This is a genomic window from Oceanobacter sp. 1_MG-2023 (assembly GCF_030689025.1).
Classification (GTDB): domain Bacteria; phylum Pseudomonadota; class Gammaproteobacteria; order Pseudomonadales; family Oceanobacteraceae; genus Oceanobacter.
Genome location: NZ_JAUYWA010000006.1, coordinates 57,672 through 115,342 on the forward strand (window position 1 = coordinate 57,672; position 57,671 = coordinate 115,342).

A 57,671-nucleotide genomic window follows, 5' to 3' on the forward strand; every position below is an offset into this window, starting at 1 on the left:
AGCTGCCCGATTTTCAAGCAGGCCCTTCTCTTCAGCGCTGACCGTCAGATCGGCCAGATCATCTACCTGTATATCATCGACCCGCACAACGGCAGCACCGCCCTGTACGTCCACTACTGCTACGACACCTTGCTGCAAGGCAAATGCTCTGGACTGGGCTTCGCGAGGAAGATCGGTCGTCTGGTCATAAGTGACTTCGACAGAAGTCCAGGCATCGGATTCTTGCTCTCCTGCGGCGATTTGAGCGGCAATGGTGTCGGCCAGTTCTGAGGCTCTATCACGCTTGAGCAGGTTTTCAACTTGCTGGCGGACAATTTCCAGAGGCAATGTTCGGGGTTCTTCATGTTCAGATACAGCAAACACATAGACTCCCTGCTCTGTTTCAACCAGCTCACTCAACTCCCGATCCAGCAACAGGTTTTCTGCAAACGCCTGTTGGCGCACAGCATCATTAGCGGCCAGTCCTTCACCAAAATCACGAGTAAACAAGCCCGATTCCTGAACTGTCAGACCCAGTACCGCGGCAATCTCATCCACAGAGTCTGATGAAAACGCCAGATTGCTTAATTCTTGCGTTTGCTCAGCGATACGCAGCCCGGCTTTTTCGTTACGAATGTACTCGGCCAGTTCATCGTGCTGCTGTTCAAAAGTGTCCGATTCCGACGCCTTGACATCAAGCAACTGGATAATGTGGTAACCAAACTCAGTTTTTACCGGCTCGGAAATATCCCCTTGCTGCATCGCAAACAGAGCCGTTTCAAACTCCGGCACAAAGGTACCGTGACTGATATAACCCAGATCACCCCCACTGCTGCCACTGGCAATATCATCGGAACTGGTTTGTGCCAGTTCGGCAAAATCAGCACCAGCATCCAGTTCTGCTTTCAGTTCATTTGCCTTGGCCAAGGCTTCTTCACTGGAACGCTCATCACTGACTTCAACCAGAATATGACGGGAACTGCGTTGTTCCTTGGCGGATAGCTCATTCAGGTAATCATCGTAAGCGGCCTTGATTTCATCCTCAGAGACCTCTTCTGCGGCGGCCAGTGCTGCGCGGTCAAAACCGACATAACGAATACGGGCCTGCTCTGGCGATTGGAAGCGGGAACTGTTGTCATCGTAGTAGGTTTGCACGTCTTCATCAGAGAGTTCGATGTCATCCATCAAATCCTGGGCACGAATTTCAACATAGGAAACCGTGCGCAGCTCTCCGTTCAGCATGGCGCTAAGGCGAGTTTGATATGGCGTCGGAATGGACGTCATGGTCAATGCTTGCTGTGCCTGGTTTACTTTCAGATCTTCGCCCAAGCTGGCTCGAAATGTCAGCGGCGTCCAGCCGTTCATACGCAATACGCTGAGAAACTGTTCCTTGTTGAAACGGCCGTCCAGTTGAAAAGCCGGAATATTGACAATAGCCTGATCAACCACGCTGGTGGAGGCATACAGACCAAAGCGATCAGCCTGTACGGCGTCAACTCGCTGCTGGATCAGCTGATCAAGCGCTGATTCACGTAACAACTGGTCATTAAACAGGTTTTCATCAAATTGCTCGCCAAACTGGCGGCGCAAGTTGGCCTTTTGCTGCTCAATCAGTCGCTGGATATCAGGCTCCAGTATCTCGACACCACCGACTTCGGCGACTGGCGTTTCGCCAGAACCAATATTGACAATGCCTTCAACACCCCACAGGGCGAAGACAAGAATAATAAAAAATACGATGACCTTGGCAATAATGCCTTGGGCACTATTACGCATTGTTTGTAGCATGCTTCCTCCGGGTATTCGCTACAGCAACATAAAAAAAGCGCATCCAGGATGCGCTCTTTTATCTGGGTAGGTAGTACAACAAGGTAAAAACCTGCTGTAACTACCCTGTCCGGCATGCCAGACCGCCTTGCCAGTCAGTGTGTCAAATCATTCTGACAGCTTAGTTAACGGCATCCTTAAGCGCTTTCCCTGGCTTGAATCCAGGCACTTTGGCAGCCTTGATCTGAATTGGTTCACCGGTTTGAGGGTTGCGGCCTGTACGTTCTGCGCGCTCTTTCACCGAAAATGTACCGAATCCAACCAGGGCAACCTGATCACCGTCTTTTAGCGCAGTACCAACACTTTCTATCATGGCATCCAGTGCGCGACCAGCAGCTGCCTTTGGAATATCAGCTGATGCGGCAATGGCGTCGATTAATTCGGACTTATTCACACTTTTCCCCTCACTCTGTGTGCAATATTAGATTCTTGTTATGCGACTGGGCGATCGCTACAGGAAATTAAAGAGCGTCGATTTATACCAACTGGGTTATGCACCGTCAAGCAGACTCAGTGCGTCTTTGGGCGAGAACCCTCGTCCTTGCTGACGCTTGCATCATCTGTCGGAACAATTGGTGCCGAAACACCATCAGGGCTTGACTCAAGCGCCAAATCCAGAACCTCGTCGATCCAGTCTACAGCAACAACCGTCAGGTCTTGCTTGATATTTTCCGGTATATCCCTGAGGTCTTTTTCATTCTCTCGAGGAATAATAACCGTTTTGATGCCTCCACGATGCGCGGCCAGCAGCTTCTCTTTCAAGCCACCAATCGCCAGCACCTTGCCGCGCAGGGTGATCTCCCCTGTCATGGCAACTTCAGCCTTAACCGGAATGCCGGTCAATACGGATGCCAGTGCGGTTGCCATGCCGATCCCGGCACTGGGGCCGTCTTTCGGAGTAGCGCCTTCCGGTACGTGAACATGGATATCGTTCTTTTCAAAAAACTCGACATCCGCTTTCATGCCAGGGGCGCGACTTCTGACGACCGTAAGGGCCGCCTGAATGGATTCCTGCATCACGTCACCCAGCGAGCCGGTCTTGATGATCCGTCCCTTGCCAGGAGTGGCCGCCGCTTCCAGTGTCAATAATTCGCCACCGACCGATGTCCAGGCCAGTCCGGTTACTTGTCCAACTTCGTTACTGGCTCCAGCCAGGCCGTAGCTGTATTTGGTAACACCGAGGAATTCTTCCAGCAACTCTTCGGTAATCACGCAGGTAGCGGTTGTCTGGCTCAGCATATTGGTCTTGACTACACGGCGACAAAGCTTGGCCAGTTCACGTTCAAGCCCTCGCACACCCGCCTCACGGGTGTAGTGCCGGATAATGCTGCGCAACTGTGATTCTGGCAGCTCAATCTCATCGGCTTTAAGGCCGTTTTGCTTGATCTGCTTTGGCAACAGGTAGCGCTGGGCAATATTCACCTTCTCAGCCTCGGTGTACCCTGGAATACGAATGACTTCCATACGATCCAGCAAAGGCCCGGGAATATTCATGCTGTTGGATGTGCAGACAAACATGACATCCGACAGATCATAATCCACCTCAAGGTAGTGATCTGCAAATGTGTTGTTTTGTTCTGGGTCCAGCACTTCCAGCAAGGCAGAAGCCGGGTCACCGCGGTTGTCCATCCCCATTTTGTCGATTTCATCCAGCAGGAACAAGGGGTTGCGCACACCAACCTTGGTCATGCGCTGGACCAGCTTGCCTGGCATGGAGCCGATATAGGTACGGCGATGGCCACGAATTTCAGCTTCATCCCGAACACCACCCAAAGACATGCGGGTAAACTGCCGGTTGGTCGCCCGGGCAATGGATTTGCCCAACGAGGTTTTACCAACACCCGGCGGGCCCACCAGACACAGGACTGCACCTTTGACCTTTTTGACGCGATTCTGGACCGCCAGGTATTCAAGGATGCGTTCTTTGACTTCTTCCAGACCGTAATGGTCGGCATCGAGGATATCCCGGGCGCGAACCAGGTCATGATTCAGTCGTGAACGTTTTTTCCACGGCAGATTCAGCAACCAGTCCAGGTAGCCCCGGACAACGGAAGCTTCAGCCGACATCGGTGACATCATGCGCAGTTTGCGTAATTCTGCTTCGGCCTTTTCCTTGGCTTCTGTGGTCAAGCCAACCTTTTCAATTTTTTCGGTCAGCTCATCAAACTCATTGCTGCCGTCTTCCAGATCACCGAGTTCTTTCTGGATGGCTTTCATTTGCTCATTCAGATAGTACTCGCGCTGGCTTTTTTCCATCTGTTTTTTTACGCGACCACGAATCCGCTTCTCGACCTTGAGCAGGTCGATTTCAGATTCCATCAATTCCATCAGGTGCTCAACCCGCTCTTTGGGGTCGAACATTTCCAGCACAGCCTGTTTCTCTTCCAGTTTGAGAGAGATATGGGCGGCAATGGTGTCACTCAGACGGCTGACATCCTCAACACCGGAGATGGTGGAAAGCACTTCACTGGGTACTTTTTTGGACAGCTGTACATACTGCTCAAAGTGCCCGGTCAAGGAGCGGGTCAGTACTTCGTTCTCGCGTTCATCCGGGATGCGTGTTCCGGCTGGTACAACCTGGCCACGGAACAAGTCACTCTCATCGATCAGACGTTCCAGTGAGGCACGCTCTTCACCTTCAACCAGCACTTTGACAGTGCCGTCAGGGAGGCGAAGTAGCTGCAGGATGGTGGCTACTGTTCCAACGCTATGGAGCCCTTCAATGCCAGGGGCATCATCAGAGGCGTCCTTCTGGGCAATAAGCATGATGCGTTTGTCGCCCGCCATCGCTTCTTCCAGAGCATTGATTGATTTTTCCCGCCCCACAAACAAGGGAATAACCATGGCGGGAAAGACCACTACGTCACGCAGTGGCAAGAGAGGTAATACTTCTTGATTCATCAGATTAGGTCTCTGCTACAAAGCAATATTCTGAGAGTGGGGGTTGTGCCCGTTAAAAACAAGCAACAAACAAATAAAAAGGAGCCAATGGCTCCTTTTTATTGTTTTTCAGGAAAGTGTTAATCGCTTTCTGAAGAGGCCATGGCGACATCGCCACTCTCATAAATCATGATGGGTTCAGCGATACCATTAATAACGCTATCTTCGATAACAATCTTGCTGATATCCGGTTCAGAAGGCACTCGGTACATGGTCTGCAACAAGGCTCCTTCCAGAATCGATCGCAATCCTCGCGCGCCGGTCTTTCTTTCCATTGCGCAATTGGCAATGGCATCGAGAGCCGAGTCGCGAATATCAAGCTCTACTGATTCCATCTCAAACAACTTCTGGAATTGACGAACCAGTGAATTTTTTGGTTCGGTCAGAATCCGGATCAAGGCATCCTTGTCGAGTTCATCCAGCGTTGCCACAACCGGCAAACGGCCAATAAACTCAGGAATCAAACCAAATTTAACCAGATCAACGGGTTCTACTTCGCGTAATGCTGCACCAATTGATTTCTGGTCTTCCTTGCCTTTAACGGTAGCCACAAAGCCAATGGAACTACGCTCAGACCGATCCCGAATAATTTGATCCAGTCCGGCAAAGGCTCCTCCGCAAATAAACAGGATATTGGAGGTGTCCACCTGTAGAAATTCTTGCTGCGGGTGTTTTCGACCACCTTGTGGCGGCACGGATGCAACAGTCCCCTCGACGAGCTTCAGTAATGCTTGCTGAACCCCCTCGCCTGATACATCACGTGTGATTGACGGGTTGTCGGATTTACGTGAAATCTTGTCAATCTCATCGATATACACAATGCCTCGCTGGGCGCGCTCAACATCGTAGTCACACTTCTGCAGTAATTTCTGAATGATGTTTTCTACATCTTCGCCCACATAACCCGCTTCTGTCAGTGTAGTGGCATCAGCAATGGTAAATGGTACATTCAGCAAGCGAGCCAGTGTTTCTGCCAGCAATGTCTTGCCGCTGCCCGTTGGGCCAATCAGCAGGATATTACTCTTGGATAGCTCAACATCGCCCTTCCCTTTGCCTTTACCTTCACCAAAGCGCAGACGCTTGTAGTGATTGTAAACCGCCACAGCCAAAACCACCTTGGCTTTATCTTGACCAATAACGTATTCATCCAGAGTCAGACGAATTTCCTGTGGCGTAGGCAGGGTGTCAGAACCGCCCTTGTTATCGGTCTCCTGGACTTCTTCACGAATAATGTCATTACACAAATCAACACATTCATCGCAAATAAACACCGAAGGCCCGGCAATCAGCTTGCGCACTTCATGCTGACTCTTACCGCAAAACGAACAGTAGAGCAGCTTGCCGCCGTCTTCGCCTTTGCCTTTAGTATCGTCGGTCATTCGACTGCCTCATTCTGGTACATAGCATTCATATATAGGTGCACAATGGTCGAGTTTCAAGCCTGTCGGCCATCGTTTGGTCAATTTTATTGACCTCGATGGGTCAAAACCTTGTCAATAAGGCCATATTCAAGTGCCATATCGGCAGTCATAAAGTTGTCGCGCTCGGTATCCGCCGCAACTGTCTCGTATTTCTGGCCAGTATGATGCGCCAGAATGCTGTTGAGACGTTCCTTGGTATGCTGGATATTGCGAGCATGAATTTGAATATCCGTTGCCTGACCCTGGGCACCACCGCTTGGCTGGTGAATCATTACCCGTGAGTTCGGCACACTGTAGCGCTTGCCTGCTGCCCCGGCAGCCAGCAGAAAGGCTCCCATGCTACAGGCCTGGCCAATAACCATGGTGCTGACGTCCGGCTTGATAAACTGCATGGTGTCATAAATCGACATGCCAGCAGAAACCGAACCACCCGGTGAGTTGATATACAGGTGAATATCTTTGTCCGGATTTTCAGACTCAAGAAACAGCAGTTGAGCCACGACCAGATTGGCCATGTGATCTTCCACAGGCCCTACCAGAAAAATCACCCGCTCCTTCAGCAAACGGGAGTAGATATCGTAAGAGCGCTCACCGCGAGCAGACTGCTCTACTACCATAGGAACCAGGGCATTCTGGATCACTTCCGATCCCTGAGTGAATTGGTCATTCATAAAATTACTCCCATACAAAACCAGTATCGAACCATCATTACAAAAACAGCCGCTATGTAGCGGCTGTTTTTGAGTGTAGCCATTGGAGACGAATCTGTCAGTCCCCAAGATACCAACTATTACATTGCTTGGTTGGCATTGGCAGCGCGAATAACGTCTTCGTACGAGGTTTCAACCACGGAAACGGTAGCAGCCGCTAACACTTTTTCGATCAATTGATCTTCCAGAGCCAATGATTGGATCTGTGATTTTTGTTCAGCATTGCTGGAGTAATACTCACGAACCTGTTCAGGGTCCTGGTAAGTAGAAGCAATTTCTTCAATCAGCTCAGCGACTTTTTCATCGGATGGCTTCATGTCGGCGGCTTCAATAGCAGCATTCATCAACAGACCAACCTTGACGCGTTGTTCAGCCTGGCCTTTGAAAATCTCGGCAGGCAGTTGTGAGGCATCCATTTGACCGCCAAACTGCTTGACTGCCTGCTGGCGCAGACGATCAATTTCCTGGTCAATCAGAGGGGTTGGTGCATCAACTTCGTTGCTGGCAACCAATGCATCGATCACTTGTTGCTTGGTCAGAGTACGCAGAGCACGTTTCAATTCGCGATCCATATTGGTGCGAATTTCAGCGCGGAACTCGGCTTCATCAGCGGTTTCTACGCCGAAGGTATTGAAGAAGGCTTCGTTCATTTCAGGCAGTTCGCCCTTCTCGACTTTTTGCACAGTGATCTTGAATTGTGCTGGCTTACCCTTGAGCTCTTCCTTGTGGTAATCGTCAGGGAAGTTCACATCAATGGTTTTTTCATCGCCAGCGACAAAGCCGACAATTGCAGCCTCAAAACCTGGAATCATGGAGCCAGATCCCAAAGTCAGGGTGTGGCCTTCAGCTTTGCCACCCTCGAATGCTTCACCATCGACAAAGCCTTCAAAATCGATAACAACACGATCGCCATCTTCAGCAGCGGCATCGGTTTCTGTCCAGGTGGTGTTTTGTTGACGCAGGGTCTCCACCATTTTTTCCATATCGTCATCGGATACGGTGGCTGTCTTTTGCTCAATGGACAGCTCAGCAAAATCACCCAGAGCAACTTCTGGATACACTTCGAAGGTTGCCTTGAACTCAAGATCCTTGCCGTCTTCGTTTACCACAGGTTCAAAACTGGGCATTCCTGCCAGCTTGAGCGCTTGCTCCTGCACAGCCTGAAAGAAAGACTGCTGCATTTGCTGGTAGACAGCTTCATAACGCGCTTGCTGACCAAACATACGTTTGATCACTGCAAGAGGAACCTTGCCCGGACGAAAACCATCAATGCGACGACCTTTGGCCAGCTTTTTCAGCTCTGCTGTTACTTTTGGTTCTACTTCCGCAGCAGGAACGCCAATGGTCATACAACGCTGAAGACCACTGGTTGTCTCGATGGACACTTGCATAGATGCCTCTCAGATAAAGTGTTTTTTACGATCACTACCGGAAAATACCGGTCGCCGATTCAGAAAGCCGCGGAGTATAACGCAAGCCAGAGGACGAATAAACGAGAGAAAACAAACCACTGCAAATTGCAGAAACAAAAAAAGCAATCAGCAAGAGTACTGGGACAATAAAAATACAGAGAAAGAGCCTGAAGGCAGAAAGCAGCGAAGAGCAACTGACCCAAAGGTGTCGATACGAAGAAGCTGACAGGAAGAAGAAAAGACAAACAAGACTTGAAAATGGGGTGGCCGACGGGGATCGAACCCGCGACAACAGGAATCACAATCCTGGACTCTACCAACTGAGCTACGGCCACCATATCATGCTCGGGATGCTATTGGCGCACCCGGCAGGGCTTGAACCTGCAACCCCCGGCTTAGAAGGCCGGTGCTCTATCCAATTGAGCTACGGGCGCATGTCCATCTAACCTTCGAGATTAAATGGTCGGGGTAGAGAGATTCGAACTCCCGACATCCTGGTCCCAAACCAGGCGCGCTACCAGACTGCGCTATACCCCGTCACACTACTTGCAACAGTCAGTGTTTTGCCGACCCTCCCAAGTGGCTGCGCATATTATAGATGACCTGCCAGCAGGTCAACCAGAATTTGAAAATATTTCGATAAAACAAATACTTCACTGCTTTTGGCGAGAAACTGCCTGATAACTGATCAGTCATTTAGCTGTCGCTTTGTTTTCCCTCGTGGGCGTGAGAAAATTGCAACAGATACATCTCTACAACAGGTTTTTCATTTCATGACCGCACAACTGATTGACGGTAACGCCAGAGCGGAAGCTATCCGCACGCACATCCAGCAACAGGTTACCGAGCGCCAACAGCAAGGCAAACGCCTGCCAGGGCTGGCTGTTATCCTGGTAGGAGAAGATCCCGCTTCTCAAGTGTATGTCGCCCACAAACGCCGGGACTGCGAGCAGGTTGGTATTGCCAGCAAGGCCTATGACCTGCCAGCAAGCACCACGCAACAGGAACTGCTGACACTGATTGAGCAGCTGAATGACGATGCCACCATCGATGGCATTCTGGTGCAACTCCCCCTCCCCGATGGTTTGCGAGCCGACGAGATTCTTGAACGCATCGACCCAACCAAGGATGTCGACGGCTTTCATCCGTTTAATATGGGTCGCCTTGCCCAGCGCATCCCCCTGCTCCGCCCTTGTACTCCAGCGGGTATTATTGATTTGCTCGACAGCACTGGCAAAAAACTGGCGGGCATGCACGCGGTTGTCGTGGGGGCATCCAATATCGTTGGGCGACCAATGGGGCTTGAATTATTATTGCGTGGCTGCACCGTTACTACTTGCCATCGCTTTACCCAAAACCTAGAGCAACACGTACGCCAGGCCGACTTGTTGGTGGTTGCCGTTGGCAAGCCCGGTATTGTCGATAGCGAATGGATCAAGGAAGGGGCAATCGTGATTGATGTGGGCATCAATCGCACACCAGAAGGCCGCTTGATTGGTGATATTGAATTTGCCGAGGCCGCCAGCCGTGCGTCATACATCACCCCGGTTCCGGGCGGTGTGGGGCCAATGACACGCGCCAAACTACTGGAAAACACCTTGTTTGCCTGCGAAAACCTGCATACCTGAGGCCGTTACAGACGCTCCCTGCCAGACAGCCCATACAGTAAACAAGAAACACAACAGCCCGGACATGCCGGGCTGTTGTGTTCATCAGGATCGCTATCAGACGTGAAGGATCAACAGATCAGGCTGTGGTCGACTACTGCTTGATCCAGGTCGTTCCTTCCGGCCCATCTTTCAATACGATTCCCTTGGCAGCCAGCGTATCCCGCACCGCATCAGCCGCGGCAAAGTCCTTGGCTTTCTTGGCATCCAGTCGCTGCTGGATCATGGTTTCAATCCAGTCGGCTTCATCTCCAGCACCAGCCTGGAAAAAATCTTTCGGCTCCGACTGCAAGCACCCCAAAACCGACCCCAGATAACGTAATTGCCCGGCCAGTGCTGCCTGCTCTGCCCCCTCGGCCTTATTAATGGCCCGCGCCAACTCAAACAGCACGGCAATTGCTTCCGGGGTGTTGAAGTCATCATCCATTGCTGCATGAAAACGTGCAGAAAAATCATTTTCCACATCTTCGATAGCACCAACCTCAACTCCATCCAGGGCATTATAGAATCGCTCCAGACGAGTGTGTGATTCCTTCAGGCTCTCTTCGCTGTAGTTGATCGCACTGCGATACTGGCTCGACAGCAGCAAAAAACGCACAACTTCAGCAGGGTACTTGTCGAGAATTTCGCGGATTGTAAAAAAGTTACCCAATGACTTGGACATCTTTTCACCATCAACCCGCACCGCCCCGGCATGCATCCAGGTATTGACGTAATGCGCTCCATTGGCGGCCTCGGACTGGGCAATTTCGTTTTCATGGTGTGGGAATTTCAGATCTGGCCCTCCACCATGAATATCGAAGGTATTCCCCAGGCAGCATTTGGACATGGCAGAACACTCGACATGCCAGCCAGGGCGGCCGATCCCCCAGGGTGACTCCCAGTGTGGCTCGTCCGGTTTGGCTGACTTCCACAACACAAAGTCGAGAGGATCCTGCTTGTGTTCGTCAACACCGATCCGCGCACCCGCTTCCAGTTCATCCAGTACCTTGCCCGACAACTTGCCATAGCCGTCGAACTTGCGTACCGAGTAATACACATCGCCATTGGCTGCAGGATAGGCAAAGCCTTTGTCAATCAGGGTCTCAATCAGGGCAACAATATCGTCGATATGGGCTGTTGCACGTGGCTCCGCATCGGGCATTTCGATCCCGAGTGATGCGGAGTCCTTATGCATCTCATCAATAAACCGCTCAGTCAGCACATTGAATGCTTCGCCATTTTCATTGGCCCGAGTGATGATCTTGTCATCGATGTCGGTGATGTTGCGAACATAGTTGACTTCAAAGCCACGATGGCGCAAATACCGCGCAATCACATCAAAGGCAATCATCACCCGGGCATGGCCCAGGTGACAGTAGTCGTAAACTGTCATGCCACAGACGTACATGCCAACCTTTCCGGGCACCAGGGGTGTAAACACCTCTTTTTGACGGGTCAGGGTGTTGTAAACGGACAATGTCATAACAGGGTTTAATCCTTTTTCAGTTCTTTGTCTTCACGCAGGCCAATCGTCAAGTTAAACACAGGCGCTGCAGCGGTATGATCTTTCTGGTCAGAAACGTAATACCCTTCACGTTCAAACTGGAAGTGCGTTTCAGGGGCAATGGATGCCAATGCCGGCTCAATCCAGCCATGCACAACCGTCAGTGATTCCGGATTGATCAGCTCCATCAGATCGCCTTCAGCCTTGTCTGGCGTTACATGGGTAAACAGCCGCTGGTACAGGCGCAATTCAGCTTGTACGCCGTGACTCGCCGAGACCCAATGCACAACCCCTTTGGGCTTGTTGCCGTCTTCAGGGTCCACACCCAGAGTGTTTTCAATCAGCTGGGCGCGTACCAATACAACCTGTCCGGCGTCGTTTTTCTCGTAATCCGTGGCTTCAATTACATAGCCATGACGCAGGCGAATGCGCTTGCCGGGGGTGAATTTCTTCTTGAACTTCTTGCTGTACTCTTCCTTGAAGTCGTCTTGATCAATAAACAACTCACGAGTAAAGGGCATTGCGCGACTGCCCAGATCCAGCTCCTGGTGGTAGTCCGCACTCAGCATTTCCAGATGATCTTCGGCAAGATTCTCAATTACCACCTTGAGTGGATTGATCACACACATGGCTCGCGGCGCATGACGATTCAGGTCATCACGCACGGCATGTTCCAGCATGGCGACGTCGACCAGACCATCGGAGCGGGTAACACCGATCATATCGCAGAAATTACGGATGGAACGCGGGGTAAAGCCCCGGCGACGCATACCTGAAATGGTTGGCATGCGTGGGTCATCCCAGCCACTAACGATCTGGTTATCAACAAGTGCTTTCAGTTTACGCTTCGAGGTAACGGTATAATCAAGATTCAGGCGACCAAATTCATACTGTTTTGGCTCTACCGGTACCGGCAGATGGGCAATAAACCACTCGTACAATGGCCGGTGATCTTCAAACTCCAGCGTACAGACGGAATGCGTCACGCCTTCAATGGCGTCCGACTGACCATGGGTAAAGTCGTAGGTCGGATAAATACACCACTTGTCCCCGGTCTGATGATGGGACACCTTGCGAATACGGTAGATGATCGGGTCGCGCAAGTTCATATTGCCCGAGGCCATATCTATTTTGGCACGTAACACACAGGCGCCTTCGTCAAATTCACCCAGCCGCATTTTTTCGAACAGCGCCAGGTTTTCATCCACACTGCGCTCCCGGTACGGGCTGTTTTTACCCGCCTCTGTCAGGGTGCCGCGGTACTGGCGTGCCTCTTCTGCGCTCAAGTCACACACATAGGCATTGCCGGTGCGAATCAGATGCAGCGCCCACTCGTGCAGCTGATCAAAATAATCTGAAGCGTAGTGGATGTCGCCCTGCCATTGAAAGCCAAGCCATTGCACATCAGCCTTGATGGCATCGATAAACTCCTGGCTTTCCTTTTCCGGGTTGGTGTCATCAAAACGCAAATTGCAACCACCGCCAAACTGCTCCGCTACGCCGAAATTCAGGCAGATGGATTTTGCATGACCAACATGCAAATAGCCGTTGGGCTCGGGTGGAAAACGGGTAACCACCCGTTGTACTTTGCCACCGGCGAGATCTTCTTCAATGATTTTGGCAACGAAGTTGTTACCACGAGCAGGAGCGTCTGTCATAACCACCTTAAAGCAAAAAATAATTGGCTCGCAGGGCGCTGCAGCCACCAGAATGGCATTTCCTCATGCCAGACAAGCATTTGCAACGCTGTAAGCCCGTAAAAAAGGCGCTATTATACGCACCCGAACACGCATGTGTTACACGAATTCATACGTATCACGCTCCAGTGATTCAACAACCGGAAGACAGTTATATGATTCTGCTTAAAACCAACTTCGGCGATATCAAGATTGAGCTGAACCACGAAAAAGCCCCGATAACAGCAGCCAACTTTGAAAGCTATGTCAAAGACGGTTTTTATGACGGCCTGATTTTCCACCGTGTCATCGATAACTTTATGGTTCAGGGCGGTGGATTTACGCCCGGCATGACCGAAAAACCGGAAGGCAAGGAACCAATCAAGAACGAAGCAGACAACGGCCTGAAAAATACCACCGGCACACTGGCCATGGCTCGTACCATGGATCCTCACTCCGCCAGCAGCCAGTTCTTTATCAACGTCAAGGACAATGACTTCCTGAACCATACTGGCAAAAACATGCAGGGCTGGGGTTATTGCGTATTCGGCGAAGTCGTCGAAGGCATGGAAGTGGTCAACCGTATCAAGGCGGTTGAGACCACCAACAAGCTGGGCCATGGTGATGTACCAGTCGAAGACGTTTTGATCGAGAAAATGGAAATTATCGACTAATGGCTGTCTATTTCATCTCCGACCTGCACCTGACATCAGAAAAACCCGCCATTACTGCCGGTTTTTTGTCGTTCATCAACCAGTTGGTCGATGCCGAGGCCTTGTATATTCTGGGAGATTTTTTTGAGGTCTGGATCGGGGATGATATTGCTACCGGGCTGACTCGCCAGGTAGAGCAGGCGCTGGCGGCATTAAGCCAGCGCCATTGCGCCGTTTATATCATGCATGGTAATCGCGACTTCCTCATTGGTGCTGACTTCTGCCAGCGCACCGGTAGTCAGCTGCTGGATGAGTACGCCACCATCACACTGGGCAATGCACCCATCCTGTTACTTCATGGTGACAGTCTCTGTACCCGTGATCTGGAATACCAACAGGTGCGGCACATGTTCCGCAACCCGCAATGGCAACAGCAATTCCTCAGCCAGAGCATCGACGAGCGTATCGCCTTCGCCCGCCAGGCGCGCGAGCAGAGTCAGAAAAGCGGCCAAATGAAAGACAATGACATTATGGATGTCACCCTCTCCGAAGTAGACAAGGCGCTGGACGATGCCGGGGTCGATATCATGATTCATGGCCATACCCACCGCCCCGCCACCCATGAGTGGCAACACCAGGGCAAATGGCGACAACGCTGGGTACTGGGAGACTGGAGTGAACAAGATGGCTGGATGATCCGCTGGAGCGAGGACGATGGCCTGGTGCTAAAACAGTTTCCGCTACGGCTTGCTATCCAGTAACGGAACATACCCAACAGCGGTACACCTTGCCCAGTCCAGACCTCACGCGCCGAAGATCTGTGGCTCGGGTTCCAACCTGACCCCAAAACGCCGCCATACCGAATCAACCACGGCCTGTTGCAATGCCTGCACCTGTACCAGGGTGGCGGTTTCCGGGGCAGTCAATACCAGTGCTTGCTGCTGATGCATACGGACCGGCCCCAATGATTTCCCTCTCCAGCCACACTGATCAACCAGCCACCCCGCCGCCAGTTTTCGTTGTTGTGGCAAGCGAGCGGAATAAACCGGCAAGTCTGGGTAACGGGATTTCAGACCATCAGCGACAGCGGTCGATACCAGTGGGTTTTTGAAAAAAGATCCGGCATTGGGTAGCTGCGCCGGATCGGGCAAGCGGGATTGTCGAATAGCACATACTGCAGCAATCAGGTTCTCTGGCGTCATTCGACCAGCAACACAAGCCTGCTCTGCTGCCCACTGGGCCAACGGCGTATAAGAAAGGTTGGGCGAAAACTGTCGCTTGAGTGCAAACACCACCCGTACAACAATAAAATCATTGGCCAGTTCATGGCGAAAAATGGAATCCCGATAATCAAACCGGCAGGCCTGACGGGAGAGAATACGCCACTGCCGCGTACTGATCTGAAAGCCTTCAACCTGCTCGATCAATTCAGCGACTTCCACGCCATAAGCACCAATATTCTGTACCGGCGCGGCACCAACAGTACCGGGAATCAGTGCCAGATTTTCCAGCCCATGGCCAAACGTCGTACTGTTTAATACCCAGTCATGCCAATTCATGCCAGCATCAACGGCGACGGTCAGTGTCTCTTGAGTACACGTACGAACCGTGACAGCGGTCATCGCCGATTGTAATACCAGTCCATTAACTTGAGCCGGCATCAGTACATTACTGCCGCCGCCAATCATGCGAATGGGGAGCTGGTGGCTAGCCGCCCATTCCATGTGCTCCAACAGATCGGAAAGATCGCCAAAACGAGCAAAAAATTCGCTGCGCCCCGGTAAAGCCAAGGTGTTCATGGCCGACATATCCACGTTGGCGCAAATCAAGAGACAAGCCCTGACTGCCGTCGAATCTCTGCCAGCAAGCCTCGACAGCCATCTTCAACCATGTCCAGCACCTGGTCGAAGCCATCATCTCCGCCATAATACGGATCCGGCACATCCAGCAACGGAGTATTGTGCGCAAACTGTAAAAACCGGGATGGCGTTGTCACTATAGCGCCATCAGTCTGTAAGCCTTGTTGTTCCCTGGCGAGCTGTTGCAATTCGACCAGGTTGGCACTGTCCATCGCCAACACATAGTCAAACACCTGCAGGTCTTCAGCGATCACTTGCCGTGCTTTCAGTACCGACAGGTTATACCCGCGGCCAGCCGCGGCACTGATTGCCCGCGAATCCGGACACTTGCCGATATGCCAGGCAGCCGTACCAGCTGAGTCTATGCGCACTCGATCGGATAATCCGGCGTTATCCACCATTTTCTGGAAAACGCCGTGAGCGGTCGGTGAACGACAAATATTACCCAGGCAAACAAATAGCACCGACAGTTGTGGTGTAGCCGTCACGGTCATTATGGCTGGGCAGTCGTGGCTGATTGGGATTTGTCGAGCTTTTCGTCAACCGACAGACGGCGAGCTTCACCTTCAAGCATAACCGGCACACCATCAACAATAGGGAAAGCCAGGCCATCGAAGGTGCATAACAATTCTTGTGCTTCAGCATCGTATTTCAGCTTGCCCTTGCACAGTGGGCATACCAGCATCGCCAGTAGTTGTTTATCCATGGTATTTCTCTCCCCAGGTTGTCAGCAAGGTATCCAGAGCCTGCCGGGTAGAACGGTCAGGCACTGCATCCACCGGTACGTACCAGCAATTTTCAGTTACAAAGGACTGGCATTTTACCCAGTCCTTTTCGGTCATCACCACCGGCTTGTTATCGTCAAAAGCCAGATCATTCGCAGTAAAAGGATGATGATCCGCAAACGGGTGTTCAAGGGGTGTCAGGCCCAGCTGTCGCAAAGTATTGAAAAACCGTTCCGGGTGGCCAATCCCCGCGACGGCGTGAACCTCTTCATTCGCCAAGGTTAGCAGATCCATACGCTCAGCCGTGATCGCATTAATCATCGCCAACGGTTGCAGCACGAAATCCTTGCCGTTCACAATCACCCGATCGACACTGTCGAGCCGGGTTTCAGGTTCACGTAATGGCCCGATAGGTAATAACCAGCCGTTACCAAAACCCCGTTCGCCATCAACAACAACCAGCTCGGCGACTCGTGCCATGGCGTAATGCTGCAGGCCATCATCACTCAATACCAGGTCGACCTTGCCAGCCAGATAGTCAACCGCCCGTTTGCGCTGGGGATCAACCACCACGGGGCATCCCAGGCGCTCAAACAGTAATTTTGGCTCATCGCCGCATTCACTGGCCGGGGTATCTTGCCGCACTTCCAAAGGGTAGTTGTCCGTCTCACCGCCATAACCACGACTGACAATGCCAACACGCATATTCATTTCCTGGGCGCGATTAGCCAACCAGATGATCAGAGGGGTTTTGCCAGTACCACCCACACTGATATTGCCCACCACGATCACAGGGACCGCCGATGACAGGGGTGGCAACAGCGCATAGAAAAAGCGCCGCAACGTAACGGCCAGCCAGAACAGCCCTTGCAGTGGCAACAGCCAGATATTGAATAACGGCGACCGGTACCAGTGGCGCTCGATCCAGTGCGCCAGGCCATTGGTCTGCTTTACGCCATCAGACATGCTTGCCTTCCGAGCCGAACTGCATCAGATACAGCTGCGAGTAGATGCCGCCCTGCTCCAACAGCTCCAGATGCGTGCCGTCTTCAACCACCCGCCCGCTGTCCATTACCAGAATCCGGTCGACATGTTCAATCGTACTGAGGCGATGGGCAATGACAAAGGTGGTGCGCCCTTTCATGACCTCTTCCATGGCGGCCTGAATATGGCGCTCGGAACCGGTATCCAGTGCCGAGGTGGCTTCATCCAGAATCAGCACGGGGGCATCCTTCAGAATCGCCCGGGCGATTGCAATACGTTGACGCTGGCCGCCGGACAGCAATACGCCATTTTCACCCAGGCGGGTATCGTACCCGTTGGGCAATTGCTCGATAAACTCATCCGCATGGGCAGCTCGCGCCGCCGCCAGCACCTGCTCATCGGTATACTGCCCGGCCCGGCCATAGGCAATATTGTCACGCACCGAGCCGTCAAACAAAGTGACCTGTTGGCCGACAATGGCGATTTGCCGCCGCAAGCTGTCCAGAGTCAGATCCCGCAGATCAATACCATCCAGACGAATAACGCCGTCACTGACATCATAGAAACGAGGCAGCATGTTCACCAAACTGGTTTTGCCACTGCCCGATTTACCAACAATCGCCACCGAGGTGCCCGCTGTGATATCGAGACTCACCGATTTAACCGCAGGTTCCGCCGCTCCGGCATATTGCAAGACCACGTTTTCCAGCGACATGATGCCATTGGCCCGATCGATTGTCTGGGTGCCGGTATCGCGCTCTTCATCCGCATCCAGCACCGTGAAGATGGACTCTGCGGCGGCCAGGCCGCGCTGCACCATGGCATTGATATCGGTCAACGCCCGCAATGGCTTGGCAATCAGGGAAGCAGCAGTAATAAACTGGAAAAAGTCTGCACTGGTCATGGAGCCGGCAGCCACGCGCTGGAACATGACAAAAATCATCACCCCCAACCCGATTGATACGATCTGCTGGGTCAACGGCACACTGATGGCGTTGGTCAGCTCAAACTTGAGCGCCTGCTTGCGATTGTATTCGCTGGCGGCAGTGAACCGGCTGCGTTCATAGTCAACGCCACCAAAGGTACGCACTTCGCGATAGCCCTTGATGCTGTCGTTAGTAACCTGGGTGACATCCCCTACCGACTGCTGCACCCGACGGCTGTAACGGCGGAAAAACCGGCTCGCCAGCCCGACCACCGCAACAATAAACGGTACCAGCACCAGAAACACCAGTGTCAGGGTGTAATCCAGATAAATCAGGTAGCCCATCAGGAAAATGACCGTCAGACCTTCCTGGATCAATGTCGTCAGGGCTCTGGTTGAAGCACCCGACACCTGATCCACATCAAAGGTGACCCTGGAGATCAGGCGGCCACTGGATTCACCATCATAAAAGGCGCTTGGCAGCCGCGTCATTTTACCAAACAGTTCGACCCGCAAGGAGTGAACAACGTTACGGCCGACAATGGCGATAAAATACTTGCCCAGAAACGTACCGACACCCCGATAAAAGAACGTCCCCATCAGCAAGCCGATCAACAGCAGGATTTTCTGCTCGGTCGGGTCACGTAAGGTTTCTTCAACCAGGCCCATCAAATGTGCCAGTACCGGTTGTGCCGAGGCGTATAATGCCAGCCCCAGCACACTGATCAGAAATGCGCCCTTGTGAGGCCAGACATAACGTAACAGGCGCTTGTAGAGTGTTTTGACGTCTTGCTGTTTCAGTGCCTTGTCCGCCGGATTACGCTCAGGATCAACTGCCATTGCTTGGCTGCCTGGTGGTAATACTGATATTAACCAATCCCAACTGCCCCGCTGCATCCATCGCCTTGACGACCGATGCATGTGTCGCGTTGGCATCGGCAGTAATAATCAGTGGTGCGGTCTTGCGGCCATCAAGCACCTTGAAAATCGCCCGTTTCAAGGTTTCCAGCTGCTGATTGATCAGCTGCTGTTCATTGACGGAATATTCGCCGGTGGCAGAGACCACGACCTCGATCGATGCCGCTGGTACAGCCTTGTCACTGGCAGCGGCTTCAGGCAAATCGATACTCAGGTGGCTTTCCTGGGTAAAGGTGGTCGACACCATAAAAAAGATCAGCAACAAAAAAACAATGTCGATCAGAGGCGTCAGGTTAACCGCCACCTCTTCTCGCTGCTGGCGTTTGAAATTCACTGACTGGCCTCTGAATTATCTACCACTTCCCGATCACCATGAAGAACATCGACCAGCTTGATGGATTCCTGCTCCATAAACACCACAATGTCATCGATTCGACGCTGCAACATGCGATGACACACCAGCGCGGGTATCGCAATCATCAGCCCGGCCGCGGTTGTCACCAGCGCCTCAGAGATACCACCGGCCAGTACACTGGCTTGCCCGGTGCCCTGGATCATGATTTCCGAAAACACCTTGATCATACCGATCACCGTACCCAGCAAACCCAGCAGCGGTGCAACCGCGGCCACGGTGCCCAGGGCATTCAGATAGCGCTCCAGAATATGAATTTCCTGGGAAGCCACTTCCTCGATGCTCTCTTTCATGATTTGACGACCATGGCGAGAATTTACCAGCCCGGCAGCCAATACCCGTCCCAGCGGGCAAGACTCCTGCAGTTCGCGAATACGCTCGGCATTCAACTGCTTGTTTTTCATCCATGACCAGATTTTGGCCAACAAATCAGGAGGCGCAACCTGTACTACACGCAGCGTCCAGAAACGCTCAACGCTGATGCCTAATGCCAGTACCGAACACAGAATGATTGGTACCATCATCCAACCACCGCTCTGGATGATCTCAAACATGCACAGTCTCTCCATAAGTCAATTTGCGCGCTACTCTAGCACAAGCCCAGAGCTTGCATAAGACCATCGCCACCACCATCACAACAGCCTGAAACCCCTGTCACATCTCCGACAGAGCATTGCCCACAGCCGAATCGAACAGTTTTTATCCAACCAGCGGATATCACCGGCAACACCAGCATCAGAGTTGACGCCAGGGCGGTGCCCAGCCATCCCGGACAGCCGTCACCGTACCGGTCTGATCCATACGGATTGCGCCACGATCAATGGTGGATAGCCAGGGGATACCCAGACGCTCCAGACGCTCAATCACGCTGATCGATGGATGCCGGTAACGGTTGTTGAATCCGGCAGAAATCCACACCTGCCCTGGCGCAACCTGCTGCAAAAACAACCGGGAGGAGGAACTGGCACTGCCATGGTGGGACGCAACCAGCACATCGGAGCGCAACTCGCTGCCATAACGTGCGACCAATGCCTGCTCCGCCAGCCGGGAAATATCCCCGGGCACCAGAACCCGCCGCCCGAACCACTCAAGCTGCAGCACACAAGAGGCATCATTGTCGTTATCGTGAAGATGTTCAGCCGTACGCAAGAAACGAAAACGCACAGCCATCGGCTCGACAAAACCTGTCGACGCGGTGGTGGGAACATTCACAGACCATAAACGCCAGCGATCATCCCCATGACAGGTTTGCACCGACGCCAGGGGCCACGTCAGCCCGGCATCCCGAATCAAGGGACGATAAGCGGCTGGCGGCTGACCCAGCCAGATACGCGCGTTATGGCCATTAAAACCACTGACGTTGTTGGCTCGCTGTTGTAACCAGATATTCAGACCGCCAGCATGATCCGAATCGCTGTGGCTCAGCACCAGGTCGGTTACTGCAGGATTCCCCAGACGCCGCAAAGATGGCAACAGCATAAATTCGGCAGCACTGAATTCAGGACCAAATGAAGCACCCAGGTCATACACCAATGCCTTGCCGCCGGCACTGACCACCAAGCTCTGCCCTTGCCCCACATCCAGCAAGCGTACCTGCGGTGGGGCCGGTGCATGCCAACCCGGGGGAGAAAACACCACCGCCAGCGCCACACTTATGACCAGAAAGGACAACCCGGGCCGTAACCCCAAATACACCAGCAGCATCAACAACAGCACTGCAGCCAATATCGTGTCGGGCAGAAACGTTACAACCGGCAAGGGCCACTCAAGCGCCTGCTCCAATCCGAGCCACCAGATAGCATCCAGCTGTTCCATTGCAGCGACAGCCCAGTCCACAGGCCAAACCAGCAACAAAAATGACAGTGGCAACATCACCAGCCCCAGTACAGGGATAGCAATTGCGTTACACAGTAAATGCACCCACCCCACCGCCTGCCCCCACCACAGCATCAAAGGCAACAAGCCCAGAAATACCAGCCATTGTGGTAGCCATAATCCCTGCCACAGATTAACCCGTCGGCCACCCAGAAATAACAATAAGGACGCCACTGCCATCATCGAAAAACCGAAACCTGCGGAGGTAAACATCAGAGGATTGACCAGCAGCACAATAACAAAGGCATAAGACAGCGCGGCCACCGGTGCCAGTCGACGGCGCAAGCCCATCACCAGCAACACAACCAGCAACATAATCCAGGCCCGCTGCAACGCGATGCCCGCCCCGGCCAACAGCGCATACACAAGACACACCGTAGCGATCCATATGCCGCTGCCCCACAAGCGTCGCCCGGCATTTATTTCATACACAGGTGCCAACAAGCGGACAACCAGACCCATCAGCAAACCACACACGCCAGCGACCAAACCCAAATGCAGGCCACTCACCACCAACAGATGCAAGGTGCCGGTATCCCGGGCCAATTGCCAGTGTCGCGGACTGAACGCATCCTGAATACCAAATACCAGGCCTGCTACCCAGCGGCGGCCAGACGCTGAGGGAATATGCTGCAGTCGCTCCAGACCGTACTGCCGCCATTGTGTCAGCAAGGACACCTCTGGTGCTGCGTTATCTATCGCTATACCAGAGGCCGCAATCGAGCGGATATAACCACGGCCATCAATGCCCTGGCGCAACATCCAGGCTTCATAATCAAAGGGCAAGCCATTGGCAAACCCCCGAATGGCTCGCAAACGGACCTGGGCGCGCAGTGTATCGCCCACCTGCAACACAGGTTCGGCCTGGTAATAACCCAGGACCAGACGTCGTAATGGCGGCAACTGCTGATCTCCAGCCAAGCCATCCAGCGGATGCTGCTGTATTACAGCAACGGTAACTTTCTGATAACCATCAGCCGGTTTGTCATGTCTGTTTTTATCGGCGGCTGGTGACGTGGAGGCATGGCTCGATACCGCTTGCAGACTATCGCCTTCCCGGGCGATCACCTCCAGCACCAGCTCGACATCGGTACGATCCAAAGACGCAGGCAAGCGGTGCTGGAGCTGCAAAGACAACCAGAGTTGGCCATAGATACTGGCGAATGACATCACGGCCAGCGCAACCAGCCAGCGAACCGTTATTCCAGTACGACACGAATGACTCGTCCGCTGCAGAAGCCATAGAAGAATCCAGATTATCGCGAAAAAAAGACCGCTCCAAGGAACCATAACCCCCAGAATGATGCCGGCACCCGCCGCGACACATAGATGTTGCATTGCCACTCCCTGGCAGAATCGGCATAATCGCCGCGCATTCAAGCAACGGCGGCTCTCATGCCAAAGAAACTTCTCAAACGCATTTTTCCGACACCGGAACAGGTCCAGGCCAACAAGTCACTGCAGTTCCTGTCCCCGCTATTCGCCAAACCGAATTTATGGCATCTGAATCGTCGTTCAGTGGCCAGAGCTTTTTTGGTCGGGCTGTTTGCTGCGTTTCTGCCGTTACCATTTCAAATGGGCATTGCCGCCCTGATTGCTTTTTATGCCAATGCCAATATGCCGATTTCTGTGGGGCTGGTGTGGATCAGTAATCCGCTGACCATTCCCCCTATTTTTTACACGACCTATCTCTTTGGCACCTGGATTCTCAACACACCCTCACGAGAATTTCATATTGAGCTATCACTGGACTGGGTGCTTACTGAGCTGACCCAGGTCTGGGAACCGCTGATCGTTGGGTCACTGACCACCGGGATCGTGCTGGGTGTCGCCAGTTATTTTATTGTTGACTGGAGTTGGCGCAAGCATGTTTGGGACAACTGGAAAAAACGCGCCGCCCGAGTACCAAAAGTGGTCAAAGAGGTGGTAACCGGCCACCACGAGCATCACAACCAGCCTCCGGAACAGGACAGCGACGATCGCCGCAACAGCAACGACCAGTCTTGATATCAGCCCATCACCGGGTCCACGGATACCAGCGTCTGCTCTTTCAGCCGCAAACACCGGTCCATACGCCGCGCCAATGATTCGTCGTGGGTTACCAGTACAAACGCGGTATCCACCTGTTTAATCAACTCCAACATCACAGCTTCAACCTGGGCCGCGGTTTGCTGATCAAGATTTCCTGTCGGCTCATCCATCAACACCAGCTTTGGCCGATTGACAATCGCCCGGGCAATAGCAGTTCGCTGACGCTCACCACCGGACAATTCCGATGGCTTGTGATCACAGCGCGACGCCATTCCCAGACGCTCCAGACACTCCCGCGCCCGTTGTTCCGCAGCCGCCGTCGCCACGCCAGCCAGCAGCTGCGGCAACATCACGTTTTCCAGCGCCGAAAACTCCGGCAACAGGTGGTGAAACTGATACACAAAACCAATGCTCTGGTTACGTAAACGGGTACGGGCTGCTTCACCCAGCGCATGAACATCTTCTCCCCCCAACAGTACCTGCCCTTCATCCAGAGAATCCAGCCCACCCAATACATTCAACAAGGTGGTTTTGCCAGAGCCGGACGACCCCACAATCGCCAGGGTTTCACCGGCGCCCAGCTCAATATCCACCTGTTTCCAGACGGTGACCGACTGCGGGCCACTGGTGTAAGTCTTGCGTAACCCCTTCGCCACCAGAATCGGATTATTCATAACGTAACGCCTCCGCAGGCTGAATCCGGGACGCGCGCCAGGATGGATAGAGAGTGGCCAGAAAACTCAACAGTAACGATGCCGATACCACCACCGCAACATCACTCAACAGCAACTGGGACGGCAAATATGAGATGAAATACACATCGGAGCTGAGAATCTGAAAACCAAATAATTTTTCTGCCCAAGCGACCAGATCCGAAATAGACAACGCCGCCACCACACCCAACACGGTGCCAAGCAACACCCCCACAATACCGATCGATAACCCCTGCACCATAAAGATCGCCATAACGGTACGCGGCTTGGCACCCATGGTACGTAAAATGGCAATGTCGGCTTGCTTGTCAGTCACTACCATCACCAGTGTCGAAATAATATTAAACGCGGCCACTGCCACAATAATCAGCAGCAGCAAACCAATCATGGTCTTTTCCATGCGGATGGCTGAAAACAGATTTCCCTGGGTGCGGGTCCAGTCACTGCCGGAATAACGGCCGTCAAGATTATTGACCAGTTGCCAAATCAAATCCGGGGCATCAAACAAGTTGGTAAACTTGATGCGTAACGACTTGGCCTCACCGTCCAAACGCCCCAGTTTGGCAGCATCCTGCAAATGCACCACCGCCAGATTGGAATCCAGTTCTGCACCCACAGAAAACAAACCAACGACCGTTAATCGCCGCACCCGTGGAATCACTCCCGCCGGGCTAAAGGTCGCTTCCGGCAGCATCAAGGTCAGCTTGTCACCGACCACCACACCGAGGCTGCGAGCCAGCAAATCACCCAGCAGCACCCCATACTCACCGGGCTGCAAATCGGTGATTGAGCCAGCGGTCATATGATCAGGCAAAATCGATACTCGTGACTCAGCCTCTGGAGCGACCCCCGTGACCATCACCCCCTTGACCCGACCATTCACTCCCATCATGCCCTGCAGTCGTGTCAGCGGTGCGCTCGCTTCAACGCCGGGGAATTGCTCGACCCGAGCCGCCAGCGCTTGCCAGTCCTGAATACCACCGGCCTCATACAACACGCCATGAGGCACCATCCCCAGAATGCGTTGCCGTAACTCCCGATCAAAACCGTTCATCACCGACAGCACCAGAATCAACACCGCCACCCCCAGGGTCATACCGACCATGGAAGACGCCGAAATAAACGAAATAAAGTGATTGCGGCGCTTGGCCGACAAATAACGCAACCCAATGCCCAGTGGCAAACTGCCCGGAGACAACGACATAATTAATCTGTTCCTGTAACCCGAAAGACATCTGAAGGCGCGGCTGCCACTCAGAGAGGCGCAAGTTTGCCCGAGACCGGCGACAAAGGCGAATCTCACCCTGTACCCGACCGCAAAAGTTGCGATAATCGCGCCACTGAGAACCCGGCCAACCGCCAGAGTTCAGCCCTGTTTGCTTGTTGCCCGCCGTGGCAGTCACCCAAGAGAATCCGTCATTGAAGAAACGCATGCCCGCCGAATGGGAACCACAATCTGCCGTACAACTGACCTGGCCCACCAAAAGCAGTGACTGGGCACCCTTTTTGCCCCGTATTGAACCGGTTTTCCACGCGCTGGTGGCCTGTATCAGCCAGCAGCAACAGGTCATCATCAGCTGTGGCTCGGATCAGGATGCCAGTCGCCTGCGCCATCTTTACCAGAACCACGCCCCGGTACAGGTATTTCGAGCCGACAACAACGACACCTGGGCAAGGGACCACGGCCCGGTCAGCGTCTACCATAACGACCAGCTGACGCTGGTGGATTTCCTGTTTAATGGCTGGGGTGGCAAATACGACCACCACCACGACAACCAGATCAGCGCCACACTGCAGCAGCTGGGTGCTTATGGCGAGACACCGTTGACCGCCAGCGACTGGATTTTGGAAGGTGGCAGCCTCGAAACCGATGGTCTGGGTACTCTGCTGACGACAGAAAACTGCCTGCTGAACCCGAACCGCAATCCGACCCTGACCAAAGGCATGATCGAGTCACGACTGGCTGAAGATCTCGGCATTGACCGGGTATTGTGGCTCAAGCATGGCCACCTGGAGGGTGATGACACCGATGCCCATATCGATACCCTGGCACGCTTCTGCACCCCTTCCAGCATCGCCTACTGTCAGGCTCGGCAGTCCGATGACCATTATCAATCCCTGCACGCCATGGAGCAGGAACTACAGGCTCTGCGCCAACGCAATGGCAAGCCTTACCAGCTGATTCCCTTGCCGCTCCCCAGTCCGATACGCAACACCGATGGCGAGCGCCTGCCCGCCACCTACGCCAACTTCCTGATTATCAACCACGCTGTTTTGCTGCCCGTGTACGGCGTCGCAGAAGACACCATCGCGGTTGAACGTATCATGCAGGCTTTTCCCAATCACTGGGTGCACCCGATCAACTGTCGTCCCATTGTTGAGCAGTACGGTTCGTTACACTGCCTGACCATGCAACTTCATCAGGAGACCAGCCATGTCTGATTCATCCCTGCTCGCGGTAGCTGCCATCCAGCAAGCCTGGCACGGCAGCAAAGCCGCCACCCTGGACCGCACCGAGCAACTGATCCGTGACGCCGCTGCCCAACAGGCACAACTGGTGTGTCTGCAAGAACTGCATGCCGGTCCGTATTTCTGCCAGCACCAGGCCGCCGACGTCTTTGACCTTGCAGAAACCATCGACGGCCCAACCGCCCAACGACTCGGCGCTCTGGCAGCCGAACTGCAACTGGTGATCGTTGGCTCCATTTTTGAGCGCCGTGGCAAGGGCGTTTACCACAACACCGCACTGGTTTTTGATGGCTCGGCCGAGCTGGCTGGTTTTTACCGCAAGATGCACATTCCCGATGACCCCGGCTTTTACGAAAAATATTATTTTATCCCCGGCGATGCCGATGAACCGGGTTTTCATCCTATTGCAACGTCTATCGGTAAACTGGGAGTACTGGTGTGTTGGGATCAATGGTATCCGGAAGCGGCCCGACTGATGGCTCTGGCCGATGCCGACATCCTGATCTACCCCACGGCCATTGGCTGGGACCCGACGGAACAGGCCGATGAAAACACCCGTCAGACCGACGCCTGGATCACGGTACAACGCGGCCATGCGGTGGCCAACAACCTGCCGGTGGTCGCAATTAACCGGGTTGGCCACGAAGCCGATCCGACAGCGGTAACCGATGGCATCCAGTTCTGGGGCAACAGCTTTATCTGTGGTGGCCAGGGGGAGTTTCTGGCCCAGGCAGACGCCAGTACCGAACAAGTATTGATGGCCAGCATCGACCTGGATCGTACCGAACAACTCAGACGCATTTGGCCCTACTTTCGCGATCGTCGAGTAGATGCCTATGGCGATCTGACCAAACGCTACCGCCGCTGATCAACGCAACGTTCTTGCGGGCAGCGTCGTTGGCTTATTCACTGACGCTGCACTGGCAAGGAATCAACCATGACCTTTCTGAACAGACTCTACTGTATCTCTCCGCGCCAACACCTCAACCTCAGCACACCACAAGTCGCCATACTGGCACTGGTGCTACTGTTCTGCTTGCCGCTCAAACTGCAGGCAGAACCGTCCTTGAGCCCCGACCAACTGTGGCAGCAATTACAGCAGCCCGGCTATCTGTTGATGATGCGCTCCGCTCGTGCCCCCGGATTTGGTGACCCAGCCAACTTTGACCTGACCGATTGCAGCACCCAAAGGAACCTCTCCAACGAGGGGAAAGATCATGCTCGCCGCATTGGTGACGCCTTGCGCCAGCACCATATCACCGACGTACAGCTTTATAGCAGCCACTGGTGCCGGACCCAGGAAACCGCCCGGCTGCTTGATCTGGGCACTCCCACGCCGCTGGCAGCACTCGACAAACGCCCTCACAGCCACGACGCCCAGTCATCACAACCAGATGCACTGGAGCAATGGATTCAGCAACAGCCGCTCACCACGCCGGTACTGCTGGTAACACATCAGGCTAATATCACCGCCATGACGGGCATACACACTCGCTCTGGCGATCTGGTTGTTATCAGAAAAAATTCGAATGGCAGCCTGGTAGTGGCGGGCAAACTGTATATCCATTGAACAACACCCCACAGGCAGTGGGATAACGGCCAACAATCGTTGCCAGCGTCATCGCTAATAGCCCACACATGAAAAAGTCGGGTGACGTCATCGCTGCATCCGCATAAAGTAGCAGGACTGTCCGAGCAACGAAAAGTCCGTTATGACCCCGAGCCATATTTGTCCGTTTATATCCGTTTCTTTTTATTCACAGCAACGCCTTGCCTCACTGCTGGCATTGCTGGCTCTGGTACTTTGGGGTGCCCTGGGTCAACAAGCAGCGGCGGCGGAAGAAGTGGAAGCAGCGGATCAATATGAACAAAAGCTGATCAACCAGCTGCTGTGGGACAGCCTGAAGCAGTCACCAGGATTTGTTTTGCTGATACCGACGGCCGAAGCACATGGCGATCAACGCCCAGGCAGCACAAATACAGCCGAGTGTTACCAGCGCTTTAATCTGACTGAACATGGTGAGGTACTTGCCCGACGTTTTTATAACACCCTGCGCCGTAACGGCATTCACAAGGCGCTGACCTACTCGAGTCAATGGTGCCCTGCATTGGAGACCGCCACACGCCTGGGACTGGGCTATGTACATGAACTGGCGTTGCTGAATGAATTTCCGGATGACGTCCAGGTTATCAGCACCCTGCAAACGATCCAGCTGAAAAACTGGATCACCAGGTTGGAGTACAACCGCAAAAACCTGCTGGTTCTGGTGACGCACCCCGATATCATGGCAGCAATCAGTGGCCAGATACCTGAGCCGCAGCATATGCAGGTGATGAATTTCAACACCCGCGACCAGTTGACCTACGTTGGCAGCTTGCCGCTCAACTGACCATTCGCTCGCTTATCAGTCCATTATCAGCCCACTATCGATCCAACAGACACAAGCGGCTCACATTCGCCGTAACGGCGGTAACGAATCCAGCAACAGCTTGCCATAACGAGTGGTCGTAAGGCGTCGGTCCAGAATACTGATACGGCCACTGTCGGTTTCCTTGCGAATCAGTCGGCCACAGGCCTGCACCAGCCGGATCGACGCCGCAGGCAAGGTCAGGTCCATAAACGGATTACGGCCGCGGCTTTCCAGCCATTCACTGGTGGCCGCCTGAATCGGATCATCCGGCACCGCAAAAGGAATTTTGACAATCACCACATGGGTCACGTAGTGACCGGGCAAATCGATGCCTTCGGCAAAGCTGGCCAAACCAAAAATAATACTGCCTTCGCCCTTGTCGAGCCGTTCCTTGTGACGGCGTACGATTTCGCCTTTGGGTAAAAAACCCTGACACAACAAGGTTTCATACCAGTCCCGAATAAAAGTATCCCGCGTGGCTTCGAGCTGGGCACGGGAGCTGAACAACACCAGCGTCCCTTGCCCCAAATCCAGCTGCGCTTTCATCCATTGCTCTATATCCGTCTGAAACTGATCACTTTTGGGATCAGACCCCAACTGCACCACTTCCAGCTGGCCCAGATTCGGATAATCAAACGGACTGGCGACCCGGTGATACCCGGCCCAGTCCGGCAAGCCGGTTTCCCAGCTCAACTTGCCGAAGCTGTTTAGCGCCGTCAGCGTCGCCGACGTAACAACAGCCCCATGGCAGCGAGACCAGAGGCTTTTACGCAACTGATCAGCCACCGCAATCGGTGAGGCACTGAGTTTGATATCCCAGTCTTCCCCAAACGGCGTTTTCGACAGCCAGCGCGCCACCGGGATCTCGCCTTCCTTCTCTTCTGCCGCCAACCAGGTGACGGCTTCCCATAAGGATTCCGCCCGCGCCAGCATCATACCCATGGGCGCTTGCCAGCTTTCAGCAATATCCAGACTGAACTCACCTTCACCTTTGGTATCCAGCGAGGCTTGCAACATATCGTTGAGCTTGTCGAGTCCTTGCAACAGCGGCTGCAAGGGTGCCTTGATGTTATTCAGCAGGTCCCGCAGGTTGTCCGGTATACGGCCGAACTCAAACCGCTGCCGGTCCCGTTCTCCCAACAGATCAAAAGCCAGCGGCCACAGCAGATTCAAATGGTTGTTCAACTCACGACACTGCTCCGGGGCAGCCTGCAAGGAATGCATGATCGAAGGTGGCAAACCGGTGGCCGCCACAAATTGCTCAATCCCCTGCTCCAGCTGCTTCAGCCATTGGCGCTGGGCGCGCACACCAAATTCCAGCCGGAAGTGATTCAAGGCCTTGTCGGCCAGGTGATGGCCTTCATCAAAAACATAAATGGTTTTTTCCGGGGCTGGCAGCACCGCACCACCACCCAGGCTGAGGTCGGACAACACCAGATCGTGGTTGGCAACAATAATATCGGCATCTTCCATCGCCCCCCGGGCTTTGAAAAAGGCGCAATTATCGAAGTGCGGACAACGACGGTTGGAGCATTCACGATGCGTTGCAGTGAGGTGACTCCATTGGTTATCAGCCACCTCGTCATCCCAACGATCCCGGTCGCCATCCCAGCCACCGCTGGCGTACTGGCTCAACATCAGCTCGTACAGCTCGCGATCCTGTTCTTCCGGGGTTTGTTCAAACAGATCAACCGTCGACAGAATGCCGGACAGCTGTTGCAGGGATTTATCAAGTTTCAGCAAACACAGATAACGACCACGCCCTTTGGCCAGGGCGTACTGAAACGGCATGGAAATGGTTTCTTTCAGATTGGGCAGATCCTTGTCGAGAATCTGCTCCTGCAACGCTACGGTGGCAGTCGATATCAGCAGTTTCTTTTCCTGCTCAATGGCTACCGGCAAGGTTGCCAGCAAATACGCCAGGGTTTTACCCGTGCCGGTGCCCGCTTCCACCACCACAATGCCAGACTCGTTGTTACGCTCGCCCTTGTCATCGATGGTGATTGCCCCCAACGATTTGGCAATTTCAGCAATCATCACCCGCTGACCATAACGGGGGGTCAGATCGAGCTTTTTGATACACTCGCGATACAGGGCCTGAATACGCTCTTTGCTTTCTTGGCTTAACACTGCGTATTACTCCCCAATGGACTGCCAGCCGCTGTTACGGTTAATCGGAAATGGATAACCATCAACATCGAGCACCAGGCCGGATGACGTTATGGATTGCAAAAACACCCCTGGCACAATCATGTCGCCTTCGTACCACTGCCGACCGTTCATCGATACCGTGCGAGTGCTGCCATCCTGACTGTAAATATGCCCGGTAATCACCAGATCAGGGACTTTGCGTAGCGATGACAGCGGCGGCAAATGGCGGCGTTCAAGCGCTGAGGAGTCTGCCACTGCCGGTGACTCCGGGGTATTGGGCGTATTGGCTTGCGTACTGACTTGCGTGGATTCTGGTGCCGCGCTCTGCAGCGAAGCCTTCTTTAGCGGTGTCGCCGCTTCTACCACGACCGGTGGTGGCTGTGGTGTGACACTAACAGTGGTTGTTTCAGCCATCGCCCTGACTTTTGCCGGAACAAAATCGGTGGCACGAATGACTTCCGGGCGTAATTGTTGCGCTGATTCCACTGGAGGAACTGCCAACGGCGTCTCATTATTGATAGCGGCTACGACGCTGGGTTCCGATACAGAGCCTGTTGCTTCCGCAGTCGCAGGCACGGCAACGCTTTCCTCAATGTTTTCCTTAACGTTAATCTCCGCCACCACAGGCTCCATTCCGGGAGCTGGCACAGGCTCCGCACCCATAAAATACAGGGCAAACGCGCCCACTACGGCCAACAGAACAATCAGCACCAGACTCAAGGGCAAACGGGCCTCAACAACCGGCGTCGCCTCGGGCGTTACCAACAACGGCGCCAGCATGGCATCGTCGATACTGTCGGCGCGCTGCTGCTGTGATTTTTTCAGCGCATCCAGAATGTACGACATTATTGCGCCTCCTGCTGAGCCTGATAGGCTCGCCGTTGCAGATACAGCAGGGTTTGTGGGCCAATAATCCGGTCGGCCGTCAGCCCTTGGGATGCCTGAAACCGGGCGACCGCGTGACCCAACAGAGGATCATAAAAAGTTTTGTCCGGCCCAGCGGCCTGGGTATCACTGCCTGACGGGCCAATTCTTTGCCAGTCACCGTGCCATTCCACCCCCAGCTGCGCTCTCACCCAGGCAACCACCTCGGCGCTAGTGCCCTGACGGACCAAGCCATGATAACCCGCCGGTGCCTGCCAGATCAGCAAGGCCTTCAGTACCCGGTCCGGGCGTATCCGGGCGCTTTCAAGGTCGGTCAACAACTGCCATTGATCGTCATAAGACACCGCCACCTGATACTGCAATGGCTGTAACTGGGAGTAAGGCCAGGCGACCCATAAACATTGCCAGCCGCGACCTTGTAACTGATCGCAGTTTCCGGCCTCCAGCCCCATCGCCTGACTCAGATGTTCGGCTGCGGCCTGGCGCGGATCAATCGGGGGATTATCGATCAACGGAAGCGGAGCGACCGTGCTCTCTGATGCATTTGGATCTGCAACCGACTTGGCCAGCACAGGCGCTGCTTCAAGTGTTTTATCGCTATTGTTGCCGTTACCGGCCGAATCCCGTGTTCCATCCGCTGTCCCGACCGGGGTTATCCAACGCGCCAGCGTGGCACGCCAGGACGGCTCAACAACCAGTAATCCGATAGCAATCAGGAGCACGATCATCACACCCAGAGCCCCTGCCAGCGCAGCACCGGGCAATCTGCGGGTACGGACTTTGGGTATCGCGGCTTGGCTTGTATCCCCCAACACCTCGACCAGCGCCTGACGTGCAACCGGAGCATGAACGTCGTTATCACCCCGGGCATAGGCTCCCAGCAAAGCGCGGTCAGCAACACTGTTGATCAGACGAGGAATACCGCCGCAACCCCGGCAGATAATGCTCGCCGCGGCTTCATCAAACACCTGACGCTCACACCCCGCCGTTGCCAGCCGATGGCGCAGATAAGCATAGGTTTCGGTCTGACTCAGATGCTTGAGGTGATAACGGGCGGTAATTCGCTGGTTCAGCTGTCGCAATTCATGTCGCTGCAAGACGTCGCGCAACTCCGGCTGCCCTACCAGAATCAGCGTCAGTAATTTGTTGTCGCTGGTTTCCAGATTGGTTAACAACCGAATCTGCTCCAACGATGGCACCGGCATGGCCTGTGCTTCATCAACAACACAGATAACCCGCTTGCCCTCGGCGTACCAGGCCAGCAACGAATGATTCAGCTGTTGGTACAGGGCCTGCTGACTGGCTTCGGCGGCATAAGTAATGTCCAGCTCGTCGCACAAGGCCTGCAACAACTCCCGTTGGGACAACTGCGGGTTAAACAGATAAGCCGTTTTGATATTGTCGGGAGTCTGTTCCAGAAATGCGCGACACAAGGTTGTTTTTCCGGTTCCTACATCCCCGGTCAGACAGATCAGTCCGCCGTGCCCGGTCAGCGCATAATGCAAATGCGCCAGCGCCTCCTGATGCCCGGCCGACGGGAACAGAAAAGCCGGGTCTGGGGCAATGGTGAACGGGAAACGATCTAGGCTGAAATGGTCAAGGTACATGCAACGCCCGAGGAACAATAAAAGCGCGCATGATACCGGAATCGCCCCAACAAGCGTACCAGCGTCAGCCATGACCCAATCTTGACGCGGTTTGATTAATCAGTCGGATTCGTGCATTATAGTTCCATAATCACGATCAATTAAAAGAAAAACAAAAAACATCCAAGCAAAAACAAGACAATCCGCTTATCTTCCCGATAGTCGTAAACTTTTTTCACGCCAGGCACTCAGTAACCCTGTCGCAACGGTTGATAACTCAATACTGACAATCAACCCACTGGCCAAATAACGAGGACACCATGACCCCCAAGTTCAAAATTGCCATCAACTCTTTCCTGTTTATTTCTGCCGCGTATCTGAACGTATCCACCCAGGCACAAGAATCAGAAGCCGTGAACCAATCCCAGGCAGAAGCCAGCTTCATGTCTGAAAAGTCTGAAAAAAACGCCCAGAAAAAATCCTCCTCAAACCTGACCTCTACCGACAACTAACAATAATAATCAGCTCTTGTTCATTCAGATAATCACGACGGCCCCAGTGCAGACACAACCTGTTTCTCTTTTGATGATGTAATGCGGTTACAGCAAAGATTGCCATAATTTATCAAAAGATAACGGTATAAAAGATACGGCCAACACCCATAAAAGATTGCTCGCCAATGCTGCGATTAATCATGGCACTTACCCTGCCCCGCAGGCACCATAAGACTTTTCTTTTCCCCAATATGGACGGTGTTATCAGAGCCGCACAAGGAGTCTTCCATGGGTACCAGCCTGATACTGGCGCTGATTGCACTGACGGCTCTGGCATGCCAATGGCTCGCCTGGCGCAGCAATCTGCCCGCCATTCTGTTTCTGTTGCTGGCGGGGTTGTTTGCAGGCCCGGTGAGTGGCGTGCTGGTACCGGACGCCATGTTTGGCGAATTGCTGTTTCCACTGGTTTCGGTCTGTGTCGCCATCATCCTGTTTGAAGGCAGCCTGACCCTCGATCTGGCTGAAATACGCTCCCAACGCACGGTCGTCCGCCGCCTGATTACTCTTGGCGCACTGGTCACCTGGATTTTGGTCGCCTGCGCCAGCCGCTGGCTGTTTGCCCTCGACTGGTCGCTTGCGGTGCTGTTTGGTGCCCTGACGGTAGTAACAGGCCCCACCGTTATTGCTCCCATGCTGCGCACTGTCAGACCCAAGGCTGAACTGGGCAAGATCTTGCGCTGGGAAGGCATCCTGATTGATCCGATCGGAGCCTTGCTCGTGGTGGTGGTGTATGAATTTATTACCGCCCAGAATCAGGCCACCAGCGTCGCACTGACCTTTATCAAGGTGCTGGTTTCCGGTACCAGCCTGGGCTTGTTGGCAGGCTGGCTGACCGGCATTGCCCTTGCCCGCCGCTGGCTCCCGGAGTATTTACAGAACCTGGCGGTATTGGCCGCGGTACTGCTGGCGTTCTCTGTTGCCAATTACCTGGCCCATGAATCCGGACTATTGGCCGTCACTCTGATGGGTATGTGGCTCGCCAACCAGAAACATTTGCGACTGGCAGAAATCCTGCACTTCAAGGAAGACCTTTCGCTGCTGTTGATCAGTGGATTATTTATTCTGCTGGCAGCACGACTGGATCTGGCAGAAGTCACCCAGTTGGGCTGGGCACCATTGATATTGCTGGCCCTGATGCAGTTTGTCGCCCGACCACTCACTATCTGGGTGTCCGCTTTTGGCAGTGACTTGAGCTGGAAAGACAAAGCCCTGCTGGCCTGGATCGCACCACGAGGGATTGTTGCCGCGGCGGTTTCTGCATTGTTTGCCATCAAGCTGCAACAACAAGGTGCGGAAGGGGCTGCCATGCTTGTTCCGCTGATGTTTTGTGTAATCTTCGGTACGGTGATTTTCCAGAGTGCGACGGCGCGCCCGGTTGCCCGCTGGCTCGGAGTGGTCGAACCGCCACCGGATGGCATCCTGATACTGGGAGCCAATCCGGTAGCCTGTGCCATTGCCAAAGAACTGGCCCGGCAGAATATCCAGGTTTTGCTGGCGGATTCCGTTTACGACAATGTTCGCCGTGCCCGTATGGCGGGGTTACCGATATTTTACGGCAGTCCAATGTCGGACTATGCCAGCACCCGCCTCCCACTCACCGGGCTTGGCAAACTGATGGCGCTGTCGACCGACAACCATCTGAACACCATTGCCTGCATGCACTTTCGCGATGAGTTTGGCCTTGACCGGGTCTTTGCCCTGCACAGCCGGATATTGGCGCACAAGGAAATCAGCTCCAGCAAGCGGCGCCATAAAACCAAACATTACAGCGGTGAAGACCAGCGCGGCCTGCCGCTGTTTGATGCCGACCTGAGTTACAGCCAGTTTATCAACCTGCTGGCCAAGGGAGCCCGATTAAAAACCACCCGGCTGAGCCAACGTTTTACCTATGCGGATTTCAAAGCGAATCATGCCGACCGGTCTCATGTTTTGCTGGCAATCACTCCGGAAGGCAAAGTACGTATGAAACTGGCCGGTAAAACCTTGCGTCCCAAACCCGGCTGGCGAATTGTCAGCCTCTGCCTGCCGCCTTCTGAACCAGCGACAATGGCTTGAGTCACCAGAGATTACCAGTGGAACTGCCAACCCAGGGAAACATCCATATCCCGGGCCAGGCTGGAGCGAATATCATCAGTCGCCACGGCCAGTCGCATCCAGCGGCTGTTTAGCGAAACGCCCACTTGCGCGGTGCTGTAAACCGCCGCCCCGAGTTCAATACCCGCCAGCGGCTGCCAGCGTTTCTCAAGCCCGAGCCGATCATAGTCGCCATGGTGATAGGCCAGTATCTGCCCCTGCCAGGGCAGATACTCTACCGCTACTTCGACAGTCGAACGTAACCGGGCAACATAATCTTCCTGCCCCGACTTGCCCGATGCTGTCGCCGTGCTGCTGCAAACCTGCTGCGATGGTGAATTAAAGTTAATGCAGGCATCGGTATAACCGGAGTCCGCCAATTGCCAGCGGTTCAGAATATCGTGCAGCTGTACCGCCACTCGCCAGTATTCGCCATCACTCCATTCACTGGCCAGATCCAGGCTGATACCCCAGCCATTGTTGGGATCGACGTCATAATCCAGAATCTTGTCTTCGCTGAAATGATAATCCAGAGAAGCCGAGGCGGTTTCACTCTCACCGCCTTCGGCAACCCCCGACAGTGAGCCAAATTGCCATTCCGATACCCGATACACGGTGAGTGCCGGAGTCACTGACCACTGCCCTGCCAGCCCCAGTGCTGCACTGTCCAGCTGCCATTGCGCACCACTGCGTATCCCGCGGGCCACCAGCATTCGGGCATCAAGCGCCAAGACTTCATCCGCCGCCAGATCACTCCCTTGCTCCAGCGAATAATAATAACGGGACATCCCCTTGGAGAAAGACAAGTCGTAATGCCAGCGCTGCTGCCATTCGACAAAATAACGCTGCACACCGAGGTCGGCTTCACTCTGGCCAGAGCTCCAGCTCACCCCGACCTGCGCCCGGGCATCGGCATAAGCGTATTCACCGGCGCTAAATGGCCCATCCCAGCCGTTCACCATATCCAACACGGGTACCGGCTCCGAACTGGAAACCAGATCAACAGAGGAATACACAGAATCGGCGACAGCAAAGCAAGGGCCCAGTAACAGCCCCGTTGTGGTCAAAACCGAGACAGCCACCGGGACAAACGAGGTAACGCGCATGAAAGAACCAAACCCTATTCGTGGAAGGAGAGGAAAAGCCGCTCATTGGAACAAACCGCGACTGATTTGAAAACGCCGTTTACACAGCGTGTGCTTTCATGATGTTTTACAACGTTCCGCCGTGACCAGTCGCAGTGACCAATTGCAAGGTCTGCCTCTGTGTCCGATCGCTACAAGGATGTACTCAACCGATAACCAACTCAGCCTGCCTGCCGTGCAGCGATTTTATAACTGTAGGTCTGCAAGACAGCATGAGCCAGAGTCAGATTCGGTGCCGCCACGCCCATGGCCTCGGCCCGATGTAGCATATCACCCACCACGTGCTCCCCTTCTATCGGCAAACCTTGTTGCATATCCCGGTACATCGACGCCGTAAACGATGACTTGGGATTGGTCAGCATCCGCTCAATGGCCGTAATACCTTCAGCCGCCAACGGATAACCACTGGCCGCTGCGGTATCAGTGCACTCCCGGATGGTCGCCAACGCAATCGCGCCACCGGCCTCACTTTGCATATAGTCACCTACCGACCCTTGCAGCAGGCAGTTCAAGGCTCCCAACGGAGCCATCAGGCAGAATTTATCCCACATGGACTGCAGGATATGATGACCATCTCCCAGCGTAATACCGGCATCCGCAAACAAGGCCCGAATTTCAGCAACCGCCTTGTCTTGCGCTGCCGTACGGGCACCAACCGTGACCTGACTGCCCGGACTACGCACCACAACGGTATGGGTGTCGGCCAATGTCGCCACGGTTTTGGCGATCCCGCCCAACACCTGCCCGGCACCAAAACTGGCATCCAGATCGTCCAGCTGCCGCAAGCCATTCAGCAACGGCAAAATCATCGTCTGCGCACTGACCAGCGGTCGGATATCTTTGATCACCTCCGCTAGCGAATAGGCCTTATTGGTCAGCACAATCAGATCGAACGTCGCCGCCGATGTGGCCAATTGAGCCGCCGTGCAGCCACGCGGCTGAAAATCGAAGGTCTGATCAGGCAGTCGTACCGTCAAACCACTGGCCAATTCCAGCTGACGCTGCTGGCGAACCAGATACGTTACATCCACACCCTGGCGCTGCAACAGCCCACCGAACAAGCCTCCAACGGCCCCGGCTCCTACGACCAGTATTTTCATCGTCATCCCAATAATCGGTTATTCCATCACATATCATCACACTATACCGGCCCTCTGCCACGACACCAGCAAAGGCCCAATCGATTAGCATTAGCTATCAAGTGAATTTATTTTAATTGAATGAAGTTATAAATGGCTCAACTATAGTAACGACATCAGCAAGCGCAACGAGCCGATATTTATTGTGCCCAGAACGTCCTTTGCGGCGAACCTTTCTGAGCAGCAACAGACCAATCGTCGTGAGCCTGATTTCTTTCATCCGGCGTGGTTGCCATACACCGTTGCAACCACCCACCAGCAGAACCGGAGCTTCATCATGGACAATACGCAATCATCCGCGGGCAAATGCCCGGTCATGCATGGCGCAATGACATCCAGCGGTCAGACCAACACCGACTGGTGGCCGAATGCCCTGAATCTCGACATCCTCCACCAGCACGACAGCAAGACCAATCCACTGGGTGACGACTTCGATTACGCCGAAGCGGTCAAGCAACTGGACGTTGATGCCCTGAAAAACGACTTGCGCACACTGATGACCGACAGCCAACCCTGGTGGCCCGCCGACTGGGGCAGCTACGTCGGCTTGTTTGCCCGTGTTGCCTGGCACTCTGCTGGTTCTTATCGCCTGTCCGATGGTCGTGGTGGCGGCGGCGCCGGCAACCAGCGTTTTGCGCCATTAAACTCTTGGCCAGACAACGTCAATACAGACAAGGGCCGCCGCTTGTTGTGGCCAATCAAAAAGAAATACGGCAACAAAATTTCCTGGGCCGACCTGATGCTGCTGGCCGGTACCATTGCCTACGAAGTCGCCGGGCTAAAAACCTATGGTTTTGCCTTTGGCCGCAAAGACATCTGGCACCCGGAAAAAGACACCTATTGGGGGGCTGAAAAAGAATGGCTGGCCCCCAGTGATGGCCGTTATGGCGATCTCGACCAGCCCGACACCATGGAAAACCCGCTGGCCGCGGTACAAATGGGCCTGATCTACGTTAACCCGGAAGGGGTTAATGGCCAGCCCGATCCACTCAAGACCGCCGCCCAGATCCGTGAAACCTTCGCACGTATGGCCATGGACGACGAAGAAACCGCCGCCCTTACCGCCGGTGGCCACACCCTTGGCAAGTGTCACGGTAACGGCCGCGCCGAAGACCTCAGCCCGGACCCGGAAGCTTCCGACATTGAAGCCCAGGGCATGGGCTGGACGAACACCAAAGGCCGGGGCATTGGCCGGGATACCGTTGTCAGTGGTATCGAAGGTGCCTGGACCGCCAACCCGACACAATGGGACATGGGCTGGTTCGAAATGCTGTTTGGCCATGAATGGGAACTGAAAAAAAGCCCGGCAGGTGCCTGGCAATGGGAACCTTCCGCCATCGATACCGCCGATATGCCGGTTGACGTGGAAGATGCCTCCATTCGTCTTAACCCGATCATGACCGATGCCGATATGGCCATGAAAGTCGACCCGACTTACCGCAAGATCTGTCAGAAGTTCATGCAAGACCCAGAGTACTTCGCTGATTGCTTTGCCCGCGCCTGGTTCAAGCTGACGCACCGCGACCTGGGTCCCAAAAGCCGCTATATCGGCCCGGATGTACCGGCAGAAGACCTGGTCTGGCAAGACCCGATTCCTGCCGCCGACTACATCTTGTCAGATGCCGACATCGCCGAACTGAAAACCACGATTCTGGCCAGTGGCCTGAGCGTATCGGAGCTGGTGGCAACCGCCTGGGACAGCGCCCGCACCTACCGTGGATCTGACTACCGCGGTGGAGCCAACGGTGCCCGTATCCGCCTCGCCCCCCAAAAAGACTGGGAAGGTAACGAACCGGATCGTTTACAGAAAGTCCTCGATGTTCTGACCGGCATTCAGGCGCAATTCAGCCACCCCGTCAGCCTGGCAGACCTGATTGTACTGAGCGGCACGGCAGCGGTTGAAAAAGCAGCACAGGACGCCGGAGTCGATATCACGGTACCCTTTGCTCCAGGTCGTGGTGATGCCACCGACGACATGACCGACGCGGCATCGTTCGACGTACTGGAGCCGATCCACGATGGTTTCCGTAACTGGGTGAAAAAAGACTACACCGTCAGTGTCGAAGAACTGATGCTCGACCGCAGCCAGTTAATGGGGCTTACAGCACCGGAGATGACAGTATTGATTGGCGGCATGAGAGTACTGGACACCAATTACGCGGGTACCAGCCACGGTGTATTCACCGACCGCAAAGGCGTCTTGAGCAACGACTTTTTTGTTAACCTGACCGATATGGCATACCAGTGGAAACCTGCCGGTAAAAACCTGTACCACATGGTGGATCGCGAAACCGGCGAAGTAAAATGGACAGCCACCCGCGTCGATCTGGTGTTTGGCTCCAACTCCATCCTGCGTGCCTACGCGGAAGTGTACGCCCAGGACGACAACCAGCAGAAGTTTGTCAAAGACTTCGCCAATGCCTGGGTCAAGGTCATGAACGCCGACCGCTATGATCTGAAGTAAACTCTGGTTAGAAACAGGCGACGCAGCCAGACAGGATTCTGATGCCAGAGAGCGCAGAATCCTGCGTCAATCCTACCCCAGGGTGGTTTGATCACCTTGGGTCGTTTGTATTCGCCAGAGAGCAGGATATGGGCCCATCCGAAGGGTGAGATATGCGCCAGAAGGTCGGATGAGCCTTACGCGTGCCCCCTCCTGCACAGCAGGACGGGGCACGCGGTCTATCCGCCAATCCTCAACTTGCGGTATACCCGCCGTCGATAACCAGCTTCTGGCCAGTAATAAAGGAAGCCTCGTCCGACATCAGGAACACCGCCGGCTTGGCGATTTCAGCCGGAACCCCCATGCGACCGCCGAATTTCCCGCGCGGGACGATATCTGCATCTTTCACCGGGTCGTTACACAGCGGGTGCAGTGCCGCCAGCTGGGTAAAATCAAAGGCATCGGTTTCCAAAGTCTTCTCGTGCGACAACTTCTCTTTGTCGGTCGTGACAGCAGCCTGGAACAACGGCGTCATGATATAGCCCGGATTCACGGTATTCACCCGAATCCCGTATTCCGCAAACTGCAGTGCGAGAGCTTTCGACAGGCCGACAACGCCGTGTTTTCCCATCGTGTACTGGATCAGGTTGAAGCGTTCGATCAGCACCTCGCCCGTCTCTGCGTTCACCACCTTCGGGCGGCCGGCGACACCGTGGATGCTCGATACCAGCACGATTGAGCCCTTGGTCCCGTGCTTCATCATCAGCCGTGAGCCGTAGAGCGCGGTATTGAACACCCCATCCTCGTTGATGCTCTGGATGAATTTTTTCGACTTCAGAACCGCCTCGGGGTCCTTGTCAAAATCCTCGGCCGTCGCCACACCGGCATTGGCCATGATGGCATCAACCCGGCCATAGGTATTCTCGGTAATCTCGAAAAGCTGCTCGACATCCTTTGGATTGGACACGTCGGTATGCACGTAGAGCGCATGCCCGGCGCCATATTCCTCGTTCAGGCTCTTGGCAAACACCTCGCCCAGCTCGTCGTTGATATCGGAAATGACGACTCCCTCGGCCCCTTCGGCCAAGGCTTCGCGGACTGTTGCCGAGCCGATGGAATCGAACCCGGGAATGACCGAAACGGCCCCCGTTACCACAACAACCTTGCCAGTCAACTTACCCATCTTGAATACTCCTTTGGTTGAGATATTGGCAAATACATGCGGCGGTGTGGCCACTTTGACCCTCATCAGGTTCCGGAAGCCTCATGCAGCGCAAGGGCCTGGAACTCCCCTTTCCGCACGTTTTACCTCGGTTCTCGGCGCCTTTGCACCGACGGTCCGGATCACCGGCCGCGGTGTTTTCTACTTGAAGGCACGTCATGACCCTGTTCTTCCAAACAAGGTCGGAACTGCAGCCAAACCACAGTAAAAACTGTCAGATCCAGTGATATTTTACGCCTGCATACTATCTGTATCCATATCCCATCCTGCGAGACTGCGGCTATCATCACGTAATCCGACGGACCGGAGGAAAGACGAAGAAAGACGAAATGAGCTTGCGCGCAGACGGACGCAAAAACCGGCAACGCATTATTGATACGTCTACACGTGCGGGCGTGCTCTACCCCTGTGCCATGCGGATATCATCGGTCACGAGAGGCCTTTTGGGTTTCGATCAATGGGTCTTGCTTTACCAGTCATTTGGACAGCCCAAAAAAAACAAAACCCCGATCAGCTACGCCAATCGGGGTTTGTTTGTGTCACCGTGTCACCCGGCATTCCGGGTCAACAGACCACAGGCTACAGACTACAGGGCAGCCTTGTACTTCAGACGGTAAGCGTGCAGCAAAGGCTCGGTATAACCGCTCGGTTGCTCTTTACCTTTGAAGATCAGGTCAGACGCAGCCTGGAAGGCAATGCCGTCCAGCGCCGGGGTCATGGCGGTGTATTCCGCATCGCCCGCGTTCTGGCCATCCACGATAGCGGCCATACGCTTGAGGCTATCTTCAACCTGCTCTTTGGTACAGACGCCGTGTTCCAGCCAGTTGGCAACGTGCTGGGAAGAGATACGCAAGGTTGCGCGGTCTTCCATCAGGCCAACGTTATTGATATCAGGCACTTTGGAACAACCAACTCCCTGGTTAACCCAACGCACAACATAACCCAGAATACCCTGACAGTTATTGTCGATTTCACGCTGGATCTGCTCTTCCGTCAGTGCAGCTTGCTGCTCTCCACTCATCAACGGGATGGTCAGGATATCGTCAACCGATGCAAAATCACGCTTCTTCAGCTCTTCCTGTACCGCAAAGACATCCACTTGGTGGTAATGCAACGCGTGCAGGGTAGCGGCTGTTGGTGAAGGCACCCAGGCGGTGTTGGCACCGGCTTTTGGATGGCCGATCTTCTGCTCCATCATCTGGCCCATTTCATCCGGAATGGCCCACATGCCTTTACCGATCTGGGCGCGCCCTTGCAGACCGTATTTCAGACCAGTATCAACGTTCCAGTTTTCATAGCTGTTGATCCACAACTGCTGCTTCATGGTGGTTTTGGGTACAAAAGCCCCTGCCAGCATGGACGTGTGGATTTCATCACCGGTGCGATCCAGGAAGCCAGTGTTGATAAAGACAACCCGGTCTTTGGCAGAACGAATACATTCGGCCAGGTTAACCGTGGTGCGACGCTCTTCGTCCATGATGCCCATTTTCACGGTAAACCGTGGCAGACCCAGAGTATCTTCTACCCGGCCAAACAGTTCGTTGGCAAATGCCACTTCTTCCGGGCCGTGCATTTTCGGTTTTACGATATTGACCGAACCCGTGGTGCTGTTCTGGAACGGGGCATTGCCGTTCAGGTCATGCATGGCGCACAAGGTCGTGACCATGGCGTCCATGATACCTTCCGGCACTTCGTTACCGTCTTTGTCGAGCATCGCCGGGTTGGTCATCAGATGGCCAACGTTACGAATAAACAACATCGAGCGGCCTTTCAGCTTCACGCTGTCGCCATTCAGACCGGTGTATTCACGATCCGGATTCATACGACGGGTAAAGGTCTTGCCGCCTTTGGTGACCTGTTCTTCCAGGTTACCTTGCATCAGACCAAGCCAGTTGCCATAGGTGATGACTTTATCTTCCGCGTCTACCGCCGCAACCGAGTCTTCACAATCCATAATGGTGGTCAGAGCCGATTCCATCAGGATATCTTTGACTCCGGCAGAATCAGTGGCGCCAACCATGCTGCTGGCGTCGATTTGCAGTTCAAAGTGCAAGCCGTTGTTAACAAACAGAATCGCCGTCGGTGCCGCCGCATCGCCCAGGAAGCCTTGCAATTGCGCTGCATCGGCCAAACCAGTGGTCGAACCGTCTGCCAGTGTAACCTGCAACTGACCGTCAACAATGGTATACGCGGTGCTGCCAACGTGTGAGCCGGTCGCCAGCGGAATCGCCTGGTTCAGGAAATCACGTGCATAAGCAATTACCTTGTTACCACGTACTTCGTTATAGCCTTTGCCTTTTTCGGCACCACCATCTTCAGCAATCACATTGGTGCCGTACAACCCATCGTACAGCGAACCCCAACGGGCGTTGGCGGCGTTCAGCGCAAAGCGGGCGTTCATCACAGGAACTACCAGCTGCGGGCCTGCCATCTGGCCGATTTCCGGCTCGACGTTTTGGGTTTCTGCTTCAAATTGATCCGCTTGTGGCAGCAGATAGCCTATCTCTTGCAGGAATGCTTTGTATTCTTCTGCGTTGTGAGGCTGACCTTTACGCTCGGTGTGGTACAGATCAATCTTGGCTTGCAGGTCGTCACGCTTGGCCAGCAACTGACGGTTTTTAGGGGCCAAATCGTTGACCACTGCATCAAATCCGGCCCAGAAAGCATCGACATCCACGCCGGTGCCAGGAATTGCTTTTTCATTTACGAAGTCATACAGGGCTTGGGCAATCTGAATGCCACCCTTCTGAACGTATCCAGTCATTTTTGGGCCTCTATGGTCATAATAGCTCCGGCAAAATACAGCTTGGGTACCGGAGTAACTCAGGAACTCGCGAGCTATATTGCCCGCTTATGTTAATCATTAATACAGCGGCCAGTATAGCCGCCCATCCCTCACCCTGATAACCGGTATGAAGGACATACTTGCCATTCATCAAACAAATAGAAGATAACGGTATAATTAAGATTGGGCGACCAAAACAGCGCAACCACCGTCTCACGATCAATCAGCATTCCTCTGGGCATCCCTTCTTTGATCGTTGCTTCAATGTTATATCCAGCAGGCTGTTGATTTTATCCCTGCTGCCTACTGGCTTCGGTAAAATGCTCTTTTTCAATGAATTCCCGGACTCCTCATGCGTGGCGCTGACAATCCATTCCTCCGGAGCGTTTATTGAGAGCCTTGCTGCTGCAAATCCTCTTCAGTATTCGCAGCGAACGGCAGCTGGTCGAGCAGATTCAGTACACCTGCTCTATCGCTGGTTTGTCGGCCTGAGCATTGATGAAGCCCCCACCTCTTTGGGATGTCTCCGCTTTTGCTAACGAATAAAGAACCGAATCCAGTAAACACAGGTTTTCTCGGTTCGCAGGCTGTAGCCGCGGGTGTGCATAAAGAGGCGAATGTCATTGAGAAAGGGGCTGGAAGTCATGGATCACTCCTTGATCTGATATGTATGCATATCCAGTATAATTGAAAGTTTGCCCAAATCCATGCGCGCTTTTTCAGAAACCTTGCCCGCTTTCCCGGACGTTGTTATCGTTAAGGCATTGATACACGGAAAGTTGTTGCGCGGGTTGACAGATTAATACGCAAGGCACACAGGAGTTAATGCGCATGCTCGCTTTCACAGAATGGACTGATTTGGGAATGGATTTTACTTCCTATCATTCAAGTAGTTACGGTAATTTCCCAGAAACCGGCTTGCCCAGAAACCGCGCATGCGCACTAATAATCTGTTAAACGTCAGTGATAGATTGAAGAGTAGTGCTTCCAAATAGCATGTAAAATAGAGTTCTAGAGAATAGTAATGGAAAAAAAATCAAAGATTAGAACTGAAATCGAAATATTCAGTGAACTAGAAAGCTTATGCTCATCTACCGGTTTCATTCATGTAATTGCATTCTTCTGTTTCAAAGACACCTTTATACACACAACAGGAGAAGGATTAACCACAGAAACACTATCTCAACAATTTGATAAATCCAGATTGTCCCGTACAGAGTTATCTTCAATTATAGGATTGATGTGTAAAAGCGAAGTTAGCCTAGATCTGATATCTAGAGAGAAATTAGAAGAACTAGCCTCAAAAACATGGCACTTATTAGAAGAACTACACCGAAGCTTCATTAGCCCTATAGATTTAGCAAGCATTATTGCTAGAAATGAGAATATACAGTCACCAAAGAGTCACCTTATGAGAGAAGCCATTTTCTATGCAGGTGAAGGTGTTTATAAGCATCAGTATAGAGATTTGGCTCAAATACGTTACAAGAAAGATGCAAAATGGATTTTAGAACACAAAGGCTTTCACTTTGATGATGTAGCCAAAGTTTTTGGCGCTATCGAGAGCTTTCAACTTAATAAAATTAACGAAACAGTAAATAAAGCTAAAAGTTTACAGCTGGATAGCTATCTTACCATGTTTCAGTTCAACACTGTAGAGCTCTCAAACTTTTGTGATGTTGCACAAGAACATATTTCATCGATTATCGAAGCTTTCTCATCAAGCTTTAATAAGGGGATGGATGAATTCAACAATATTGATGATTTTAATTATAAGAACGCATTCCCCATACTAAGACTAGGAGAAGATAGCTATGTCTCATTTCAGGGTTACAGTTTGTGGGAATCACAATATGAAAGCCCTTTCTTCTGGTTTACCGAAGACAATAGATATAGAAGTGTTGCTAGTAAAAACAGAGGTGCTTTTACGGAAGATTATACTGCAGAAAGATTATCAGGAGTTTTCACTAAAAAAAATGTATTCACTAATATAGATATATTTGAAGGTAAAAATAAAGCCGCAGAAATCGATGTTCTTGTCACTTTTGGCAATACTGCAATTGTTATTCAAGCCAAATCAAAGAAACTAACAATTGACGCCCGAAAAGGAAATAGCCTGCAGCTTAAAGAAGACTTTCAAAAGGCTGTGCAAGATGCCTACAATCAAGCATATTTGTGCTCAAGCCTTTTAGATAAAGAAGGTGTGGTGCTTAAAAATATTAATGGAAATGTAGTAAGTTTAAAAAATGAATTAGAAACTGTTCACCCAATATGTGTGGTTTCGGATTATTACCCAGCTCTTGCAGCCCAAGCTAGAGAGTTTCTCGAATATAAAACTTCAGAAAAAATTAAGACGCCATATGTTATGGACGTTTTTCTTGTAGATATTTTAGCGGAAATTCTTGATACACCTCTATTCTTTTTGGATTACATTAGAAAGAGAGCTAATTTTGGCGAATCAATATTATATAATCACGAACTTGTAATACTCAGCACCTATCTCAAGCAGAACTTCTATTTTGATGATAACCCTGACTTGGTAATGTTAGAGGATGATATTTCTTCGGACCTAGAACTGGCTATGCTTGCAAGAAGGGAAGGTGAGGATTGCCCTTCTATTCCTCCAGGCATGCTTACAATTCATCAAGGAACTCACATAGGGTCCATCATCGATGACATTAAATTATCTGAAGAATTTGGACTTCTCAACTTAGGCTATCATTTTCTTTCGCTAGGTAGTGAAAGCATAAATATGCTCAATGATGCAATTGAGCATATGATTAACTTATATAATCAAGATAAAAAGCATCACGATATAACAACACCATTACTAGAACAAAAAACAGGACTAACAATTCACTGCAATGAAGACCGCCCTGATTTAGCGTATAAAAAATTAGTCACACACTGCGAAAAGAGAAAATACTCAACTGAAGCAGAAACATGGTACGGAGTCTGTTTTAGCCCTTTGAAAAGACGTTTTAGTTTTGCTACTTATCACACTTCTGTGCATCAGCAATCAGATGATATGGATAAAATGGTAGCTGATTTGCGGTCTATTGATGATACTCATAAAGTAAAGAATGGAAAATTTAATTTTCCTTCGAAAAATGGAACAATAAATAGACGTGTGAAAATAGGTCGAAACGAAAAGTGCCCTTGTGGTAGTGATAAAAAATACAAAAAATGCTGTTTGGCAAATTAATTTAAAAAGAGCCAATGAATCAAGAAACATTTAACAAGCGCCTGCAATCGGACAATCAAACCTGTGACCCGGATTAACGAGATGAAGCCTAAACTCATATATAAGTTCGAAAACTTTAATATTCAGTCGATAAAAAACTTAAAGTCTCATGTTATTTACTTTGGTTCACCGAAATATTTTAACGACCCGTATGACTGTGCGATTCGCGCTGATATATTGACACCGAATAAAGACCAAATACAAATATTACGAAAACACTTTTTAAGTCAAAATGACATATCTGAGCAAGCACACATCGAATTAGAAAATATGAGTGATGAGAGTTTCAAAAATCTCATTGAGAGAAGTGCTAGGTCACTCTCAAATAGTCACGCTGAAGAATTTATCAATAAAAATGGTGTTTCATGTTTTTCCGAGATGAACGATGACTTGTTAATGTGGTCTCATTATGGCGGTAAGTACCAGGGCTATTGTTTAGAGTTCTCTACAGACAACGAACCCTTTAACAAGCTAAGAAAAGTAAAATACGTAGAGACTATGCCAAAAATTGACCCAGTATCGGCTATCGTCGAGGGTAACTACGATCAGTTTTTAGATCTCTATTGTACGAAGTCAAATAGCTGGAGTTACGAGAAAGAATGGAGAGCGTTGCACCACGTTGCTGGAACTGCTTTCACTTACCCTGCTGAATCATTACGTGGTATATATTTTGGGCCAGATATTGATTTTACATCACTGGAAATAGTATGCCTTATCATCCAGGGGCAAAACCCAAATATCCCATTATGGAGAGGGAAAAGAAATAGTGAGCATTTTAAAGTCGAATTTGAAAAATTTGAGTATACAAACCATATTGAAGCAAAAAGAAAAGGGCTTATAACCTAACAAATTTGTCCAGTTGACGTTTTGGTCTCCGCTTCGTTTTGGGGTGGCTACGCCACTTTACCCAAAAACGCCACTATAACCAAAACGCAACTGACAAAGGCGTTAAGTTTCAAGAAATAAATTATAAATTTTATGAAGCGTTGGTGAGAAAGGAAGTACATTATTAAGCCCAAAAGATAGTCCTTTTGTAATTAGTACTTATAAGCGTTATTAGACTTCTAACATTGCTCATCTTTTAGCTGACTTTTATTTTAATCATTGGAAATGGCTTTGGGGTGCTACAATTACCGTAATTGGTTTAGTGATGAAGTTTATGGGTGCTAACTGATGTTTAGAAAACTTAACAATCAGTTGGTGTACGCCCCTGCGGGGCTGGGACGATTACACTTTACTCGTTGCCTCGCTACGTTTCACCGCCCCACAATAAAAGCGTTAAATTTCCGAGCTACCTTAACGACTTTCAACGACTTTAACGGCTTTCGAGCCACTGTTGATTAACGCGGGCATATTGGCGCGACAAGGCCGAAGACATATCGTAACAGGCCGACAGCACCTCCGCGTCACACAACAAGCTGGCCTCTCCGGCCGCCATCACCCGACCGTCCCGTAACAACATCACCCGGTCAGCCCAGGATGCCGCCAGCGCCACATCGTGCATCACGGCCAAAGCCCCGATGGCCGGGCCAACCATAGAGCTGACCAGATCCATCACCTCATGCTGATGGGCCGGGTCCAGCGCCGAGGTGCATTCATCCAGCAGGATATAAGCCTGCTGGCCATTACTTTGGTACTGGTAATGCCAGAGTTGTAACAGCACCCGCGCCAATTGCACCCGTTGCTTTTCCCCGCCGGATAATTGCGGATAAAGACGATGCTGCAAATGATGCACTTCTGTGGCTTTCATAACCTCTTGTTGCCATTCCAGGGTCTGCTGTTCGTCTCCCCAGGGAGAACGCCCCATCGCCACCACTTGCCAGACCCGGAACGGAAACACCAATTCCACCTGCTGTGGCATCACGGCGATACGCTGTGCCCGTTGTTCTGGCAACAGCTCCTTCAGACTATCGGCACCCAGCCACACTTGCCCGTCGTAATCGGTATTCTCGCCACACAAACAGGATAGCAAGGTTGATTTTCCGGCACCGTTCGCACCCAGTACCGCCAGCCGCTCACCAGTGCATAACACCATGGAAGCCGAGTCCAGCAGCGTACTTCGCCCTTTGACGACCGATACCGCATCAGCCCGGATCATCGTGACTGCCCTCCATTCTGCTGCATCAACAACAGCAGGAAAACCGGCCCACCCAGGAGCGCCATGACCAGCCCGACCGGTAAATCGGCCGGGGCCATCCAGGTGCGGGCCAGCGAATCAGCCAACAGCAACAGCAATGCTCCGCCCATCGCCGCCGCCGGAATCAGGCCACGATGATCAGAGCCCATCACCATGCGTAACAGATGCGGCACCACCAGGCCAACAAAACCGATAATACCGGCTACCGCGACTCCGGCTCCTACCATCAAGGCTGCGAAAGCCAGCAACCAGCGTTTCGAACGCTGCACATCAAAACCCAGATGAATCGCCACTTGTTCGCCCATCAACAGCGCGTTCAGAACCCGTCGATAACGCAGGCTCAGCAGTAACGGCACACCAATCAATCCGGTCAGGGCAGCCACATCCTGCCAGCGACCACTGGCCAGACTGCCCATCGACCAGAACGTCATATCCCGCAGTTGCTGATCGTCAGCGGCATAGGTCAACACCCCGGTTGCGGCGCCAGCCAGTACATTGATGGCGACCCCCGCCAGCAGCAGCATTCCTACCTGGGTTTGGCCACCGCGAGTCCCCAGCCGATAAATCACCAGCGTCACGCCCAGCCCACCCATAAAGGCGGCCAGTGGCAATGCCAATGGCCCGGTCAGCGACACCCAGCCAGAGAGCAATGTTTCGTTCAGCACAATAACAGCCACAGCGGCCAACGCCGCGCCACTGGACACCCCAATGAGGCCAGGATCTGCCAGCGGGTTACGAAACACTCCTTGAGTAATAACGCCTGCCACGGCCAATCCTGCGCCGACAATCATCGCCAACAAGGCCCGCGGCAACCGCAGTTCACGCACTACCCAGTCGTTGGCTGACCCGATCGGGGCAAAGGTGATCGCTCGTTGCAAACTCGACCAGACGTCATTAACGGCCACCGACACCGGTCCAATCGTCAATCCCAGAAGGAATACCAGTACCAGCACCACAGCCATCAGCAATAACACCAATCGCTGACCGGTCGCGCCCTGCGCCACAATCGACTCACGCCAACCATAAACAACATCACTCAGACGCCGGGAGAACAACAGAGCACGCATCATTGTTACATCCCCGTCGCCCGCGACTTACTCACCGGCTCATTGGTCTGGGGGTACAGAATGGTCTGTAACTGCTGGATAGCATCAGGTAACCGCGGCCCAAACCCCAACATCAGGCTGACATCCACCGTATGGATACGACCTTGTTGACTGGCAGGCGTCATGGCCAGGGACTGCTGCAGTGATTCTGGCACCTCATCATCAAGCTGTGCCACCAGCACCACGTCCGGTGCAGCCTGCAAGGCACCTTCGGCGCTCACTGGCTTATAGCCGCTGTAACCCATGGCATTGCTGGCTCCGACCAGCGCCAGCATGGCATCGGCCTGCGTACCGGAGCCTGACGCCATCATGCCCCGGCTACCAGCGCCGAGCAGAAACATAACGGATGAGGCATCATCCGCCGGCATCTGCTGCAGCAGTGCCTGGCTGCGCTGATGAATACGTTCAACCAATGCCCGCCCTTCGCTCTCTTTACCCAGCGCTCCGGCAACGGCGGTGATTTTATCGAGCACCCCCTGTAACGAATAATGATTCGCTACCCGCACAACCCGTATGCCAGCCTGCTTCAGCTGGATAAAGACCATCTCTGGCCCAGCGGCCTCGGTCGTGATCACCAGATCGGGTTGCATCGACAAGATGCCTTCAGCGGACAGTTGCCGCATATACCCGACATCGGGTAATTCAGTCGCGGCTTGCGGAAAACGGCTGGTGGTATCCACCGCCACCAGGCGATCCTGGGCACCCAGCTGATAGATGATTTCAGTAATCGAACCGTCGATACTCACCACCCGCTGAGGTGCCCCTGCCGCCTTCCCATCCTGTGCCCACGCCGTAACGGGGAACAGCAGACCAGCAAAGACCGTCGCCGCCGACATAAAGGCAAACAGCGACAATATGGCGAACAACGACGTCAGCCGGTCAGGGCATTCAGCCGCGATTGACCGACTCTCGGCACCACGTGCTGCTGACGACCGGTGCAGGTTATCCATCAGGCAACTCCTTCTTGCTCCAGCGCATAGTGCTGTTGCAAGTCTTCCAGAATCAACCGCCAGCCTTCCAGTTCTGGCTGGCCGTTTTTACGTTCACCAAACATCAAGGCCAGCTGATTGCCATCGCCGTCGTACAGTTCCAATGAACTGACCACGCCATCCACGGTGGGTTTCCGCACCAGCCAGGCGCGATCAATCAGGGTGGTTTTGGCATGCAGGTTGAAGCCTTTATCCATGATATTAAACCAGTCGCCGGTACGTACCAGGTTGCTGATCGGGCCAGTATGAATCTGGATCACGCCCTCACTGCCAACAAACAGCATGATCGACAACCCCGAAGCCTGCGCCGCTTCCAGCGCGGCAACAAACACCTCCGGAGCCAGTTCGGTCGCGTATTCCTCACCAATCACTTCGTAGGCATTTATCCGGTTCAGGTGGTACTTTTTCAACAGCGCCTGAAAATGATGAACATCCTTCAATGCCGACCAGTCCTGACGCAGCGCCGCCACATCCAGATCGGCAGGTGTGGTTTCGGGTGCGGTTTCAGGCGTTGTCTCTGGCAAAGGCTCCAGTACCATTCCCGGGGTTTGGTCCTCGGATTGAAAACGTGCCAGCAGCTGGGTGTACTGCTCCTGATCCGAAGCCTCGGTCAGATAGATCTTGTGTACGGCCTCTCCACGGCCATTAAAGAATTGCAGGCTGCATCGCATGCCGTCGGCACCCGGCAGAGGCTCTTCCACCGCAAAGCCATAAACAAAACGGCTAAAGAAAATCCGCAGGTCTATAACGCCCAGCGCCAGGCCCATATTGCCGTTAACGGTCAGGCCTTTGTATTGACCGGTCTTTTCATGAACCATGGCGTTATTGCGCGTCAATGCCATAACCTCACCGAGCAATTCGATATCCCGCAGCAAGCGCTTGAAATCACCGCCAAGCCGCACGACGCGACCGCCCCCGGACTCACCATCAAGCAAGCGGGTCGCCAACAACTCCCCCTCACTGGCGCCCAGCCGTAACGCGGCGTCCCGAATCCGCATTTTGGGTTCTTGCTGCCGCAACGATTGCCATTGCTCCGCCAACACGTGAATATCAGTAACGTTCGTCATTATTACTCTCCTGTCGACATTGTTTGAAAGCGGATTTCCGGGCTGCCGGATGCTCCCAGGCTGTAATAGTCCGACACTTGCAGCGTGAAGTAGCTGGCACTGTCATCAGTGCTGTCGGTATCAATCAGATAGGTACGGAAGTTGGGCCACAGCAGATGTCCGCCATTGAGGTTATAGGCGTACCAGCTGTCATCCGAGAATGGATTGGAGCTGCTGTCTTCACTGTAGTGGCTGGAAATATCATAGCTATCAACCAGCGTGGCACTGGTGTAATCCGCCAGCTCGGTCGCATCAATGGAACCAAAAACGGCACCATCACCATCGCCATACACTCCGCCATTGGTCCAGATATTAATTGCCCGGTTGCTGGTATCGACTTCATAAAGCAGGTCCCAGTCGGCACTGTTTTCGTCACAATCCACTTCGCTGGCGCTATCCAGATCCAGACATAACATGGTTGCATCGTCCGCAAAAGTGGCGCTGACACTCTGTTCTGTCCCGGCAAACTGCGCAGTATCCGCTGCCTGCGTTGTAAAACGGGCGGTGATATCGGTGTAACTGGCCACATCCAGGAAGACCTTGCTGTAGGTCTCGCCATCGGCATGGCGCAACAACCATCCCACCGTCGTATTGGCCGCAATCTGATGGGTGCTGGTATCGTATTCATACCAGTCAGCCCAGGCCGCTTCGTTGGCATCGGTGCTGAACGTCAAGGCGCTGGTGTCGTAACTGACCTCCAGAGCAGCTGCTTCGGTATCGGCAACCGCATTGGTAAAGACCGAGACATCGGCTGCGCCGTCGTCATCGTAGAATTCGTCTTGTGCATCCGCCAGTGCCACCTGCACATTGCCACTGCCAGATACCCCGCCATTCAACTTGATGGCCGTACGACGAAAGGCCAGCTGCCAGTCCGTCGAGGTAGCGGCTTCTTCATCAGTCAGATCCAGCGTTGCCCCGGTTGTCAGACTGACGTAGACCCAGGCATCGTAATCCGCGGCGTTGATTTGCAAGCTGCTATAGCTGACATCCTCCGCACCGGAATCGCTGTCATCACTGTCGCTGTCATCGCTGCTGCCACAACTGGCCAGCAACATGGCAGCCATCAGTACTGAAAAAGATTGGTATCGCTGTTTCATAAAACACTCCGTTGAATAGCGTTATTGTTGTTAAACATGTGAACCAGCTATGTAAGTTCACGATGTAAATTATCGATATGCGTTCACTGCATGGATTAACTGCACAGCTTGCCGGCATGGCCTGAGCCACCAGAATCAGAAGGTCAGCTCAAACCCGGCATAAGGAAAGCGGCCCTCTGTCGGGCGGCGATCATAGGAGTCACTCGGGTCGCGGACGCTGTCAGTCAGATTGTTGACCCCGGCATACCAGCGTAACGCCGGGTTGAACTGCCAGTTGCCTTTGATATCCCACTGCCAATAACCCGCCGACATCTGGTTTTCCGTGCCGCTGTCTTCATCTTCCACCTCGGTATAAGACGAACCGACGTACTCCGATATCAACGTCAGGTCGACCGTGTCGCTGACATCCCACATCCACAAGCCTTTGGCGTGATGCCGCGAACGCTCTGTCAGCGCGACGCCCAGTTCAAGATCGCGGGCATCCAGCAAGGAATACGACAGGCGTTGCTGAAAACGGGGAGAAAACTGCCACTGGACGGCAACATCAGCACCTCGCGTCATGGCACTGGCAATATTGCTGTAGCGATAAATCACCACGGTGCCGCTCTGTTCTGTCTCGCCAGTAGAAACCGCTTCGATCAGATCCGTGATCTGGTTATGGTATGCCGACACTTCCAGATGCAGCCGTTTGCCATCCGTTATTGTCGCCGACAGTTGCACACTGCGGCTTTGCTCCGGCTGCAGGTCTTCGTCTCCCAGCACCTTGTAGCCGTTCACACTGTGATCAAACACGTAATAGCGGTTTTTCAGATTGGGCACCCGGTAACCCATCCCGATCGATTGTCGGGTCTGGATCTGCCAGTCACCCTTTCCCAGTGACCATTGCCATTTCTGGCGACTGGCCAAAGCCGGCGACAGATAACCGCCAAAATCACTGTCGTTTTGCCAACGCAATCCCGGCGACAGCTCCAGCTCAACCAAACCGGCACCCTGTTGGCTTCCTGAATATTGCTGCGTCAAGGTTCCCTGCATAAAAGCCTCGACACTGTGGCGGGTTTCGTTGGGCACTTCGACGGTATCCACCAGGCAATAACCACTATCCAGAGTGGTGGTGGTCGAGGTACTGCCAACACCGGAGCAACTCAGCTTGATCTCCTGCTTCTGCTGTTCCATTTGTTCGCCAAAATGTTCAAGGCCGGTCACCATCTGCAGTGACGTACTTCCCAGCGTCCATTGCGGCGCTTGCCACTGGGTCATCAACTTGTATTGGCTATAATCGGCTGAACGCCAGAGATTACCGGCCAGAATGGCGTCATCCACCACCAGCTGGGCGGTATCATCCGTCTGCTGTTCGTACAACACGCTGGCTGACAGCCGCCCCGCCAGCAGCGCCTGATCAACATTGGCGGCCAGTCGCCAGCGTTCCAGCTGCTCTTCCTTGGTGCCCTCTTGATTGCTGCTGGTCAACTGTCGGTTAACCAGATCTTCTTTATATTGCTCTAGTCGTATCGTCGCATGGCCATCCACCGCTCCGGGCCCTGCACTCCCCCAGCGTTCCTGCCAGGATGCCGCCAGCGTGGTTTTGGTACCGTCAAAGCCGTTACTGCTCCAGCTGTCGTCGTACAGATCGATATCCGAGCTTTTGCGCTGATCGGCACTCAGACTCAGCTGACGGTGACTGCTCAGGGCCAGATCGGCGGTGGCCAGATAATGACGCTGGGGCAACAGCTCATCCGACAACTCCCGCTCCTCACCATAACTGCCAGCATCCATCGCCAACCGGTAACGGGTTTCGCCTGTCATATCGCGAGTGATGATATTCACCACACCCCCCATTGCCGCACTGCCATACAGGGTCGACGCAGCCCCCGGTATCATTTCGATATGGTCGATATCCAGTGCAGACAGTTGCGACAGATCCACCATTGAACCGGTGGTTGCCGATACCGGCATACCGTCCACCAGAATCAGTACCCGCTCGCCGTCCAACCCTTGCACCTGAATCGACTCACCGGTCTTGCCGTGAATTTCCCGCATCTGCACTCCCGGTATCACCCGCAAGGCATCACGGATATCCCGGGTGTGTAAGCGCTGGATCGTGGTTTCATCAAGAATCAGAGTCCGGACCGGGGTATCGGCCAAGGGCCGCTGGCCACGCGCTGCCGTTACCACCAGGGTATCCAGATAAAAGACATCGGCGTCTTCCTGAAGCGGCGTTTCTGCCGCAACGTCTTCCGCGATAACAACAGGCGTATATGTCACAACCACCAACAGGCCAACCGCCAGACAACTGCATCGCATTTGCTTTACCGTACCTTTAACAACACATCAGAGAGATAAAAGACCCAAATGGGAATGAGCCTCATTATCCACAACATTCATTAAAATACAATGCTAATACGAATCAGTATCAATAATGACATTAAAAAAACGCCTTGCCGCAATGCGACAAAGCGCTTCAGAACAACCGGCCTGGCCATCGGCCAATCAGTCACAAGGAAGAGTCAGACGTCAATGATTGTGGACATCAAGCGATATCAGGCGATATCAGGCAGGCCAAGCAAACAGGTGTGAGCCGGAAACATAGGTGCTTGCCACCACGACTTCCGGAGTAGCAAACACATCGGCAACGGCAATTTTGAGGATTTTGGGTACCCGGTCATACGTCACCAGAAAATAGCGACCATCTTTCGTCAAGGTCACTCCCCGCGGCCGTACCAGCGTCAATGAATGCACCATGCGCTGTTCGGCAATCGACCAGAAGGTCACCAGGTCGGCATCAGGGTGTGTTACCAGCGCCATGCCGTTGGCAATCGCGACACTGAGGGCTTCACCTGTCATGCGTTTAACAATGGCTTCCGGTTGTGTCATCGAGGCCATCGGCAACCCTTGCAGACGAATACTGACACCGCCGTT

Annotated in this window: 45 protein-coding genes, 3 tRNA genes and 1 pseudogene (2 of these 49 cut by a window edge); 14 read left to right on the forward strand and 35 right to left on the reverse strand. The window is 53.2% G+C overall.

Features of this window, described 5'->3' with window-relative positions:
- From Q8W22_RS05970 to Q8W22_RS06010, 9 genes are all read right to left on the reverse strand, one after another.
- Positions 1-1,767, reverse strand: partial view of a SurA N-terminal domain-containing protein gene (locus Q8W22_RS05970; protein ID WP_305451813.1) — the 5' portion only. The gene continues 69 nt to the left of window position 1, outside the view; only the first 1,767 of its 1,836 coding nucleotides appear in the window; the start codon lies at positions 1,765-1,767; its stop codon lies beyond the left edge, outside the window.
- 160 nt (positions 1,768-1,927) lie between these two features.
- On the reverse strand, positions 1,928-2,200 hold the full coding sequence (locus tag Q8W22_RS05975) for an HU family DNA-binding protein (RefSeq protein ID WP_303431622.1): 273 nt from the start codon (positions 2,198-2,200) through the stop codon (positions 1,928-1,930).
- Positions 2,201-2,316: 116 nt separating this feature from the next.
- Positions 2,317-4,707 (reverse strand): endopeptidase La, encoded by a 2,391-nt coding sequence (gene lon, locus Q8W22_RS05980; RefSeq protein WP_303431623.1) that lies wholly within the window; start codon positions 4,705-4,707, stop codon positions 2,317-2,319.
- A gap of 119 nt (positions 4,708-4,826) precedes the next feature.
- On the reverse strand, positions 4,827-6,125 hold the full coding sequence (clpX, locus tag Q8W22_RS05985) for an ATP-dependent Clp protease ATP-binding subunit ClpX (protein ID WP_303431625.1): 1,299 nt from the start codon (positions 6,123-6,125) through the stop codon (positions 4,827-4,829).
- An 86-nt stretch (positions 6,126-6,211) separates the two neighbouring features.
- Positions 6,212-6,838 carry an ATP-dependent Clp endopeptidase proteolytic subunit ClpP gene (gene clpP, locus Q8W22_RS05990; protein ID WP_303431627.1) on the reverse strand — a complete coding sequence of 209 codons (627 nt, stop codon included), beginning with the start codon at positions 6,836-6,838 and terminating at the stop codon, positions 6,212-6,214.
- Between the two features lie 119 nt (positions 6,839-6,957).
- Positions 6,958-8,268 carry a trigger factor gene (tig, locus tag Q8W22_RS05995; RefSeq protein WP_305413273.1) on the reverse strand — a complete coding sequence of 437 codons (1,311 nt, stop codon included), beginning with the start codon at positions 8,266-8,268 and terminating at the stop codon, positions 6,958-6,960.
- 280 nt (positions 8,269-8,548) lie between these two features.
- A tRNA-His gene (locus Q8W22_RS06000) sits at positions 8,549-8,624 on the reverse strand.
- A 22-nt stretch (positions 8,625-8,646) separates the two neighbouring features.
- A tRNA-Arg gene (locus tag Q8W22_RS06005) sits at positions 8,647-8,723 on the reverse strand.
- Between the two features lie 26 nt (positions 8,724-8,749).
- Positions 8,750-8,826: transfer RNA gene (locus Q8W22_RS06010), tRNA-Pro, on the reverse strand.
- 236 nt (positions 8,827-9,062) lie between these two features.
- Between Q8W22_RS06010 and folD the strand changes: the two genes are divergently transcribed.
- Positions 9,063-9,917, forward strand: coding sequence for a bifunctional methylenetetrahydrofolate dehydrogenase/methenyltetrahydrofolate cyclohydrolase FolD (folD, locus tag Q8W22_RS06015; protein ID WP_303431631.1), 855 nt, complete (start codon positions 9,063-9,065; stop codon positions 9,915-9,917).
- A gap of 133 nt (positions 9,918-10,050) precedes the next feature.
- On the opposite strand, the gene cysS is transcribed toward folD, so the two are convergent.
- Together cysS and Q8W22_RS06025 are read right to left on the reverse strand one after the other, a co-directional pair.
- The gene (cysS, locus tag Q8W22_RS06020; protein ID WP_305451814.1) at positions 10,051-11,421 is read right to left on the reverse strand and encodes a cysteine--tRNA ligase; all 1,371 of its coding nucleotides are present in this window, start codon (positions 11,419-11,421) and stop codon (positions 10,051-10,053) included.
- A gap of 8 nt (positions 11,422-11,429) precedes the next feature.
- Positions 11,430-13,100, reverse strand: a complete 1,671-nt coding sequence (locus Q8W22_RS06025) for a glutamine--tRNA ligase/YqeY domain fusion protein (protein WP_303431633.1) — start codon at positions 13,098-13,100, stop codon at positions 11,430-11,432.
- A gap of 194 nt (positions 13,101-13,294) precedes the next feature.
- Here Q8W22_RS06025 and Q8W22_RS06030 point away from each other — a divergent pair, with 194 nt between their 5' ends.
- Both Q8W22_RS06030 and Q8W22_RS06035 read left to right on the forward strand, forming a co-directional pair.
- Complete coding sequence (locus tag Q8W22_RS06030) at positions 13,295-13,792, forward strand: peptidylprolyl isomerase (protein ID WP_303431634.1); 498 nt, start codon at positions 13,295-13,297, stop codon at positions 13,790-13,792.
- Complete coding sequence (locus tag Q8W22_RS06035) at positions 13,792-14,532, forward strand: UDP-2,3-diacylglucosamine diphosphatase (protein WP_303431635.1); 741 nt, start codon at positions 13,792-13,794, stop codon at positions 14,530-14,532. The genes Q8W22_RS06030 and Q8W22_RS06035 overlap by 1 nt, the downstream gene beginning before the upstream one ends.
- Positions 14,533-14,574: 42 nt before the next feature.
- On the opposite strand, the gene murB is transcribed toward Q8W22_RS06035, so the two are convergent.
- The 8 genes from murB to Q8W22_RS06075 form a co-directional block, all read right to left on the reverse strand.
- Positions 14,575-15,579, reverse strand: a complete 1,005-nt coding sequence (gene murB, locus Q8W22_RS06040; protein ID WP_305451857.1) for a UDP-N-acetylmuramate dehydrogenase — start codon at positions 15,577-15,579, stop codon at positions 14,575-14,577.
- A 17-nt stretch (positions 15,580-15,596) separates the two neighbouring features.
- A complete protein-coding gene (locus Q8W22_RS06045) occupies positions 15,597-16,124 on the reverse strand; it encodes a low molecular weight protein-tyrosine-phosphatase (RefSeq protein WP_303431636.1) in 528 nt (175 codons plus the stop codon).
- Positions 16,124-16,336, reverse strand: coding sequence for a Trm112 family protein (locus tag Q8W22_RS06050; RefSeq protein WP_303431637.1), 213 nt, complete (start codon positions 16,334-16,336; stop codon positions 16,124-16,126). The genes Q8W22_RS06045 and Q8W22_RS06050 overlap by 1 nt, the downstream gene beginning before the upstream one ends.
- Positions 16,329-17,321: a tetraacyldisaccharide 4'-kinase gene (gene lpxK, locus Q8W22_RS06055; protein WP_305451815.1), complete on the reverse strand. Its 993-nt coding sequence runs from the start codon at positions 17,319-17,321 to the stop codon at positions 16,329-16,331. The genes Q8W22_RS06050 and lpxK overlap by 8 nt, the downstream gene beginning before the upstream one ends.
- Positions 17,314-19,104, reverse strand: coding sequence for a lipid A export permease/ATP-binding protein MsbA (msbA, locus tag Q8W22_RS06060; RefSeq protein ID WP_305451816.1), 1,791 nt, complete (start codon positions 19,102-19,104; stop codon positions 17,314-17,316). Before msbA ends, lpxK begins: the two co-directional genes overlap by 8 nt.
- Entirely contained in the window at positions 19,094-19,516 is a 423-nt protein-coding gene (locus Q8W22_RS06065) for a biopolymer transporter ExbD (RefSeq protein ID WP_303431641.1), read from the reverse strand. The genes msbA and Q8W22_RS06065 overlap by 11 nt, the downstream gene beginning before the upstream one ends.
- Positions 19,513-20,148 carry a MotA/TolQ/ExbB proton channel family protein gene (locus Q8W22_RS06070; protein ID WP_303431643.1) on the reverse strand — a complete coding sequence of 212 codons (636 nt, stop codon included), beginning with the start codon at positions 20,146-20,148 and terminating at the stop codon, positions 19,513-19,515. The genes Q8W22_RS06065 and Q8W22_RS06070 overlap by 4 nt, the downstream gene beginning before the upstream one ends.
- A gap of 181 nt (positions 20,149-20,329) precedes the next feature.
- Positions 20,330-22,807 (reverse strand): DNA internalization-related competence protein ComEC/Rec2, encoded by a 2,478-nt coding sequence (locus Q8W22_RS06075; RefSeq protein ID WP_370694164.1) that lies wholly within the window; start codon positions 22,805-22,807, stop codon positions 20,330-20,332.
- Between the two features lie 57 nt (positions 22,808-22,864).
- Here Q8W22_RS06075 and Q8W22_RS06080 point away from each other — a divergent pair, with 57 nt between their 5' ends.
- Positions 22,865-23,476, forward strand: coding sequence for a DUF2062 domain-containing protein (locus Q8W22_RS06080; RefSeq protein ID WP_305451817.1), 612 nt, complete (start codon positions 22,865-22,867; stop codon positions 23,474-23,476).
- Between the two features lie 2 nt (positions 23,477-23,478).
- Here the strand turns inward: Q8W22_RS06080 and Q8W22_RS06085 are convergent, their stop codons facing one another.
- Together Q8W22_RS06085 and Q8W22_RS06090 are read right to left on the reverse strand one after the other, a co-directional pair.
- Entirely contained in the window at positions 23,479-24,174 is a 696-nt protein-coding gene (locus Q8W22_RS06085; RefSeq protein WP_305451818.1) for an ABC transporter ATP-binding protein, read from the reverse strand.
- Complete coding sequence (locus Q8W22_RS06090; RefSeq protein ID WP_305451819.1) at positions 24,167-25,417, reverse strand: lipoprotein-releasing ABC transporter permease subunit; 1,251 nt, start codon at positions 25,415-25,417, stop codon at positions 24,167-24,169. Before Q8W22_RS06090 ends, Q8W22_RS06085 begins: the two co-directional genes overlap by 8 nt.
- 215 nt (positions 25,418-25,632) lie before the next feature.
- On the opposite strand from Q8W22_RS06090, the gene Q8W22_RS06095 reads away from it, so the two are divergent.
- The 4 genes from Q8W22_RS06095 to Q8W22_RS06110 all read left to right on the forward strand — a co-directional run bounded on the left by Q8W22_RS06095 (position 25,633) and on the right by Q8W22_RS06110 (position 29,072).
- Positions 25,633-26,655 (forward strand): agmatine deiminase family protein, encoded by a 1,023-nt coding sequence (locus Q8W22_RS06095; RefSeq protein WP_303431647.1) that lies wholly within the window; start codon positions 25,633-25,635, stop codon positions 26,653-26,655.
- The gene (locus Q8W22_RS06100; RefSeq protein WP_303431648.1) at positions 26,648-27,550 is read left to right on the forward strand and encodes a carbon-nitrogen hydrolase; all 903 of its coding nucleotides are present in this window, start codon (positions 26,648-26,650) and stop codon (positions 27,548-27,550) included. Before Q8W22_RS06095 ends, Q8W22_RS06100 begins: the two co-directional genes overlap by 8 nt.
- A gap of 69 nt (positions 27,551-27,619) precedes the next feature.
- On the forward strand, positions 27,620-28,252 hold the full coding sequence (locus Q8W22_RS06105; RefSeq protein WP_305451820.1) for a histidine phosphatase family protein: 633 nt from the start codon (positions 27,620-27,622) through the stop codon (positions 28,250-28,252).
- A gap of 142 nt (positions 28,253-28,394) precedes the next feature.
- Positions 28,395-29,072, forward strand: coding sequence for a hypothetical protein (locus tag Q8W22_RS06110; RefSeq protein ID WP_305413254.1), 678 nt, complete (start codon positions 28,395-28,397; stop codon positions 29,070-29,072).
- 60 nt (positions 29,073-29,132) lie between these two features.
- Here the strand turns inward: Q8W22_RS06110 and dinG are convergent, their stop codons facing one another.
- Genes dinG through Q8W22_RS06125 form a run of 3 tightly spaced genes read right to left on the reverse strand, consistent with a single transcriptional unit; the run spans position 29,133 to position 33,736 of the window.
- The gene (dinG, locus tag Q8W22_RS06115) at positions 29,133-31,223 is read right to left on the reverse strand and encodes an ATP-dependent DNA helicase DinG (protein ID WP_305451821.1); all 2,091 of its coding nucleotides are present in this window, start codon (positions 31,221-31,223) and stop codon (positions 29,133-29,135) included.
- A 6-nt stretch (positions 31,224-31,229) separates the two neighbouring features.
- Positions 31,230-32,090: a general secretion pathway protein GspB gene (locus Q8W22_RS06120; protein WP_305451822.1), complete on the reverse strand. Its 861-nt coding sequence runs from the start codon at positions 32,088-32,090 to the stop codon at positions 31,230-31,232.
- Positions 32,090-33,736: an ExeA family protein gene (locus Q8W22_RS06125; RefSeq protein WP_303431655.1), complete on the reverse strand. Its 1,647-nt coding sequence runs from the start codon at positions 33,734-33,736 to the stop codon at positions 32,090-32,092. Before Q8W22_RS06125 ends, Q8W22_RS06120 begins: the two co-directional genes overlap by 1 nt.
- 299 nt (positions 33,737-34,035) lie before the next feature.
- On the opposite strand from Q8W22_RS06125, the gene Q8W22_RS06130 reads away from it, so the two are divergent.
- Both Q8W22_RS06130 and Q8W22_RS06135 read left to right on the forward strand, forming a co-directional pair.
- The gene (locus Q8W22_RS06130) at positions 34,036-34,227 is read left to right on the forward strand and encodes a hypothetical protein (RefSeq protein ID WP_303431656.1); all 192 of its coding nucleotides are present in this window, start codon (positions 34,036-34,038) and stop codon (positions 34,225-34,227) included.
- A 270-nt stretch (positions 34,228-34,497) separates the two neighbouring features.
- Positions 34,498-36,324, forward strand: a complete 1,827-nt coding sequence (locus Q8W22_RS06135; RefSeq protein WP_305451823.1) for a sodium:proton antiporter — start codon at positions 34,498-34,500, stop codon at positions 36,322-36,324.
- An 11-nt stretch (positions 36,325-36,335) separates the two neighbouring features.
- Here the strand turns inward: Q8W22_RS06135 and Q8W22_RS06140 are convergent, their stop codons facing one another.
- Positions 36,336-37,448 (reverse strand): hypothetical protein, encoded by a 1,113-nt coding sequence (locus Q8W22_RS06140; RefSeq protein ID WP_303431658.1) that lies wholly within the window; start codon positions 37,446-37,448, stop codon positions 36,336-36,338.
- A gap of 200 nt (positions 37,449-37,648) precedes the next feature.
- Positions 37,649-38,587 carry a 2-dehydropantoate 2-reductase gene (locus Q8W22_RS06145; protein WP_305451824.1) on the reverse strand — a complete coding sequence of 313 codons (939 nt, stop codon included), beginning with the start codon at positions 38,585-38,587 and terminating at the stop codon, positions 37,649-37,651.
- Positions 38,588-38,903: 316 nt separating this feature from the next.
- Here Q8W22_RS06145 and katG point away from each other — a divergent pair, with 316 nt between their 5' ends.
- Positions 38,904-41,090, forward strand: coding sequence for a catalase/peroxidase HPI (gene katG / locus Q8W22_RS06150; RefSeq protein ID WP_305451825.1), 2,187 nt, complete (start codon positions 38,904-38,906; stop codon positions 41,088-41,090).
- Between the two features lie 232 nt (positions 41,091-41,322).
- On the opposite strand, the gene Q8W22_RS06155 is transcribed toward katG, so the two are convergent.
- Positions 41,323-42,252 (reverse strand): SDR family NAD(P)-dependent oxidoreductase, encoded by a 930-nt coding sequence (locus tag Q8W22_RS06155; RefSeq protein WP_305451826.1) that lies wholly within the window; start codon positions 42,250-42,252, stop codon positions 41,323-41,325.
- 625 nt (positions 42,253-42,877) lie between these two features.
- Complete coding sequence (locus tag Q8W22_RS06160; RefSeq protein WP_305451827.1) at positions 42,878-45,055, reverse strand: malate synthase G; 2,178 nt, start codon at positions 45,053-45,055, stop codon at positions 42,878-42,880.
- Positions 45,056-45,445: 390 nt separating this feature from the next.
- Here Q8W22_RS06160 and Q8W22_RS06165 point away from each other — a divergent pair.
- The 3 genes and pseudogenes from Q8W22_RS06165 to Q8W22_RS06175 all read left to right on the forward strand — a co-directional run.
- Positions 45,446-45,579 (forward strand): annotated as a pseudogene (locus tag Q8W22_RS06165) (transposase); the annotation flags it as partial.
- A 521-nt stretch (positions 45,580-46,100) separates the two neighbouring features.
- On the forward strand, positions 46,101-48,281 hold the full coding sequence (locus tag Q8W22_RS06170) for an SEC-C metal-binding domain-containing protein (RefSeq protein ID WP_305451828.1): 2,181 nt from the start codon (positions 46,101-46,103) through the stop codon (positions 48,279-48,281).
- A gap of 81 nt (positions 48,282-48,362) precedes the next feature.
- Positions 48,363-49,166 carry a DUF2971 domain-containing protein gene (locus Q8W22_RS06175; RefSeq protein WP_305451829.1) on the forward strand — a complete coding sequence of 268 codons (804 nt, stop codon included), beginning with the start codon at positions 48,363-48,365 and terminating at the stop codon, positions 49,164-49,166.
- 469 nt (positions 49,167-49,635) lie between these two features.
- Here Q8W22_RS06175 and Q8W22_RS06180 read toward each other — a convergent pair whose 3' ends face one another.
- The 7 genes from Q8W22_RS06180 to Q8W22_RS06210 all read right to left on the reverse strand — a co-directional run.
- On the reverse strand, positions 49,636-50,418 hold the full coding sequence (locus tag Q8W22_RS06180; protein WP_303431674.1) for a heme ABC transporter ATP-binding protein: 783 nt from the start codon (positions 50,416-50,418) through the stop codon (positions 49,636-49,638).
- Positions 50,415-51,527 (reverse strand): iron ABC transporter permease, encoded by a 1,113-nt coding sequence (locus tag Q8W22_RS06185; protein ID WP_305451830.1) that lies wholly within the window; start codon positions 51,525-51,527, stop codon positions 50,415-50,417. The genes Q8W22_RS06180 and Q8W22_RS06185 overlap by 4 nt, the downstream gene beginning before the upstream one ends.
- Before the next feature lie 2 nt (positions 51,528-51,529).
- A complete protein-coding gene (locus Q8W22_RS06190; RefSeq protein WP_305451831.1) occupies positions 51,530-52,513 on the reverse strand; it encodes a hemin ABC transporter substrate-binding protein in 984 nt (327 codons plus the stop codon).
- Complete coding sequence (locus tag Q8W22_RS06195) at positions 52,513-53,619, reverse strand: hemin-degrading factor (RefSeq protein WP_305451832.1); 1,107 nt, start codon at positions 53,617-53,619, stop codon at positions 52,513-52,515. Before Q8W22_RS06195 ends, Q8W22_RS06190 begins: the two co-directional genes overlap by 1 nt.
- 2 nt (positions 53,620-53,621) lie before the next feature.
- Positions 53,622-54,755 carry an HmuY family protein gene (locus Q8W22_RS06200; protein WP_303431678.1) on the reverse strand — a complete coding sequence of 378 codons (1,134 nt, stop codon included), beginning with the start codon at positions 54,753-54,755 and terminating at the stop codon, positions 53,622-53,624.
- 135 nt (positions 54,756-54,890) lie between these two features.
- Entirely contained in the window at positions 54,891-57,017 is a 2,127-nt protein-coding gene (locus Q8W22_RS06205) for a TonB-dependent siderophore receptor (protein ID WP_305451833.1), read from the reverse strand.
- A 285-nt stretch (positions 57,018-57,302) separates the two neighbouring features.
- Positions 57,303-57,671 carry the 3' end of a YncE family protein gene (locus Q8W22_RS06210; RefSeq protein ID WP_305451834.1) on the reverse strand. It continues 738 nt past the right edge of the window, so 369 of the gene's 1,107 nt are visible here — the last part of the coding sequence; the start codon falls outside the window, past its right edge; it ends in the stop codon at positions 57,303-57,305.

Bases quoted from the DNA above. Each gene is read 5' to 3' on its own strand.
- Q8W22_RS06100 (WP_303431648.1), top strand. From the start codon at position 26,648: ATGTCTGATTCATCCCTGCTCGCGGTAGCTGCCATCCAGCAAGCCTGG.
- Q8W22_RS06090 (WP_305451819.1), bottom strand. From the start codon at position 25,417: ATGTCGTTGTCTCCGGGCAGTTTGCCACTGGGCATTGGGTTGCGTTAT.
- Q8W22_RS06130 (WP_303431656.1), top strand. From the start codon at position 34,036: ATGACCCCCAAGTTCAAAATTGCCATCAACTCTTTCCTGTTTATTTCT.
- Q8W22_RS06050 (WP_303431637.1), bottom strand. From the start codon at position 16,336: ATGGATAAACAACTACTGGCGATGCTGGTATGCCCACTGTGCAAGGGC.
- Q8W22_RS06200 (WP_303431678.1), bottom strand. From the start codon at position 54,755: ATGAAACAGCGATACCAATCTTTTTCAGTACTGATGGCTGCCATGTTG.
- Q8W22_RS06180 (WP_303431674.1), bottom strand. From the start codon at position 50,418: ATGATCCGGGCTGATGCGGTATCGGTCGTCAAAGGGCGAAGTACGCTG.
- Q8W22_RS06155 (WP_305451826.1), bottom strand. From the start codon at position 42,252: ATGGGTAAGTTGACTGGCAAGGTTGTTGTGGTAACGGGGGCCGTTTCG.
- Q8W22_RS06140 (WP_303431658.1), bottom strand. From the start codon at position 37,448: ATGCGCGTTACCTCGTTTGTCCCGGTGGCTGTCTCGGTTTTGACCACA.
- Q8W22_RS06110 (WP_305413254.1), top strand. From the start codon at position 28,395: ATGACCCCGAGCCATATTTGTCCGTTTATATCCGTTTCTTTTTATTCA.
- clpP (WP_303431627.1), bottom strand. From the start codon at position 6,838: ATGAATGACCAATTCACTCAGGGATCGGAAGTGATCCAGAATGCCCTG.
- Q8W22_RS06070 (WP_303431643.1), bottom strand. From the start codon at position 20,148: ATGTTTGAGATCATCCAGAGCGGTGGTTGGATGATGGTACCAATCATT.
- Q8W22_RS06175 (WP_305451829.1), top strand. From the start codon at position 48,363: ATGAAGCCTAAACTCATATATAAGTTCGAAAACTTTAATATTCAGTCG.
- cysS (WP_305451814.1), bottom strand. From the start codon at position 11,421: ATGACATTGTCCGTTTACAACACCCTGACCCGTCAAAAAGAGGTGTTT.
- Q8W22_RS06185 (WP_305451830.1), bottom strand. From the start codon at position 51,527: ATGATGCGTGCTCTGTTGTTCTCCCGGCGTCTGAGTGATGTTGTTTAT.
- Q8W22_RS06075 (WP_370694164.1), bottom strand. From the start codon at position 22,807: ATGCAACATCTATGTGTCGCGGCGGGTGCCGGCATCATTCTGGGGGTT.
- Q8W22_RS06120 (WP_305451822.1), bottom strand. From the start codon at position 32,090: ATGTCGTACATTCTGGATGCGCTGAAAAAATCACAGCAGCAGCGCGCC.
- Q8W22_RS06025 (WP_303431633.1), bottom strand. From the start codon at position 13,100: ATGACAGACGCTCCTGCTCGTGGTAACAACTTCGTTGCCAAAATCATT.
- Q8W22_RS06035 (WP_303431635.1), top strand. From the start codon at position 13,792: ATGGCTGTCTATTTCATCTCCGACCTGCACCTGACATCAGAAAAACCC.
- Q8W22_RS06045 (WP_303431636.1), bottom strand. From the start codon at position 16,124: ATGACCGTGACGGCTACACCACAACTGTCGGTGCTATTTGTTTGCCTG.
- Q8W22_RS06160 (WP_305451827.1), bottom strand. From the start codon at position 45,055: ATGACTGGATACGTTCAGAAGGGTGGCATTCAGATTGCCCAAGCCCTG.
- Q8W22_RS06170 (WP_305451828.1), top strand. From the start codon at position 46,101: ATGGAAAAAAAATCAAAGATTAGAACTGAAATCGAAATATTCAGTGAA.
- Q8W22_RS06190 (WP_305451831.1), bottom strand. From the start codon at position 52,513: ATGGATAACCTGCACCGGTCGTCAGCAGCACGTGGTGCCGAGAGTCGG.
- Q8W22_RS06030 (WP_303431634.1), top strand. From the start codon at position 13,295: ATGATTCTGCTTAAAACCAACTTCGGCGATATCAAGATTGAGCTGAAC.
- clpX (WP_303431625.1), bottom strand. From the start codon at position 6,125: ATGACCGACGATACTAAAGGCAAAGGCGAAGACGGCGGCAAGCTGCTC.
- Q8W22_RS06085 (WP_305451818.1), bottom strand. From the start codon at position 24,174: ATGAATAATCCGATTCTGGTGGCGAAGGGGTTACGCAAGACTTACACC.
- Q8W22_RS06105 (WP_305451820.1), top strand. From the start codon at position 27,620: ATGACCTTTCTGAACAGACTCTACTGTATCTCTCCGCGCCAACACCTC.
- murB (WP_305451857.1), bottom strand. From the start codon at position 15,579: ATGTCGGCCATGAACACCTTGGCTTTACCGGGGCGCAGCGAATTTTTT.
- Q8W22_RS06145 (WP_305451824.1), bottom strand. From the start codon at position 38,587: ATGAAAATACTGGTCGTAGGAGCCGGGGCCGTTGGAGGCTTGTTCGGT.
- msbA (WP_305451816.1), bottom strand. From the start codon at position 19,104: ATGGCAGTTGATCCTGAGCGTAATCCGGCGGACAAGGCACTGAAACAG.
- Q8W22_RS06135 (WP_305451823.1), top strand. From the start codon at position 34,498: ATGGGTACCAGCCTGATACTGGCGCTGATTGCACTGACGGCTCTGGCA.
- lpxK (WP_305451815.1), bottom strand. From the start codon at position 17,321: ATGTCTGATGGCGTAAAGCAGACCAATGGCCTGGCGCACTGGATCGAG.
- tig (WP_305413273.1), bottom strand. From the start codon at position 8,268: ATGCAAGTGTCCATCGAGACAACCAGTGGTCTTCAGCGTTGTATGACC.
- folD (WP_303431631.1), top strand. From the start codon at position 9,063: ATGACCGCACAACTGATTGACGGTAACGCCAGAGCGGAAGCTATCCGC.
- lon (WP_303431623.1), bottom strand. From the start codon at position 4,707: ATGAATCAAGAAGTATTACCTCTCTTGCCACTGCGTGACGTAGTGGTC.
- katG (WP_305451825.1), top strand. From the start codon at position 38,904: ATGGACAATACGCAATCATCCGCGGGCAAATGCCCGGTCATGCATGGC.
- Q8W22_RS06080 (WP_305451817.1), top strand. From the start codon at position 22,865: ATGCCAAAGAAACTTCTCAAACGCATTTTTCCGACACCGGAACAGGTC.
- Q8W22_RS06125 (WP_303431655.1), bottom strand. From the start codon at position 33,736: ATGTACCTTGACCATTTCAGCCTAGATCGTTTCCCGTTCACCATTGCC.
- Q8W22_RS06195 (WP_305451832.1), bottom strand. From the start codon at position 53,619: ATGACGAACGTTACTGATATTCACGTGTTGGCGGAGCAATGGCAATCG.